We start from the raw sequence: 57355 nt of genomic DNA, 5'->3' as shown, positions 1-57355 counted from the left end.
GTCCCCAGTTGTTGATCGTCGGTTGCGTTGTCAGTCGCGTTCGCACTTTTTGGGACATAAAAATATGTGTGCTGGGTTTGATAGTTGAGGCCCGAACCGTCGAGCACCTGGTTGGGCTGACCGGAATTCGTGTATTGTTGTGTGGGAATGGCCCCAAGCTCGTCCTGAAAGTCCATTTGTTTCCCTGCCCGCGTCTTGCGTGTAATTATTGACTAAAAACAATTGTAAGTTGGATATTTTTGAAAAGAACCCTCATTTTTAAGGATGCGAAAGCGGGCCTGCCGGGATTTGTACTTGCCAATTTTCATAATAATTCACATACAAGCCATTGGTTCTGTTCGTGATTTTTTTGGCTGCACGGCGTCAAGCGTCACTTATGCCGGTCAAAACTGGACTCATCAGTTGGTCAAAACTGGCCTGATGTTTTTCCGGCGCCGAACAGGCGAATACGGGCAGAAAGCCTAAATTTTTCAGCCCGGAAGCAGATTTTGAAACATTTGGTCAAAAATGCACCGGCCGCGGGCGCTGCGGACGCACATGCGGGGGGGCGCAGTATTGAGCGGGCTTATGGGTCGGATTGACGCTGGTCGCGCATTATGCCGGCCCGCGAACCTTGACTGCCGCATGCGTAATGCCAAGTCTGCCTTTCCCAGGCGGGTCTTGCGTGTCTCGCCTTAACCGGCATGTCCTGCGGGCCGGTGAGCAGCAGGCCGGTTGGTATCGGGCTGGTTCGTACCGGGCATGGTGCCGCCGCGAACCGTTAGACTGATCCGGGCGGACGAACTGTCGTTTTTGACAGTCTGGACAAGACGGACAGTCGTGTTGGAATAGGGGCACCCATCTAAAAAGGACCACCCGGCGCAAAATGCCGGTAAACAACATGGCGAAACAACAATGCGTGCACGTTTTACACTAGCTCCGCTGTCGCGCCTGTGTGCTGCGGTCGGAATGATTTTTTGGATCGCGTCCGCTTCGGCCGAGCAAGTGCTCATCATGGGCATGGACGACTGGCCCCCGTTTCGCATGAGCACTGAAAATGGGTTTAGCGGGCTTGACCTGGACGTGATGGCGGAAGCTGCGCGGCGTCTGGACATTGAAATAGACACCCAGCGCTATCCCTGGGGGCGCAGCCTGAAGTCCATGGAAAACGGTTCGATCGACCTGATGAGCGGTCTTGCGTACCGCGAGGCCCGGGCCCGCTACATTCTATACACCGACACGCCCTACTATTCCTGTTCGACTGTGTTCTACACGTCAGCCGGAAAGGCCTCGAGCCTGACAGTCTATGAGGATCTGGCGCAAATGAGCGTCGGCTATGTCCTGCATTCGGCTTATTTCCCCCGGTTTGACCAGGATGAGGCGCTCAACAAGATTGGAATGGCGGAAGAAATCAGTCTGTTGGAGATGCTCAAGAACAAGCGCCTTGATGCGATCATCGGGACAGACTGCCAGATCGACTATCAGATCCGGTCCGAAGAGCTGGGCGGTGTGATTGAGAAGGCGGACTACCGGCCGGGCAACCAGGTTGACCTTTATTTCGGCATCTCGCGCAAGTCGGACTTCGCCGACAGGGTCGATGAGGTGAATGCGGTCATAGCCGAATTGGTCGAGAATGGTTTCGTCGCCGATGCGGCTGAAGCCTATTACGGATCAGACAATTAGGCGTCTTCGCACCGGAAGGTGCGGTCGCGCGGTACACGGTTCGGCAGTTGTGACCGGGTGTTATTGCCCGGTTGACCGGATCGCGCCGCCAGGCTGAGCGCCGATGCTTTGCGGCGCCGTCTGGCCGCCGATGCTGGCGCCGAGCAATGCAGCCGCACCTGCAAGGCCGGCACCGTCGCCACCAACCACGGTGTTGGGCACCAGCTTGCCGACAAGGCCGACGAGCTCCGGTTTGCGCTCCAGCGAGGTCAGCAGTTTTTCCAGCGCCTGAAGCAAGGCAACCCGGTCCTGGCCCAAAACGTCGACCTGGGCACGCTGTCCACGGGCGAGCTCTTCCAGATACTGACGCTCCGCCCGTCCAAGGGCAGCCCGCTCCTGTTCGCGCTGGTTGGCGACCTGAACGGCGATTTGCGCCTCGACCAAGCGCGGCTGTTCGTCGGCGGTCGAGCGGGCCTGTTCTGTTTCTATGCGTTTTTGCTGCGCATCGGTTTCGCGTTCATAAGCGGTCGACAGCTGATCGGCGAGCTGAACGCGCAGGCGCGAGACCAGAAGCTCCGGCGGGATGGCCGGTTCGCCGAGCCGGATCTCACGAATGTCGACCCCAGCCTTGTTGCCTTCCACCTTGATCTGCTGCTCGATGGTCTGCTCCAGGGCATCGCGGTTTTCGATCAGGTCCAGGACGCGGGTTGGGCGCACGGTGAAGCTGGCCGGTTCGACCAGCGTTCCGTCATCGGCCTTGTCCGGCACCCGGATCGACGCGCCGGCCACATTCCGGACGATAGACCGGATCGCCGGTGTCAGGATGCGGTTTTCGATCTCAACAAGACCGCCGACGGATCCGACCACGACAGGCGCATTTTCCGGATCGACCTGAACGAGGGCTCGCAATTCAAGCGGGATGTCCCAGCCCTCAACCTTGACGAACACCGCCCGGTCGGCGGCATCCTCCGGCACGGGTTCGTTCACAGAGCGCTCGTTCTGCTGAATATTGCCCTGCTGATCGACTGACAGATCGATGATCCGCTTGGTGTAGCCACCCTTGTACTCCCAGGTCTGCACGCGGGTGTCGACCAGGGTGACCTCATAGGCCTGCCGGTTCAGATAGTAGGCGCCGGGAAACAGCGGGTCTTTCCAGATGCCGACGCAGCCGCGCGGCACAAGCGGCACGGTCAGTGCTTCCCGCGAGACCTCGGAAGCGGAGACCTCCTCTTCGACGCAGCTGATGCCCGGCTGGGTGACATTGGACTTGACCACGCCAACATGACCGGCGGGAATCACGGTGGCGTTTGTCTGTTCATCGAGGCGCAGGTCGAACAGGTAGCGGTTCAAGCGGTATTGGCCGGGCTTGAGCACGGTTTCCTGCGGTCCGCGAATACCGCCATTGGTCAGAAACACTTCTGCCTTCAGCATGTCGCCGACCTCATCGTCGGGTATTGCTGGGGCCATGAACATGCCGGACGGCATCGCGTTGCCATCAAGGGTCGTCAACTGGCCGTAATAGCCCTCCGGAATGGTGACGACCTCGTATTCTTCGAAATCATAGAGGACGCGCACCAGCGGTATGAAATGAAATCCGGGACCGAGGATTTCCGCCTGCGGACCCTTTTCGCCGTCCATCGCGATGATGCGGCCGGGCGGCAGCTCCTTGAATGCGTAGATCCGTTTCAGATGGCCGACCCGGTCGGCATCAACGAACACGAAAGAGGTCGAGGCCAGCATGAACAGGCCGATGCCGACCAAAAGAATGCCGCCGCCGCGGCCGAACAGAAAGGCAAGTCTGCCCGAAGGCGGTGTCGAGGGGCCGGCCTTTTTAAGCATCAGGACGATGCCGGCGCCCAAGGCCAAAACTCCGATCAGCACGCCGAGCATCGCAGCTCCCCCCGAATCGTCTTCGAAAAACTGTCTTAAGGGTAGCCATAGAGCCAGAATTGGGAAACAGCTGCGTGACTGTTTTCACGAAATATCGGCCGGAGGGTAAAAAGGGGGGGTTACCAGCAGACGCGGGTGGTGCCGACAGTCACGTAGTCGCCGGTAAATTGATCCCACCTGCGGATCGGCCGGTCGTGGCACTCCGGTGTTTGTGTGCCGTCCTCAAAGACGGCAAGACGGGACTGATCCTTGGTGATGGGCGGTTCGGCGTTTTGCCCGGAGGTCTCGGCCCCGGAGGTCTCGGCCGTTGTGCCCGTCGCGGGGGTTTCGGCGGCCGAAGAGACTTCACTGCCTGCGAGCAGGACGGAGAGCGACAGCAACAGCGCACCGACAAACGCGGCCAGCATCAAGGCAAACGCGGTCTTGTGGTACATGGCTGGCCTCCCCTTTCCCTAACCGGCCACAATGCCGGTGTGATGAAACACTATCCGGGCCGGCAGCTTTGCGATGTGACTAGTGTCACGTTTTGCGCGAAGCCATGGACGCACCGGGCAGATCGGGCCCGGTATTAGCCGTCTGGCGTTGCGTCAAGCTGAAGAAAGTCCCGTGTTTTGTGCAGCATCACATCGTGAAACGGGTTCCAGCGCATGCGCAACATGTCGGCCGGGGGTACCTCGGACATGCCCCGTTCACCGCGCAGGGCAAGGTTGCCAAGCTGCAAACGGGAATGCTCGGGCGCGGGAACAACCCCGTATAGCGGATCCTCCCGGGCGAACGGCAGGGACACATGGGCAAGGGAATAGACCCCGCGCGGCCAGCTAACGCCAGTTGGAACACGATCAGCGGTGTTCGCTCCGGCAGGTGTCCTCTCCACAACGGTGTCCGGCACAGATGCGGTTTCGTTGGTCAGTAGATGCAGGGCATAGGTGCGGGTTTCGTCGCCAAGTGCGGCCTTGACGAACTCGGCGGACCCATCGGCCAGAATTGGCCGTTGGGTCATCAGCTGGTTGGTGCCGAACAAAAACAGTTCGGAACCGTTTTGCGGCAGCAAGCCATAGAGGTTGGTGATCATGTCCCGCGTGACAACCGTTGCATCGACCGTGGACGAGAATCCGAGAATCGGTGGCAGGCCGTCATGCGTGCCCGCGTCAAAATGGGCGCGCATGCGGTCGCGGATTTCCACGGTCAGCTTACGGGTCACATATCCGGCGTTGATGGCAAAGGATGTGTATTTGTATGGATCGTATTCCGGCCCGGTGGCGTTCCAGGCGAGATGCTGCACCCCCAGAATATGCCCCAGCCGGATCGCCAGGGGCGCATAGGCTGCAGCGGGTGTCACGCCGATGGCGGGCGACAGCATGACGATTTTGTCGGCACGTGGCAGGTCGGGAGTGTCCAGCTGGCGCAGTGCATACACAACTGCCAACGCCGCACCATTGGAGTAGCCAACGATGTAAAGCGGCTTGTCCGGCGCCCTGTTGTGGAGATCCCGCACAGCGAGCGCTGTTGCGGACACCATGTCCTCGGCGGTGACGTCCAGCAGACCCGCGGGTGCCGTGCCGTGTCCGGGAAGCCGCAATCCGGCAACGGTTGCGCCTGATTGATGAAGCTTTTCGCCCAGGGACCGAAGGCTATAGGGTCCATCCGACATGCCGTGCAGCAAGAGCACCGAGGCGGCTGGCGTGTCCTGCTCCAAGATGAACGTGCGGTTGTGGTTTTCAGGCCAGGTTTCCGGGTTGGAAATACTTCCGGGCTGGAACCGGTTGAGTTCGTCCGCGTCATCAAAGGTCAGTTGTGCCAGGACTTCCCGGTCGAGCTCTTCGAACAGTCTGTCCTCCAGTGCCTGATACTCTTTCAAGGTGGCTACATTGCTGTCTTGCCGGTACTCCTGTTGAAAATGCGCGGTGTGCCACAGTTCGAGATCCGGCTGGCTTTTCAGATAGATCACCAGGACGGCAACAATCGCGAATGTGCCGCCGAGCAAGGTGAAGCCCGCAAACTTTAGCATCTTGATTGTTGAACGTCGAAGCAGGCTGGACATGGCTGAACCGGACGGGTTGAACGTGAGCGACAGGCAACAGGCGTCTATCGCGGATGGGTCATGTGAGCGCTGCATGCAGCAGAAGTCAAACCGTGGTTGTTGGGGGGCGCTCAAACACCTCGACCAAGCCGTCATTTAGGATTAAACAGGCGCAAAATCAGTGAGGAGGTTCCATGAAGCCGACCAACCCCGTTTTCACCGGCATTGAGACCACGGTGTTTGAGACCATGTCGCGGCTGGCCATGGCGCATGATGCGGTGAATTTGGGGCAGGGGTTTCCCGATGTTGATGGCCCGCGCGACATCCTCGAAAAGGCTTCGGAAACCTTGCTGAGTGGCCCGAACCAGTATCCACCCATGCTTGGGCTTCCCGAATTGCGCCAGGCGGTGGCTGCAGCCAACAAGGCGTTTTATGGACTGGACGACGACTGGGCCTCTGAAGTGCTTGTGACCTCGGGAGCCACGGAGGCCCTTAATGATTGCCTGATGGCGCTGGTTGAGCCCGGGGACGAGGTTATTCTGATCGAGCCTCTCTACGATTGCTACCTGCCATTGGTGAAACGGGCTGGTGGGATTCCGGTTCGTGTTCGGGTCACGCCGCCTGCGTGGGATCTCAACGCGGATGCGCTGGCAGCGGCATTCAATGACAACACGAAGGCCATCCTGATCAACAATCCGATGAACCCGACCGCCAAGGTGTTCACCCAGGATGAATTGCAGCTGATTGCCGATCTGTGCAAGCAGCATGACGTCTATGCGATCTGCGACGAGGTTTATGAACACCTCGTCTTTGACGGCGCGGTACATCGGCCGCTGATGACTTTTGACGGCATGCGCGAGCGCTCTGTCCGCATTGGGTCGGCGGGAAAGACATTTTCGCTGACCGGCTGGAAGGTCGGCTATGTGACCGGCCCGGCTCACTTGATCGACCCGATCGCAAAGGCGCATCAGTTCGTCACCTTCACGACACCGCCGAACCTTCAAAAAGCCGTGGCCTACGGCCTGGGAAAGAACGCAGATTACTATGACGGCCTGGCCGGTGAGCTGGCAGGAAAACGCGACCGGATGGCCCGCGGGCTGGAGGCGCTTGGATTTGGTGTTTTGCCCTGCGCGGCCACCTATTTCCTGACCTGCGACATTTCCGGACTTGGACTTGGAACGAGTGATGTCGACGTATGCCGGAAGCTGGTGAGTGAAGCAGGTGTTGCGGCTGTGCCGGTTTCTGCCTTTTATGGCGCCGACGCACCCGGCGGCTTTATCCGGTTCTGTTTCTGCAAACGGGATGAGGTCATAGACGAGGCTTTGGCGCGCTTGGCGTCCTATCTGTCCACACCCCGGCAAAGCGCATCCGTTTAAACAACGGGCGGGCTGACATGCCCGAGCCTATGAACACTGCCTTTTCGCACACGACCGGTGAAATCCGCCGGTGCCCTTTTCTCCGGCCGGCGCGGCCCTCATACAAAGGAAACTCTCATGGACAATCCGGTCCTGGTGAATGTCACACGCGGTTCGCTGACCGAAAGCCGTCATCGCGGCAGCCTTGCCGTCGTCGACAGCGCCGGCAAGACGGTGTGTGCGCTGGGCGATGCCGATGCGAGGGTGTTTCCGCGCTCCGCCATCAAGGCTCTGCAGGCGCTGCCGCTGGTGGAATCGGGCGCCGCCGAAGCGCTGGATTATGATGATGCGGAACTTGCGCTGGCCTGTGCCTCGCACAATGGCGAGGCCATTCATGCCAATTCCGCGCGGGTCATGTTGATCAAGGCCGGGTTGTCGGAGGCGGATCTGGAATGCGGGCCGCAATGGCCGCAACGCATGGAAGATGCCGCAGAGCTTATCAAGGTTGATGAGGTGCCCTGTCAGCTTCACAACAACTGCTCCGGCAAACACGCCGCCTTTCTTGGACTTGCAAAGATCATGGGTGGCGCCACGAAAGGCTATGTCAATCCGGAGCATCCCGTTCAGCAGGAAATCAAGGCGGTTATGGAGCAACTGACCGGCGACACCCTAACCAGCGACATTTGCGGCACGGATGGATGCTCCATCCCGACCTATGCCAGCCCCTTGCGCAGCTTCGCCAAGGCCTTTGCCGTGTTCGGAACGGGCGACGGGCTTGAGCCCGGACGTGCGTCCGCAGCCGAGCGGCTTTATGAGGCCTGTGTCAACGAACCATACATGGTGGCTGGCGCGGGCCGCTTTTGCACCGAGGTCATGGAGGCCTTCAGGGGCCGGGTGTTCGTCAAGACCGGCGCGGAAGGCGTGTTCTGCGCCGCGATCCCCGAGCTGGGATATGGCGTGGCGCTGAAATGCGATGATGGCGGAACACGCGGCGCGGAAGTCATGATGGCGACGGTCCTTGAGCGCATGCTGGAGCTCAATGAAGATGAGGCAAAGGCTATCGACCGTCAGGTCAATCCTCCCGTAAAAACGCGGCGCGGCGCCATTGTTGGCGATATCCGGCCAACGGCTGATTTTCTAACGGCGCTCAAAACCGCACTCGGTTAGGCGCTCCTGACGCCCCCGAGTGGCTTGTGCATGCGGACCTTATTGCCGCTGCGCTCATACTCCAGCCAGCCGAGGTGCCGGTATAGCGCAACGTTGTCCGGCATTGCGGCATGGGTTGCCAGGCTTATGTCGGAATATCCGCGTTGCGCGGCCTGTGCGCAGCACGCCTCGATCAGACGCCGTCCGATGCCCTTTTCGCCATGGTCCGGATCCACAGCCACATTGAAAAGAACCGCGGTCTCGCCGTCCAGCACCAAAACAGCGCCGCCGGCAATGCGACCGCCGGTTTCCGCGACAAAGACGCTGTGTGCCTGGATGTCCTCTTCCAGCCCGGACGAGACCTCCGGCAGATCGGGCAAGGCTGCCTTAAAAGGTGCATAAGCCCGGTCTATGCACAACTTCAAAGCGTTTGTGTCTTGCGTCGTTGCCTGTCTCACGCTCACAGTCAAAGCCTATTACCTTTCAAAGAGTTCTACGTTATGCCCCATCACCCAGGTCTGTCTTACCGTTTCACCCACGCCATCACCCGCACACCTGCGGACAGTGTGGCGCATGGTTTGCGTGCCGTCGACCACGGGGACCCGAGCGGAGAGGCGTTTCGCGCAGAACATGCGGTTTATGTCAAGGCGCTTCAGGATGCGGGGGTGAAGGTCGAGACGCTTCCCAAGCTGGAGGCATTCCCGGACAGCTGTTTTGTTGAAGACCCTGCGTTCTGCTTGCCCGAAGGGGCAATCCTGCTGCGCCCCGGTACGGAAAGCAGAGCAGGAGAAGCCGCTGAAATCCGGCCGGCGCTCGAACGGGCCTTCAAGAAGGTTGTCGAATTGCCGGGCATCGGCGCGGTTGATGGCGGTGATGTTCTGATGCTCGACGATACGATCCTGATCGGTCTGTCCGCACGCACCGATCGGGAAGGCGCAACTGCTTTCAAAATGGTTTTGGAAGGCTGGGGCTATGCCGCCAAAATCGCCCAGACACCCGAAGGTGTGTTGCACTTCAAGACGGCCTGCGCAGCTCTCGGCGGGCGCAAGGTGCTGGCAACCCGGGCCATGATCGACAGCGGAATTTTTGAGGATCTGACAGTGCTGGAGGTTCCTGAGGATGAAGAATACGCCGCCAACGTCATTCGAGTAAATGACGTGGTGCTTGTGCCGGACGGCTATCCGAAAACCAAGGCAGTTTTGGATGCGGCAGGGTACAGCACTGTCGTCGTGCCAACGCACGAGGCCCGCAAGGTGGATGGCGGCCTGTCCTGCTTGTCGCTTCGGTTCAACCCGGCAAATTGAATGGTTGATGTGCCGTTCCAGCTGACTGGCGCGGCAACCGCAAGGGGCCTGCGCGCGTGGGCTGAGCCCGCGGAACGCTTCTGAAATCCGCGGCCGGCGGCTTTAAACAGTTAAATAAGCAATCTCCGTTATCATTCGCGCTGGGCTGCAGGACTATGTTGGTATTTGCGGCAAGACATGGCGCGATGAGAAGGAGAGACCATGACGTGCTTCAAGATCGCGGTTGCGTGCATGGCCTTTCTGGCTGTCCTGACCAGCGATATCCTTGCCAAAGATGTCCGTTATCCGGTTGAGCCTGGCCGGCGGGATGTGGAAGATAATTTCGCGTTTCAGGTGTTGAAGCTCGCTTTGGAAAGGTCGGGTGGTGATTGGAATCTCGTCCCCTCCGAAAAGGGTGCAATGAATGAAAACCGGGCGAAACTGTTGATCAGGCGCGGAGCCGGTGTTGATGTCGGCTGGTACGGTACCTACGCAGCGCTAGAAAAAGAGCTCATGCCGGTTCGAATTCCGATCGACGGTGGCTTGCTCGGCTGGCGACTGTTTTTGATCGATGGTGTCCGGCAGAGTGAGTTCGATAAGATTCAGACCCTCGACGACTTGAGACAACTCACCCTTGTGCAAGGCGATGGGTGGGGCGACATTGCCATTCTGGAGGCTGCCGGAATGAAGGTGGATACCGGGCCATACAGTGATCTGTTCACGCTTGTTGGGGCGGGGCGTGCGGACGCATTTCCACGTGGGGTGAACGAGGCTTTCGCGGAACATGAAAACCGTGTGGCCGAGGTGCCGAACCTCGCCATAGAGCAAGGGATCGTGGTCTACTACCGCTATCCAATGCTGTTTTTCGTTCGCAACGGCAATCAGGAACTGCATGACGCAATCTACGGCGGGCTTGAAAGGGCATATGCGGACGGCTCGTACCGGGAGCTTTTTGAACACCACCCTGACAATAAGGTGTCGCTCACAACCGCAAACCTGAACAACCGCCGCAAATTCGAGATCCCAAACCCGTATCTATCCCATGAGACCGCAAGCATTCCAGAGAAATACTGGTTTATGCCGAAAAACTGACCGGGTGCGGTCGTTTCCGCTAAAAAAACGCGCAAGGGGCCGAGCCGAGCCTATATCGAAAGGATATGGAAAGCTTGTTCCCCTAATACCGGGGAGGCTGGTCTGCCTTGGGAATATCGTATGGTTTCAGTCAGCATTTCATCTCCGCAGGGGCGCTGTTTTTGGTGGGGCGCTCTTTGCAGGGCACTTGTGTGCGCGGTGTTTGCCGTTTTCGGTATACTGTCCGCTTTCGCGCAAACTGCCACGGCACCTGTGGTCCGCTATCCCGTGGAAGCCGGACGTGATGTTGAAAACAATTTTTCATTCAAGGTTCTGAAGCTCGCTTTGGAGAAAACCGGGGGCGATTGGCAGTTGGTGCCAGCAGCGGCCCCTATGAACGAAAGCCGCTCGAAGCTCTTGTTGGAACAGGGTTGGCAGATTGATGTCGCCTGGTATGGCAGCTACGCCGAGCTTGAGGAGCGGCTTTTTCCAATCCGCATCCCGATCAATAAGGGGCTGCTAAGCTGGCGCCTTTTGTTGATTGATGGCCGGCAGCAGGACAAGTTCAGCGCAGTGAGGACGATCGAAGACCTGCGGCGCCTCACGCTGGTGCAAGGTGAAGGTTGGACCGATGTCGACATTCTTCGCGCAGCCGGTTTTTCAGTCCAGGAAACACCGTATGAGACCGCATTCAAGATGGTCGGGGCGGGGCGCGTCGACGGGTTTCCCCGTGGCGCCAGCGAAGCCTATTTCGAACAGGCGAACACTGTAGACCATGTGCCCAATCTTGCGGTCGAAAAGAGCCTTGTGATCCACTACCCGCTGGCGAAGCTGTTTTTCGTGCGCAAAGGCAACGCTGCGCTCCACGCCGCCATTCGTGAGGGGCTTGAAAAGGCGCACGCGGATGGCTCTTACGATGCCCTGTTTTTCAGTCATCCGCCAAACCGTCAGGCGCTGGAATTTGCGGGCTTCAAAAACCGCCGCAAGTTTTCCATCGAAAACCCGCTTCTGTCCGAGGAAACCGCCAGCATTCCGGACAAGTACTGGTACCGCCCCTGAAAAAAACCGGGGCGGGACAGCCATGAGGACCGTTTTCAGGCGGAGATTTGGTTTCCGCGTACGGTGAGGTGAGACCACGCGCCGCTGCCCTCCAGTTCATCGGTCGACTTGTCCAGCCAGCGGTAGCCGTAAATGGCGCCCAGCCGGCTCGCCTGGATGATGTTGTCGCTGATGATTGCCGACCCGGCACCTTTAACGACACTGACCGCGATGCCCGTCCCGCAGTCGCGCAAGACATTGCTGGAGGCAATCACATTGCGCAGGTAGGGCCCCCAGCCCAGGAGCAGGCCGAATTTCGGAGCGCCTTCGACAATATTGCCGGTGATCGTGGTGTCGGCTTCCGCAGCGATCCCGATGCCGAAACCGGCAACCTCAGGCGGGTAGGGGCCGTCTTCGACAATGTTCCGGATCAGATTGCCGGAACACACGGCAAGCCGCCCATCGTCGATGAAGTTGGCGATCGAGATACCGATCGTGCCGCCATCGACGATGTTGCTGGAGATCAGGGCTCCCTGAAAACCGAATTCCGAATAAATCGCGGTTTCACCCGACCGGGAGCAAGAATTTCCCGTGATTTGGACGTTAGAACCCGCATTTGCGCGGATCGCCGAAAATGCACAATCGGAGATCCGGTTGCCGGAGACAATGACGTTTCCGGCCCGGAATACATTGATGCCATTGCCAAATTGGCCGGTGCCGCCATTCTTGGCACCGATCCGCTCCACCCGGTTTCCCGTCACCAGGGTGCCATCTTCGCCCTCTGTCCAGCGGTAAATCCAGATGCCGCCATTTGCGCAATCGCTAATGATATTGCCCGAGATCCGGAGCCCGGTCGCCTCATTGGAGCGTATGGCCGCTTCGGCGGCGCCGGAAATCATGGAGTTTTCGATCCGTCCAGAGGACCGGTCGAGGATCACGCCATAGCGGCTGGACCCTGTCACGATGCAGTCGTCGATGCTCAGCCCCGACACATTGCCGAAATACAGCAGGCCTTCACGGTGGTCGCCGATCGACCGGTTGGCTCCATCAAACGTGACGCCGGTCAAGGTGATGTTGCGCACGTCCTCCGCGCTGGCCAGAACGCCGCCGCCGCCCTGATAGACGAGGCGCGTCCGGCCCGGTACGCCGACGATCATCGTGCCGGACGGCAGCCGCAGATTGGCAACAGGGTAATCCCCGGCCGGAAGAAACAAGGCCCGGCCACGCTCGATCGAACGGTTCAGCGCCCGCTGGAAAAGCTGGCTCTGGTCATCGGGCGCTCCGGGCAGCAGGCCGAGATCCGCCGCGTCGATCGAACCTCTCATTTCCGCAACCTGCACCAAGGCTCCAGCGCCCGTCCCGGAAAGGCACAAGGCTGTGCCGGTCAGAAACGCCCGGCGTGTGAGATGTGGCTGGAAAGGAGGCCGTTTCAGGGGCATGACGCAGATACTGTCCCAAACTGACGAAAAGAGGCTGTGCTTGAGAGAATCTGAGCAAGAGCCATGCCGGAGCGCATAGCTTGGCCCTTGGTATTCGATAGCCGGGTAACAAAATTGACGCTTATCAAAGCGGGTAATCCGCGTTTGTGATAACCTAACGTCATCAAGATCAGAGCTTGGGAGGACTGGTCATGATTGCCCTGGAAGACATTATTGGACTGAGCGGACTGACCGAGGACGAAATCCTGGCACTTGCCGAACACGAACACTTACCCGAGGTCGCTGCTGCCGCCATGGGGGCCTACCTGATGCACAGCCGCGACGGCCCGCAAAAGATCCGTGTGATGATCGAGGACGATATCCGCGCGGCTCTTGCAAGAGGCGACTGGAGTCACGCAAAAGAGCTGTTCATGGCTCTGCGGCACTTTTTGAAAGAGCACCGCGACGCACTTCAAGACGCCTAGCGGCCGGACCGTCCCGGCGTTTAAAACCGGTCGTGATTGCCGGCCTGCCGTGGCGATGCTATCCGGGGAGCTTTCATGTCTGTTTGTGAGAGTTTCCGTGTCAAAAGAATTGCTTACCGGGATCGAAGGGGTGTTTGTCCCGGTCTCCGACCCTGAAGTGTCCGCCCGTTGGTATCAGGAAACTTTAGGCTGCGAACTCCGTTCGATCGAGCCTGACGCAGCGGTTGTAAAACTCAGCTCAAAGGCCCCGACGGTTCTGTGTCTTGTGCGGACAACGCCCCCTCAAAAAATGGTCTTTCCGCAAAACGAATTCGGGGTCGGAAAATACATCAATTTCCTTGTTGAGGATTTTGATGCCGTTCGCCAGACGCTCAAACAGAAGAATGTATCGATGGGGTCTGTCGGCGGGGAAGGCTCCTTCGGGTTCTTCACCTTTTACGACCCGGATGGCAACCCGCTTGGCGTATGTCAGTCCCTATAATGGCCCGGTGAAGCAGACGTTTCGAAAGTCGATGCCTTCCCGCTGAAAAGCCATGCCTTGCCGGCAAAGCGCAGGAGCGCACCAGCTTCGGGCGTGTTTCACCCGATACACCGGGGGATTGAGGCCGCGCAGGCCGTAACCGGCGGAAACAGGTCTGATTTGCCCCGGTAAAACGCCCCGCCCAGGGGGTGTAGTCAGCAGCCGGACACAGGGCATGCGTGCGGAAAATCGATATCAAGCAAAGAACGAATTGATATTTGACCATACGTCAGTTTGTAATAGGATGTTGGGAACCTGTTGGTACAATATTTTTCATGATGGCGGTTGCTGAGCCCGGCTGCTTTCCGGTCTGACATAGGTTTTGAAAGGCGAAGCATGGCGCGTCCGCGAGAGTTTGATATCGACGAAGCGATCAACGGTGCGATGCGCCTGTTTTGGGATCAAGGCTACGAGGACGCCTCGCTGGCGGATCTCTTGGTCGCCATGAAGATCACCAAGGGATCGTTTTACAAGGCGTTCACTGACAAGAAATCGGTATATCTGGCGGCGCTCGATCTGTACTCCGAGACCGTCGTCCAGCCGGCGGTGGATGCTCTGAAGGATCCCGGAAACGGGACGGGCGATCTGCGTATTCTTGACCTGTTTGAAATGGTGGTGTCCGCCGCGGATGCGGACGGAGACCGCCAGGGGTGTTTCCTGTGCAACGCGGTTGTCGATCGCGCTGCCCATGATCCGGAAATCGAGCACAAACTTCAGGACATGATGCGCCGTTTGCGCTCGGGGTTCGTCATTGCCCTGTCGGACCCGTCCCTGGGCATGAGCGAAAAGCAAGTCCAGACGACAGCCAGCGGTGTCTTGGCCAGCTATCTCGGTCTGCGGGTCCTCGGGAAAGCGGGCATGTCGCAAGAGCTGGCCAATGATTGCGTAACGCAGGTGCAGAGGCTGTTGACCCCCCATTGATCCCGGTCAGCGCATGTCTGCAATGAACTGCTCTTCCGCGTTTTGCAGGGATGGCAGGTGATCTCGCAGTTTTTGCCATAAATCCCTGTTTGCCGCGTTTTTCGACAGCGTCAGATAGATATCGGAAACTCCGATCGGGTCTGGGAACTCCCGGACATCGGTGATGCCAAGATGGTTCGCTTTCCAGATCGCCACGAGATGCGGTGCCACAAACGCATCGAGGCGTTTGAGTGCCGTGCCGCGCAACAGTTCGGAAACCGTTTCACGGCCCTCGACCCGGGCCTTGCCGCTGTCCTCCAGCTTGCGGAAGTTCGGGTGCATCCGTCCCCTCGCGATTTTCCCGATCGTCAAACCGTGAAGCTGCTCCGGATTACCGGTAAAGGTGAAGGGGGCGTCTTTGTGCGCAAAGATCTTCATCTCAAAACGGGTGATTGGCGTACTCGGATAGTCGAGCCACGCCTCGCGCTCCCGCGTGTAGACGACGGGAAAAATAAGGTCTGCGCGCCCAACCTGGGTCTCCAATTGTGCGCGGGGCCAAACGGTGATGCGGAATTCGACGGGGACACCAGAGGCGGTGGACGCCGCGCTCACGACTTTGACAAGAAGACCCTGCGGCGTGTCCGCCTCATCCAGATAGATATAAGGCGGCGCTTCGAACGCGGTGATGATCAGACGGCGGTCCTCTGCTTTGGCGCAGCTCGTGAGGAGCAAAAGACACATCATGCAATGCGCTAGCACGCTGGCTTTTTGCATAATCGGTCCTTCGAGCTTTGAGTTCGGTAGCACACACTGCGCCAAACAGCGGGCGCCTTCAACCAAAAGAGGAACACTTATGTTTCAATTATCTTGAGCGATTTTTTCCGACCATGGGATTTGCGGGCATGCGATCGCCCGTTCTGGGCTGATCTGGTAGGCGATCAGGTTGCGGGGACACGGCTGGGCAGGAGGTCCAGCCGTCCGATCATGGGCAACTTGAGCGAAACATCCTTGATATCGAGCCCGTAAGTCAGGCCGAGCAGGTTCAGCTCGATCCCTTCTTCGACAGCCACCAGCACTCCGGCCAGGCCAGAAACAGAAAACTGATAGCCGGTTCCGCTTGGGGCCTTTGCCCACAGACCGGTCTGCAGATAGTCCTTGCCGATGGCGGTCGGGGGCAGGTCGAGCTTCAGTTCGGGAACAATCCGGCCCAGATGTGCAATGAACGTGTTGGAGTTCGGGCCGGGCCAAACCGTGTATTTGTTGTTGTACTGATACTCTTGAATGGCGTTCAAAAGCCGCGGGATTGCGGCGTGTGCGCTGTCACCGCGAAAATCGGCGAGCAATTGCGGATCGGATCCGAACCAGCGGCTGTCCGGTGCCCGGCGGGACGCGGAAACGGCATTTCCTCCGTAGCGTACCCGCCAGCCGGTCACCTCGTAAGTCGTGAAATGAGGCGCATCAGCCTCCTTGATCGAGATCCAGCTGTGAACGCCGAAATAGCCGCGCCAGCTGAAGGCGCGCGCCGCATAGACCTGGATGATCGCCTGTTTTTCGATGCTTGGATCGGGCGCGATGCCGACCGGGTCGCGGTTTGCGGTGCTCCAGTGGGCCGCAGAGGAGTGGCTGCCAAAAACGAATGCAGTTAGCCCGAGGCCGAGATTGAAAAGCAAAAAAACCGCAGAGATGATCACGATCCGGCGCATTGTCTGTCAGGACTCTCAGGATATGACGGTGCCAAACTATTATGGGGCGCCGCTCCCAAGGGAACCAGTAAGAGGGTTAGAGTCTTCGGGCTACCGAAATTTGCCGCTGACTGTGAACCGGTCTGAATCTCAGCTGGAAGGCTCCCGTGAAAACCCTGCCTCAATTGGTGGCGGACAAGTTTTTCCAGTGCGCGTCGGCCTTTGAGATGTTGCCCGGAATGTCTTTTTTCCAGCGGGTTTGAACGCTCCTCGAGTAGTTCAAATACAGCCGGTTGCCGACGATGTGCCATGCGTTTGGGTCGATCTCCGCCTTGTAGCCGCGGGACGCGCCGAAGGCGCAATAGCCGTCATATTTGGGCGCGTATTTGTCTGGGGAGCTGTTGAAGATCTCCAGATTGCGCGCATTTGCGAAATGATAGATGTTGCCGTCGTGCTGTGCTGTGAACTCTGGCGACCCGAGCTGGGGCGCCCCCGCGGTAAAGTAGGAACACTGGGTCATAGCCCTTGATAGCCGGATAGGGCTTGCCGGCCGCCAGCGCCAATAAGGTCATGGAGCTGAGCAGAAACACGGCCATTAGCCCAGTTTGCAACAACCATCTCATACCAACCTCCCGCATGTCTTGAGCGCAGATCCGCGACACCTATGAAATGGAACCGGTATCTGATCCGCTCAAACCACTTTCTGGTGAGTGGCTGTTGAAGACAATAGTGTAATTTTTATCAATGGAATAGGTCGGTCAGCGGAGGGTCTGGGCCGCCTCGCACACAACGGCCCTGGCCGCACGTTCAAGCAGCGGATAATCCGGCCGCCTGTCATACCGCCCCCGGTTCAGCCGCGGCACATGGACGAACACCGCGGGCAGCTCACGGCCGAGCGTGTCCCATAGGGTGGCGTTGCACAGATAGTCGCCGGCATCTGTCGAAAGGCTGACCGCAGCCCCGGTGCGTGCTGCCGCGTCCCGCAGCCGTTTCGGCGCCAGAGTGGCGCGCCGTGCGCGCTCAGCAGGCTGCGCCAGATAAGCCGTGCCGGGCAGCCGGCCCTCGGCGTCGCAGCGGACCTGGTTGGCCCTGTTGACCGCCAGTGTCTCAATGTTGATCCCGGAGCGTTTGCCATCGGCTCCGAAATGGATCACCGCGTCCGGACCGAGCCGGTCGATCAGCGGCTGGGTGACTGCCTGCCGCCCGCGCCAAGTGGCAGGCAGCACGGCATAGTGCAGGCGCACATTGCGGATGTTAAACCCGATGATGCGCGGAAACCGGCGTATAAACAAAGCAGTAGGGTTCACCGGCATCCCCGGAAACGGGGTAAAACCGGTGACAAGCAAGGTTTTCTGAGCGCTCATGCGCAGCTACACTCCCACAAGATCGGCCAGTTCTTCAACCGCGACGGAAACCGCGGTCCTGCCTGCGCGCACGTCGTGTTCCAGGTCTTTCAGGCGCCCGGCGGTTCTGGGGCCCTTTTTCAAAGCTTCCATCATGCGCTGTTGCAACAGGTCATACATCCAGGCGACCTGCTGTTCGGAGCGCCGGCTCTGCCATTCGCCACTGGCGCTCATGCGCTCCTTGTGCAGGCCGATCTGCTGCCACACGGTGTCCAGCCCTTCATTGGCCAGCCCGGAGATGGTGACTACCGGCGGCGTCCAGTTGGGCGATTTCGGAGCCAGAATGTGCAGCGCGGCGCGGTAGTCGGACGCGGCCGACTGCGCTCGCATGGCACCCTCACCATCGGCCTTGTTTACGGCGATCATGTCGGCGATCTCCAAAACGCCTTTTTTGATGCCCTGCAACTCGTCACCTGCTCCCGGCAGCATCAAGACGAGAAAGAAATCGACCATGTTGGCAACGGTGGTCTCGGACTGGCCAATGCCGACCGTTTCCACCAAAATCACATCGAAACCGGCCGCCTCGCATAACAGCATGGTCTCGCGTGTTTTTTCCGCCACGCCGCCAAGCGTTCCGGCAGATGGCGATGGGCGGATAAAAGCATTGCGGTCCACGGCAAGACGGGCCATGCGGGTCTTGTCGCCGAGGATCGAACCGCCGGTGCGTGTCGAGGACGGGTCGACCGCGAGCACCGCCACCTTGTGCCCCTCATCCGTAAGGTTGGAGCCGAATGTGTCGATGGTGGTCGACTTGCCGACGCCTGGAACGCCGGTGATGCCGATCCGCTGCGCGGTGCCTGTGAGAGGCAGAAGCTCCTGGATCAGGCGGCGTGCTTTGTCGCGGTGCTCCGCCTTTCGGCTTTCCACCAGCGTGATCGCTCGCGCAAGAGCGGCCCGGTTGCCGGCGCGAATGCCTTCGGCAAGGTCTGCGGGATCGTCTTTGCGCGGTAAGGTAGCAGTGGTCATGGTTCTAGGCATACAGAAGGAATCGGCGCGCGTCACGCGGGCAAGGCTAGGTAAATGGTTGGCCTTGAGGCGTGTCAGGACTAGACTGCGCCCGTTTCGCTCAAACACGAGCAAAAAAGACAGGCGAGCCGTTTCGAACCATGAATTTTACATCGATTTTGAAATCGCCCTTGTGGGTGCTGGGTGTGGCAGGCACGGACAAGTCGCCGCGCAAGAACCCGATCCTGGGCAATGAATGGCTGAACAAAAACGGACTGCACCGTCAGCGCGTGTCGCTGGCGGCCGGCATGGCGGCTTGGCGGCGGAAACGCCTTGGCAGCCGCATCAGCGACGAGGCACAGGCCCATTTCGATGAGAATGGCTACTTTCTGACCGAGAATTTTCTATCCGATGCCGAGTTCGAGGCCCTGAAACGCGAAGTCTACGGCAAGCCGTTTCAGGCGCGCGAAATGCGCCAGGGCCAGACGGTCACGCGCATGACGCCGCTGCCGCCGACCGTCCTTCAAGACAATCCCGCGCTTGCGGCCTGCTTCCGCAACAAGGACGTGATGGCGCAAATCCGCTACGCCTCTTCGCGCGGAGGCCAGCCGCTCGGGTTTTTGCAAACCGTTATTGCCGAGCCCTCTATCGACGCAAAAGACCCGCAGACCGACCTTCATGCCGACACGTTCCATGCAACTTCGAAAGCCTGGCTGTTTCTGCATGACGTGGGCGAGGAGGATGGCCCGTTCTGCTATGTGCCCGGCTCGCACAAGCTGACAAGCGAACGGCTGGAGTGGGAGTACCAATGCTCGCTTACCGCCAGCAAGGATCCGCGTTCGCACCATGCCAGCGGTTCATTCCGGATCCGCCAGAATGAGCTGGAGGCGCTTGGTCTGCCGCCGGCCAAACGCATGGCGGTCAAGGCGAATACGCTTGTTGTTGCCGATACATTCGGGTTTCACGGACGAACCCCGTCCGACAAACCGACGACCCGCGTGGAAATGCATTGGCACATGCGCCGGAATCCGTTCCTGCCGTGGAATGGATTGGACGTAAAATCCCTGCCGCTGATCAAGGAGCGGGAGCTGGCATTTTTCATGACAGTTTCGGACGCCATGGAAAAACATCTCCGACAGCGGCATATCTGGCGCGATGTCGGCGCAGTGCCGGTGGATGGCCCGGCCAATATCTGATCACCCGGTGAGACGCCTTGCGCGCGGCGAAAACCGCCTGCGGTACTCGGAGGGTGTCAGCCCAACCAGCTCCAAAAACACCTTCCGGAAGGCATTGATGTCTGAATAGCCCAGATCCCAGCCGATCTGGGACACGGTGTCAGTCGTGCTTTCCAGCCGCTCCCGTGCCCGGGTGATCCGCAAAAGCTGGAGATAGCGGATCGGGTTCTCGCCTGTGGCGGCCTTGAAACGGCGCAAGAACGTGCGCTCGCCAAGCTTGGCGATGGTTGCCATGGCAGCCACCTTCCACTTGTGCTGTGGCGCGGCATGCAGCGCATGTTGAACAGACAGGATGGGTGCATCCCCATGACCGAGATTGGCGTGAAACGTGGCGTAAAAGCGCTGTTCGCGTCCACCTGGGTCTGCCAGCAGAAGGCGGGCGGTGTTCAGCATCACCGCAGGCCCCAAAAACCGCTCAACAAGATGAAGGCCGAGGTCGGTCCAGGCCATCATGCCGCCAGCGGTAACGATATCACCGTCATCCACCAGCATTTGGCTGCAATCCAGCTTCACCCTTGGAAACTGTGACTTGAAGCTTTGTTCCGCCGTCCAGTGCGTTGTGGCGCGCCGCCCGTCCAACAGCCCGGTAGACGCAAGATCGAAAGCCCCCATGCAAATCGACCCGGTAATTGCTCCTTTGCCATGTGCCCCTGTGACCGCCTCGCCAAGGGCACCCGGGCTTATCCGCTCTGGCGAGCCCGGCTCCGGCGGCAGAACCAGCAATGCGGCCGGGACTTGCGCGCTGCCCATGCTGACAGTCTGCACACCGGGCAAAGCGAGCAGGGCCGCCTGTTCGCTGGCTGTATGAAACAGGTCCGTCAATCCGTAGTGGACGGACCGGCGCGGGTCGCCCCGCGAAATCAGCTTGATCGTCAACATTGTCTGCATTTGTCGGAATATGCATGATTAATGTCAATTCCGCCACCGGGCAAATCCGTTTCGGCTTGTTACGTCTTGGCCATCGAAAACAAACACCTTGAACCACGGAGAGACCCGATGACCGACATGGAAACCGTTTTGGCTGCAGCGCGCACATCAAGTTCGAATTGGAAAGCCGCCTTCAATCGCGGCGATGCCGCCGGATGTGCGAAGGCGTACGCGGTTGACGCGACAATGACCGCGGAACCGTTCGGCACTTTTTTCGGGCGGGAGGCCATTGAAGGCTTCTGGCAGCAGATAATCGATCAGGGCTACAGCGATGTTGAGTATATCGACCCTGAAATGACCGTGTTGGACGACCGCACCGTCCTTCTGAAGTCCGGCTGGCGCATGAACAAGGCGCATGGTGTCATCACCAAGGAACTATGGGTGCTGCAGCCGGATGGGACAGCGCTTTTGACCGAAGACGCCTTTGAGGTCCAGGGCTAGGCGGTTGAAATGTCAGAGGCGCCGGAAACCCGGCGTCTCGTCGAAACGTCAGGCTTCTGGCGTCCACAAGATGCGCTGGATCATTGCGCCGCGCAGTTCCTCGTTCGGTGGCAGTTGGTCGAATGGCCCGTCATACTGCGGTATCGCATAGACGAGTTCGACATTGCGCGCGCCCTTTGCCTTGCAGATCGCCATGCCGCGCCACAGATTGCGTCCGACACGGCAGTCGCCGCGCCGCGTGCCGACTTCGGAAAACGTCATGCCGATCCGCTCGCCGTTCGGACCTTGCAAATGGTGGGTCACACCATGGACTGTTCGGACCTTGCCGTCCTTGCCCTTGAACACCTGAAGCACCTGAAAGCCATCCGAGTTAAAGGCCGCGATCGCCCACTCGGTCGTGTCTTCCACGGCTGTCTGAATCCCGTCGGCGGTAAAGCCGGGCAGGGCGGCTTCCACGGAACTATTCGAATAGCTCATGTCTTTTGTGATCCCGCCAACGCTGTCTTCCGTGATTTGCACCAGTGTCACATCCGAGGTGCGGGCAAAGCCGAGCGGTTCCTGATCATCGAAGGTGGGAGAGCAGGCCGCGGCAAAAAAAGAAACGGCACACAGGATCGGAACCAGCAGCGGACGCATTCAGGGAAAAACTCCGAAACACAGGGGGGCAATGGATTTTGATCGGTTGATCAAATCAGCGTTGGCGGGACATACCACCCGGACAGGGCGAATGCAAAGTCGGGCTGGAGGGCGGGTCTGTTTCCCACCGAATGCGGTCAGGGGGCTCAGCCCGAGCTCCTGCATGGAAATAAATTGGCATGGGAGAAGGCAAGTCCCCATCAAGAAGGCTGCGCAAAGCGGGCCCTTTGCTCCGGCAACCGCTAGCGGCAAGCGCGCTAACGGCAAGGGAGGCATTTCCCTTACATTCACTATGGGGATGCGGCCGAAACGCCTCAACCCATTTTATCTTCATTTCTCGATTGGGAGGTCACGGGCACAGCATTGGTTTGTTGTGTTCTTGCTGCCATCGAGGCTGTTTGTGGCAGGGCCGCGCCATGAGTACCGTCCCGGACGGCGTGCAATGCCGAGTGATGCACTCTGTCCGTCTCCTGGTGCGCGCCTGCGTCATCGTCCGGTTGCGGCCGGATACGGATTTCCAAACCAGAGGAGTTTCAGTTGCCGTTGGGGCAAACTCAGTCGAACATCCCCAGCCTCAGCGGGTGGAGCCCACTGAGAGCTTTCGGGACCATGCTGTGCGCACAGGTTGGCTATCCGTGCACGCGGACAAACAAATTGCTGTTCACGCAGACCAGGTTCGCGGCGAGGCTACAAGATCGTACAGGTCAGCGAAGTCCGCTGGGCTATCACCGCATTGGCAAGGGTCTGGATGTTTTGATTGGGGTGGCGTCTTGCAGTCTCAAGCGTTGACATTTCGGTATGCGGGTTCTCAATGATTGACTCGATAACGCAGTCAGGGACGCCGTTAATCGGATCAAATGAGCGCCGAACAAGATGGTCCTGCGCCGCGGGCGGGATATGGGCGTCCTTGAGAGAATTTTTAAGGGAACCCTCGAAGCGAGTTATCTGATTGTGAGAGAGTGCGTTGTTGAGATAGTAATCGGTGTTTAAGCGGGCGACCGCATTGTTAATGTCCAGGTTGGTTGATGTTCCGTTGCATATTGTGCTCAGGAACAGTTTTTCATTTCGAAGCAGACTGTTGGTCGCGTTGAAACCTGTCTTGAAAGATTTACATGTACCTTTTGCTTTACTTTGGTTGAGAGAGTTCATGAATGTGGAAATATGACCGGAAACATTGCTGGGAAGGTCCAGGTTATTGTCTCTTTTTCTAATTACCTCTGCTCTTGCGCGATTATTACGCGATTTATCGTAGTTTAGACCGCCGGATCCGCAAAAGTTTGTTGTAAATCGGGTATTGCTCAACGTTTTAACCCTTATTTTAGTGTGTAAATATAAAATACAACTATTTGTAGTTTTTAATATTAAATTTATGTAATGACCTTATAATGTGGATGTATAATGCTCAAAATTGTTTGAAATAGAGGTAATTTGAAGAAGCAATTGGAAAATAAAAATCAGAAAAATATCTGTATGACCGGATAGGTTGCGCGCTTTTGGTGGTCCTGCTGCGCTGTTTTCCAGGAACCATCTGCACGCAAGGCTGGGTGTTAACAGCTGATTCCCATGAATTTGCGAAAGTGATCGCCAATGGAAGGGGGGCTGCGGCAGGGGCAGCCATGGCAAACGGTGGCATTGGTTTCGGATAGCGCGTCAATGCGCTTCTGAACAGTACCCGGACGGAAGAGACGTCAGCGCCGGGAGCGGATGCGGGCACGATCGAGGAGTTCTTGGGGACTTATGCCGGCAGCAGGCTGACCGGGGCGGCAGCTGATGACGTCCGTGACGACGTGGCCCAGGCCGAGGACGATTTCTTGGACGTCTTTACGGATATCTACGGCCAAGAGCTGAGCAATGTACAAGGGCGTCGTCTTTGATGCATCGATGATGCACTTGACAGGATGTTCGAGAAGCTTGGGGCCGGGCTCGGCGGCCGTGATCTGACAGAGGGTGAAGACGCGGTCATCTCCACAGCCGATCGCTCTTGCTTCGATGGTCTTGACGGTGTTTTCACAAAGCAAGGCGATCTGGCGGCCGCCGAAGCACGGCGCATTGATGACACACTTGCCGGCCTGTCGGATGCCATTGATACGGTTCTTGCCTGATCGTGTTCCGGCGTGGAGCCCGTGCGCAATCTGGCCCAGACCTCAGGTCTGGTCAGGCTTGATCCATTTCGGCGTTGAGGGGGGCTGGTAGCTGCGGAATTTTTCCAAGAGCCCGTCTGGCGTATCGGCCACCTGCATCATGTTGCGCATGACCTGCTTCATGAAGCCCTCGCGGGTCTGATGATCCAGAAAACCGATCAGCCCGTCATAAAAATTCAACGCGTTCAACAGCCCGCACGGTTTTTTGTGCAGGCCGAGCTGGCCCCAGGTCCAGATCTCGAACACTTCCTCAAGGGTGCCAACGCCGCCCGGGAGGGCGATGAACGCGTCAGAAAGCTGTTCCATCATCGCCTTGCGCTCATGCATCGAGCCGACAATGTGCAGCTCGCTAAGGCTTTCGTGCGCGATTTCCTTTTCCTGGAGGTGCCGGGGCAGAACGCCGACCACAGTGCCGCCATGCTGGAGCGCACCATCGGCCACAGCGCCCATCAGGCCGACCCGTGCACCGCCATAGACCAGGGTGATGCCGGCTTTTGCAATGGCCTGACCTGTTGCAACGGCCAAGTCGCGATACTCGGGAACAGCACCCAGGCTGGACCCGCAAAAAACGCATACGGATTTCATAAAGTCCTCGTTTGCTCAACAATGAATGGCGGCCCGGTAAGAGGCCGGTTTTACCCGGCCCCTTTAACGGCTCAACCTTGCGCGAGCTCGTCCAGCACACGCGCCCAGGAGCGGATGCCTTTGTGGAAGCTTTTCAGGTTGTATTTCTCGTTGGGCGAATGAATGCTGTCGTCTTCAAGGCCGAACCCGATCAGCATCGTGTCCATGTTCAAGCTGCGCTTGAAGTCGCCAACCACCGGAATGGATCCGCCCATACCGATGAGTGCCGCTTCCGTGCCCCATTCATCCTGGAGCGCCTTCTTGCCCTTGGCGAGCGAGGGCATGTTGAAATCCAGTCGCAGCGCCGGGCTGGCGCCGTGCGAGGTGAATTCCACCGAGCAGTCCTCGGGAATCCGGGCCCTGACATGCGCGCGGAAAGCCTCGACGATTTTTTCCGGGTCCTGATCACCAACAAGCCGGAAGGTGAATTTGGCATGGGCCTCCGCCGGGATGACGGTTTTTGACCCGGCACCAAGATAGCCGCCCCACATGCCGTTGACCTCGGCGGTCGGACGGGTCCAGATGTGCTCCAAAGGCGTGCGGTCCTGTTCGCCGCATGGCACGGACAGGCCGATGTCACCCAGGAAGACATCGGTGGAAAAGCCGAGCGTGTCCCACATCTTCATGACATCTTCCGGCACGTCGATCACGCCGTCGTAAAAGCCGTCCAGTGTGATCTTGCCCGTGTCATCGCGCATGTCGGCGATGATCTTTGCGATGATGTGGTTCGGGTTCGTGGCCGAGCCGCCATAGTGTCCGGAATGCAGATCGCGGTTTGCCGCCTTGATGGTGATTTCCTCGCCAACCAGGCCGCGCAGCATCACGGAAATCGCCGGTGTGTTTTCGTCCCACATGCCGGTGTCGCAGACGAGCGCCAGATCGCAGCTCAACTCGTTCTTGTTGGCTTCCAGGAACGGTTCGAGGGACGGTGAGCCGGATTCTTCTTCGCCTTCGAAAAAGACGGTGACATCCAGCGGAAGGTCTCCCTGAACAGCCATGTATGCGCGTGCTGCCTCGACAAAGGTCATCAGCTGGCCCTTGTCGTCGGCAGAGCCGCGGGCGACGATGATCTTGGAACCGTCCTCGCGGGTCACAATCCTGGGCTCGAACGGGTCGGTGTCCCAAAGATCCAGGGGATCGACCGGCTGGACGTCATAATGGCCATAAAACAGCACATGCGGCCCCGGCTTGCCGGTCTTGCGATGGCCGACGACCATGGGCTGTCCGGTGGTGTCGCGCACACTGGACTCAATACCGATTTCACTAAGTTCCCTGGCCAGCCAATTGGCAGCGTTGCGGCAGTCGTCAATATAGGCCGGATCTGCGGAAATGCTCTTGATCTTCAAAAAGTCGAACAGGCGGTTGAGACTGTTGTCGAGATCGGAATCGATCTGAGCGAGAACCTGGTCGATGGTGCTCATGGGGTATCCTTGAAAACTGACTAGATTGAACGCGGGGGTCCCGCCTTTTCGAATGCCCCTAAAAGGCCACAACCGCGCGCCGACCGCAAACCGATTTTGGACAAATTCCGCGTTACTCGCGCGGATCGGGTGGAAGCGGGCCGGTTTTTGCCGTCATCACCACCTCCACGCGGGTCGGGCCGATCAGGTCTTCCAGCCGGGCGGCAAGAGTCTCTTGAAAGGTATCGATCTCACGGGCTTCGACCGGGCGCTGCGGGTCGATATACACCCCGGCAAAATGCATCCGGCCGGCCTGCAACACGGCGGCGCGATGAAATTTGAAACCCTTTTCGCGGGCAAGTGCGCGGGAGGCACGGGCAACCGCCGATACAGTCTTGCTGGGCGCGCTGACACCAGCAAGGTCGGCGAGCGTTGTCCGGAACGAGCCGAGCGGCTGCCAGATGATCAGCAGCACCAGAACGATCACGAGCACCGCATCGCCGATCGGCACATAAGGCGCGAGCGGGGTCTGTTGGAGATAGGGCAGCGACAACAAGACGGCGCCCGACCCGAGACTGAGTGCGCCGTCAATCATCGCCGCCCGCGATTCCGTTTTCAGGATCGCGCTGCGTTTGCCGCTGCGCCGGTAGGCAATCTGGTAATTGATCGCCAGGGCCACGCAAATCACCACTATGACCACGGCATATACCGCGATCGGTCCGAACACGAGCTCGGGAACGGTGCCACCGGTAAAGAACGTGAAAATCTTGATGCCGGACAGGATCAGCGCAAACACCAGAACGCCTATCAGGATCAGGCTGCGGAAGGTGACGTAGAGCGCCTCGTCGAAGTCATGACCCCAGGGCCGCGAGCGCGTTGCCGGGGCACCAACCCGCGCACCGATCCGGGTGGCGGCAATGGCGGACAGGAAATTGACCAGCGAATACAGCCCGTCGACCAGCATGGCATCGGAGCGTGACAACAGCGCAGCCGTCACTCCGGCAAAGGCCATGAACAGGTTTGACCACTTGCCGATTAACAGTGCGCGACGCTCGGTCCGTTGAAGCTCATTCGGTCTGGTGGTCACTTTATCGCCGTCCTAAAAGCCGCGCTTGAGAGAGCCGAGCAATCCGCGCACAAGAGCCCGGCCAAGAGACGTGCCCACACTGCGGGCGGCGGATTTCAGGCCGGCTTCCAAAGCGGTGTCCCGATTCCGCCGGCGGGTGGCCTTTCGCTTCACGCTTTCCTGCCGGGGCCGGTCGTCACGGCCGAAATCGGGCAACTGGAACCCAGAGCGCGTGCGCCGCGGTTCGCCGTGTTTTTCGGCCGCCTGCCATTCCTTGTCCCGCCGCTTGTCCTCCTGGCGCAGAGCGTCTGACGCCCGTTGCTGCAGCATTTCATAGGCCGAAATCCGGTCCTTGGAGCGTTCGTAGAGGCCAAAGCAGGGACCGGACTGGATCAGGGTTCGCCGTTCCGCCTTGGTAATCGGGCCAAGGCGCGAGGAGGGCGGGCGGATCAAGGTGCGCTGGACGATCGACGGAATGCCCTTGCCTTCAAGGGTTGAGACGAGCGCTTCTCCAACACCAAGTTCGGTAATCACCTGTTCGGTATCCAGATCCGGGTTCGGTCGGAAGGTTTCTGCGGCGGCGCGCACAGCCTTTTGATCGCGTGGTGTGAAAGCGCGCAAGGCGTGCTGTACGCGGTTGCCAAGTTGGGCAAGAACGGTTTCGGGCACGTCGAGCGGGTTTTGGGTGACGAAATAGACACCAACGCCCTTGGAGCGGATCAGCCGAACCACCTGTTCCACCTTATCGATGAGGGCCTTCGGGGCGTCATTGAACAGAAGGTGCGCCTCGTCGAAAAAGAACACGAGCTTCGGCTTGTCCGGATCTCCGACTTCCGGAAGCTCCTCAAACAGCTCAGACAGCATCCAGAGCAGGAACACGGCGTAAAGCTTTGGAGAGGTCATCAGCTTGTCTGCGGCGAGAATGTTGATCACACCGCGGCCGGTCGGGCTCACGCGTAGGAAATCACGCAGATCCAGTGCCGGTTCTCCGAAAAAGTGCTCACCGCCCTGACGCTCCAGCACAAGCAAGCGCCGCTGGATCGCGCCTACGGACGCTTTGGACACATTGCCATAAAGCTTTGACAGCTCGCTTGCCCGGTCCGCCACATGGGCCAGGATCGCGCGCAGGTCTTTCAGATCCAGCAGCAGCAGGCCCTCATCATCGGCAAGTTCAAAGGCGACATTGAGCACGCCTTCCTGTGTGTCGTTGAGTTCCAGAAGCTGGCTGAGCAGCAAAGGGCCGATTTCCGAAATCGTCGTGCGCACGGGATGGCCTTGTTCGCCGAAAACGTCCCAGAATGCCGCTGGAAACGCCTCATAGGTGTAGCGGTCGGAAAATCCGATGTCCTGCGCACGTTTTTCAAGAAAATCCTTGGACGTCCCGGCCATGCTAAGGCCAGACAGGTCTCCTTTGATGTCCGCGCAGAACACCGGCACTCCGGCTTGCGAGAAGCCTTCGGCGAGGATTTGCAGGGATACGGTTTTCCCGGTTCCGGTGGCGCCCGTGATCAGGCCGTGCCGGTTGGCAAGTTTCAGTGTCAGATATTCCTTACGAACGCTGCCGCCGATAAAAATTCCAGTCTCTTTCGTCACCTTGCCCCCGATCCATTTCCGTTTTGAACACCCGTCCCATGAAAAATCTATCTGCTGCAATCCTTCCCGTCGACGTCCTGCCGTCATCCCGTGTATAGCCTGTCGGGAATTTTGGGCCCAAGCGACTTTTGGCCTATCCGGATATGGAGAATGGAATGGACGAGCTCATCAGCCGTGTCGCCACTGCCGCGGGTATTGACGCGGACAAGGCGCGCGAAGCGATTGCTATCATTTTGAAGTTTTTGAACTCTGCGGGCGATGAACAGCATATGCAGCAGATTTTCGACGCTTTGCCCGGTTCCAGCGAGCTGGTTGCGGCAAAAGAGGCGGAAGGCAAGAGTGGCGGTTTGCTGGGCGGTCTCGCCGGCATGATGGGCGGCAGCATGGGTAACGGCATGGGCGCGATGGCCGCTCTGAACGAGCTGACCTCTGCCGGTCTTGACATGAACGAGGTCCAAACCGTTGCCAAAGAGCTTGTTGCTGCCGCCAAAGAAAAAGCTGGGGATGAAACTGTCGATGCCGTTGTGGGTAAAATACCGGGCTTGAGTCAGATCCTTTAACTGCCGCAAATGGAATAGGTCGTGACCCAACGGGAGTTTATCGGGGAATGTCTTATTCAATTATCGAAATTGAGGGAATTGGGCCAGCTTACGCTGAGAAGCTTCAGGCTGCGGGTATCAAGACAACGGAAGCTTATCTTGAACGCGCCAAAGACCCGGCCGGCCGCAAGGCTCTGGCGAGCGAGACCGGTATTGATGCCAGCCGTATCCTCAAATGGGCGAACATGTCCGATCTGATGCGCATCAGCGGCGTTGGCGAAGAGTATTCCGAACTCCTGGAGGCGGCCGGGGTGGACACCGTGAAGGAATTGCGCAACCGCAATGCAGTCAACCTTGCGGCAAAAATGGCCGAGATAAACGCGGACAAAAAGCTGGTTCGCCAGGTGCCGGGCGAAGCCCAGGTGGTCAAGTGGGTCGAGCAGGCCAAGGAACTGCCGCCGATGATGACCTATTGAGTCGGCCACGGAGGGCCGGAACGCAGCCCGCCAAAGCACCATGGAACACGGAAACGCCGGCACATGAGCCGGCGTTTCTTATTCTATTTGGTCGTATGGGGCGTGCTGTTAGACTGAGATCTGTCCGTAACGCAGGGCTTCCACCACCGTATGGGTTTTGTTGGAAGCGTTGAGCTTGACGCTTGCGTTTTGCAGATGCGCATGGACGGTCCGCTGCGAAATGTCGAGAAGGTCTGCGATTTCGCCGGCGGTCTTGCCGAATGCGGTCAGTTCCAAGACTTTGCGTTCGCGGGTCGACAGGGCGCCCGGGCGCTGACCAGAGACAACGCCGAGATCGCGCAGGCGTGAAAATGCGGCTGCTGCGAGAACTTCAAGTCCTGCCAGCTCCCACTTTGAGGCTTGCAAAGACGGGCCGCTGGCAAACACGAACGCTTGAAATGGATGCAGTTCTGTCACCGGCACGATGACCACCTTGGTGCCTTCGCCTGCTGCGGCCATCAGGTCGGAATGCTCCATATCGCCGGCGCTGATTGTCCAAACCGTCGCACGGTTGGAGGCAAGACCGAGCATGAGAGCGCTGTCATTCGCGGAAAGAGATGTGCTCTCTATTCCGTCATTGCGCTGGTCAGGCCAGCGAAAACGGTGAACGAGGCTGTCGATCGGGCGGTTCGGCATTGGCAGGCCGGTCACCAGAATGTGGGTCGCCCCCATGCGCCGCAAATTCGACTCCAGAATGTCGAGCACATGGTGCGCAGCATTTGCCTCGGAGATTGCTCTGAGTTTGTTTTTGAGTTCAGACTGATCAAGCATTGTGCACATCCATTTTTGTTACAATCATCGATTGTTTCGTCCGCCGCGACTTCGCTATCTTGCGAGTTCTTCGCGCCGCATCGCTGATGGGATTTTGTTATTTGACTGCTTTTTCGTCCCCCCGTTAGACCAAGCAAGAGCTTTGTCCTCTGCGATGTAAGGGTGTTAAATTTCCCAAACGGCAGTTTGCATAAGTTACAATATAAATGACGACTATACCAATAGGGAAATTAGCGTGGCTTGACATATTACGCCATAAACTTTGCTATTTAACCCCTGCTCATTGTTGTGATGTCTTCACTGAGGGTTTGTAGAGATTTTGTGAAGGCGGAAGATATGAATACAACTTGTATTAAGTGACGTCCTGCAAGTTATCGCCATGTAAAAGCGATCAGCCGTCAGGATTGGGAGAGACCAGGCGTAGCGGCCTTAATCCTTCGGCTGAGTTGCCAGACCTTGGCCGGGCGGACTAGAACTTGCGCGGGAGATTGTCATGACACACGCACTTGGTTTTTCGATTCCATCCGAGTTCTTGAGCGCAGACGAAGCGGCCTGGTGGCAGGCGGTCGATCAGGCGCTCAAAGGGGCGGGCCGCGAACGGCTGACCTCACACACCGAGGACGGCACGGTGGTCGAGCCGCTTTACCAGCGCCGCGAAACGGCTGTTGCCCGCGCCGGACGCACGGCCGGCACTCCCTGGGATATTATTCAGCGCATCGATCTGCCCGATCCGGCGGCCGCAAACCGGCAAATACTGGAGGATCTTCAAGGCGGGGCAAGCGGATTGGAGCTCGTCTCCTCCGGTTCGGCCATGGCGCACGGGTTCGGCATCCGGCTCGAAACGCTGGGCTCCATGGAAACCCTGCTCGACGGTGTCATGACCGATTTGATCCGGCTGCGGTTTTCCGCCGGGCACGAGAGCATCGCGATGCTGGCGCTTTTGATGACCTACCTGAACAAGAAGGGGGCGGATCTGTCGTCAATCGATTTGTCGGCCGGGTTTGACCACTATGGCTGGCTGGCCATGCGCGGACGGTTCCGCATTCCGCTGGAGATTGTCGACGCGCGCATCAACGACACGCTGGCCGCGCTTGACGAAATGGGTTGTCCGGCGCGGCTGGTCGAGGCCGATGGGCGGATTTGGCACGACGGCGGCGCGTCCGCTGGCCAGGAGCTTGCCTGTGCCATGGCCAGCGCGCTGGCCTACATGCGGACCTTTGAAGCCAGCGGCACAGCGCCGGACAGCTGGCCCTCGCGCATTTCATTCACGCTGGTGGCTGATGCCGACCAAATCGGCACCATCGCCAAGGCGCGCGCAGCCCGCCGGCTATGGGCTGCCGTGCTGGACGGCTGCGACATGCCGCTAGCGCCGATGCGGCTGCACATGCAGACATCGGTACGCATGCAGAGCCGGCGCGACCCTTGGGTGAACCTGTTGCGCAACGCGGTTGCCACATTTGCCGCCGGTGTTGGCGGAGCCGACACTGTGACCGTGCTGCCGCACACCAAGGCGCTTGGCTTGCCGGACAGCTTCGCCCGCCGCCTTGCGCGCAACACGCAGGCCATCCTTCTGGAGGAAAGCAATTTGTACCGGGTTGCCGACCCGTCTGCGGGCTCCGGCGCGATCGAGGCCCGCACCGAGGCCTATTGCGGGGCCGCATGGGCCCTGCTGCAGCGGATCGAACAGGCGGGCGGGTTTTCCAAGGCGATCCAGCAAGGACTGATCCAGACCGAAATCACCAACACCGCTGCCAGCCGCAGACAGGACATTGCCAGGCGCAAACGGCCCGTGACCGGCGTCAGCGAGTTTCCGGACCTGAATGAAAAGCCGGTGTCCACGCTGGACGGCGCGGTGGAGGACGTCGCCGTCATCGGCAACCCGCAGGACATGCCGACACCGGGCCGCGGCGAGCGCTTCAAGGCCATGTGCGCGGCGTTGTCCGAAGGTGTGGCCGCGGCCGACGTTGTCGATGTGCCCTCGCCGGGGACCGTGGCGCTGACGGTGCCGCAACTTGATTTGCACCGCGACGCAGAAGGCTTTGAGGTGTTGCGCGATGCGGCCGATGCCACCGCCTTGTCCTCCGGCCACCGTCCGGCCGTGTTCCTGGCCTGTTTGGGCCGCCTGGCGGAATTCACAGCCCGCGCCACCTGGACCGCGAACGTGTTTGCAGCCGGAGGGCTGGAGGCCAAGGGCGGCGAGGCGCTGGACGCGCTGGAACAGGTCGTTCAGGCGTTCAAGGCTTCAGGCACTCAGATCGCCTGTCTTGTCTCTTCCGACACCGTATATGACGAACAAGGCGCGGACGCTGCCCGGGCGCTGAAGGCAGCCGGGGCCGCAACGCTTTATCTTGCCGGGCGGCCCGGCGCGCTGGAGGACAGTTTGCGGCAGGCAGGCGTCGATGAATTCGTGTATGCTGGCGCCGATATTCTCGACATGCTGCAGCGGGCGCATGCGCATTTGGGACTGACCGGCCCGGATGACCTGATCGCCCGCAGCGCAGATGCGGAGGTGACCCAATGAGCCGGATTCCCGATTTTTCGACCATTGCGTTCAAGGATGTGCTGGGCCGCGCCGAAGCGCCCGCGGCAGAGCCGTGGCTCACGCCGGAAGACATTCCGGTCGCCGCGGTCGCAACCAATGCCGACCTTGCCAATCTCACGCATCTCGACACCTACCCCGGCCTTGCCCCGTTCCTGCGCGGGCCCTATCCGACCATGTATGTCCAGCAGCCCTGGACCGTGCGCCAATATGCGGGCTTTTCGACCGCCGAAGCCTCCAACGCGTTTTACCGGCGCAACCTGGCTGCGGGACAAAAGGGCCTGTCGGTCGCTTTCGATCTGGCCACCCACCGGGGCTATGACAGCGACCACCCGCGCGTTGCCGGCGATGTCGGCATGGCCGGTGTCGCGATCGATTCAATCTATGACATGCGCACGCTGTTTTCCGGCATCCCGCTCGACAAGATGAGCGTGTCGATGACCATGAACGGCGCCGTGCTGCCCGTGCTGGCGCTGTATATCGTCGCCGCGGAAGAGCAGGGCGTGGCGCACAAGGACCTGTCTGGCACCATTCAGAACGACATCTTGAAGGAGTTCATGGTCCGCAACACCTACATCTATCCGCCCAAACACTCGATGCGGATCATCTCGGACATCTTCAGCTTCACCTCCGAGAACATGCCGCGCTTCAATTCGATCTCGATTTCCGGCTATCACATGCAGGAGGCGGGCGCGACGGCGGATCTGGAGCTGGCCTACACCATCGCCGACGGCATCGAATATGCCCGCGCCGGCGTTGCCGCCGGGATGGATATCGACCGCTTCGCCCCGCGCTTGTCCTTCTTCTGGGCCATCGGCATGAACTTCTTCATGGAGGTTGCCAAACTGCGCGCCGCGCGGCTGATCTGGGCGACCCTGATGAAGGAGAATTTCGAGCCCAAGAACCCCAAGTCCCTGTCGCTCAGAACCCATTCGCAGACCTCGGGCTGGTCGCTGACGGCGCAGGACGTCTTCAACAACGTCATTCGCACCTGCGTGGAGGCGATGGCCGCAACCCAAGGCCACACCCAGTCGCTGCACACCAATGCGCTGGACGAGGCGCTGGCCCTGCCGACGGATTTCTCCGCCCGCATCGCCCGCAACACCCAGCTGTTCCTGCAGCAGGAAAGCGGCACCACCAAGGTGATCGACCCGTGGGGCGGCTCGTTCTATGTCGAAAAGCTGACAGCGGATCTTGCCGCCAAGGCCATGGCCCACATCCGTGAGGTCGAGGAGCTGGGCGGCATGGCCAAGGCAATCGAAAAGGGCATCCCCAAGCTCAGGATCGAGGAAGCGGCCGCCAAGACCCAGGCCCGCATCGATTCCGGCCGCCAGACCGTTGTCGGCGTCAACAAGTTCAAGCCCGACCGGGAAGAGCCGATCGACGTTTTGAAGGTCGACAACGCAGAAGTGCGCGCCGCCCAGATCGCCAAGCTGGAGCGCCTGCGCGCCGAGCGCAACGAGGCGGAGACCCAGGCCGCGCTTGAGGCGCTGACCGCCTGTGCCAAGAGCGGCGAGGGCAACCTTCTGGACCTGTCGGTCAAGGCGGCGCGGGCGATGGCCACCGTCGGCGAGATCTCCATGGCGATGGAGAAGGTGTTCGACCGGCACAAAGCCGAAATCAAGTCGATTTCCGGCGTCTACAAGCGGGAGGCGGGCGCCATGTCCGGCACCATGGAAAAGGTTCAAGGCCTCGTGGAAGCCTTCGAGGACAATGACGGACGGCGGCCGCGTATTCTGGTCGCCAAGATGGGCCAGGACGGGCACGACCGCGGCCAGAAGGTGATCGCCTCGGCCTTTGCGGATCTCGGCTTTGACGTCGATATCGGCCCTCTGTTCCAGACCCCGGACGAGGCCGCCCGCCAGGCGGTTGAAAACGATGTCCATGTGGTCGGCGTCTCGTCACTCGCCGCCGGGCATTTGACGCTGGTGCCTGCCTTGAAAAAGGCGCTGGCGGACGAGGGCCGCGAAGACATCATGATCGTCGTCGGCGGCGTTGTCCCGCCGCAGGATTATGACGAGCTGCTCGCCGCCGGCGCCGCCGCCATCTTTCCCCCCGGCACGGTCATCGCGGAAGCGGCCATCGACCTCATCGCCAAGCTCAACACCCAGCTGGGCTACGGCCCCGCACAAGCTGCGGAGTAGGGTCATCTGGGCGTAAATACCGCATGGCTCTTGAAGCTTACCGGGGCATGCGTGTCCCCAAGCCGCCGGGAACAGTTGAAGCCCGCCACCTCCTCCGGGCGTCATCCCCGGCTCGACCGGGGATCCATCCCGCGATTGTGCCCCAAGCGCGGGCGTGCTGTGTGGCAGCGGAACGGAATGGATCCCATGGTCAGGCCATGGGATGACGGAGCGGAGGGCGAAGTCTTGCCAAAACGGGACCGGCCGACCGGGTTGACCCGCGTCTATCCAGCGCCTGTCTCCTCCCGTAGTCATCTCCCCCGCAAGGCAGAGCGGATCACAGGGCAGGGGCTGGCCCGGTCTTAAGACCCGGCCGCCAGGATTTTCGGCACCTTGTTGGGGCGCAGGCGGTGGGCGTCGGGCATGCCGGAGCCCAGAAGCGGGCGCAAGTACATCCGGAAGGCGTCGGTGACATCATTGCCGGAGGCGGAGATGAACGCATCGGGCATGGTGCGGGTTTTTCCGGCCACGGCTTCCAGCGGCACCAGCTCATAGTCAACCGAATAGTGCCCGGTGCGCTTGATCGTCACCGAGCCGTCGCGGTCGCCGAACATGCCGTATTGCACCGCCTTCTCGCCGACTTCGCGGGCTTCATGCTGGTCGACATCGGAGACACAGCCGACAAAACTGCGCTGGATATAGCCGAGCGTGTCGCCCCGGACCCGCGTCACATTCAGCGCGTCCTTGACCTTCTGCGTCAAAAGATCGGCGAGTGCGCCGCTGCCCGACAGTTGCACATTGCCGTGCGCGTCCCGTTCGACCTCTTGGGACAGCTTGGAGATGATCGGCTCGCCGGACGCATCATGAATGCCCTCGCTGACCGCAACGACGCAGCGGCCAAGGCGGTTGTAAACCTCGCGCACGTCCTGAATGAACTGATCGATGTCGAAGGTGCGCTCGGGCATATAGATGAGATGCGGCCCGTCGTCGGAGAACTTCTTGCCCAAGGCGGAAGCGGCGGTGAGAAAGCCCGCATGGCGGCCCATAACCACCCCGATATAGATGCCCGGCAGGGCGGCATTGTCGAGATTGATGCCCATGAACGCCTGGGAGACATAGCGCGCAGCAGACGGAAAGCCCGGCGTGTGGTCGTTCTCAACCAGGTCATTGTCGATGGTTTTCGGGATGTGGATGCAGCGCAGATCATAACCGGCCTTGCGGGCCTCATCGTTGACGATGCGCACGGTGTCGGAGGAATCGTTGCCGCCGGTATAAAAGAAATAGCCGATCTCATGGGCGCGCAGGACCTTGAAGATCTCCTGGCAGTATTTCAGGTCGGGCTTGTCGCGGGTCGAGCCGAGCGCGGAGGACGGGGTGTTGGCGACCATCTCCAGATTGTGGGTGGTCTCCTGGGTGAGGTCGTAAAAATCCTCGTCCAGGATGCCGCGCACGCCGTGGACCGCGCCATAAATCAGCTCCACGCTGCGGAACTTGCGGCTTTCCAGCACCGCCCCGACCATGGATTGATTGATCACCGCGGTCGGCCCGCCCCCCTGCGCAACCAGCACCTTGCCGTGAAACATCGAGATGTCCTTTTAGTTTTTCAGGGCCTTAATTGGCATTTTTGGTGGGGGCCGGACAAGGGATTTGTTGGGGAGGGAGGAGACGGACGGATTCGCGACTCTTAATCGAAGGTACGAAGCTTTGGATCCAATTGCGCGAAGCCGTCAGTCTTTGCAGTTACACGAAAAACAGATAAGTGCGGGGAGCGGGCTTTCGCTGCGACGTACCATTGTCAGGCTGACATTCGTGAAGCTGACATTAAGGTTGCGCAGCAGGTACCAGATATGGAGTGGATTGAGATTTTTTGGGCGCCCTGTGAACCCCGCCTTTTCTGGCGCTCATATTTTGTACTTCAGAACAACATTTTCAACCAAGTCTTCAACAAAATCAATGACCTTCGTGCGGTTGACTTTTACGCCGGACGGATGTGCGCAAGAGTTTCTAGTATCGAGTTTCTGATCCAGAATTTTGCGCACATCGTTCGAAATAATTTTGCCGCCCCGGCAGAACTCAATGAACTTTCCTTCTGGGATGTCGCTAAAATCATCGCGCTGCGTGATGGCACTAACTTTCACCCGCTTGTCGGTGTTCTTGGCAAGAGCGGTATTGAATTCGGCTAATTTGTGTTTGAGGATGAAATCAAACAGATGGTTCACGGCCAATATCCAGGCCATGATAATGGTCGCTCGGTTCGCCCCGACTTCAAAACAATCCAGCGTTTCTGCTAAGAACTGCTTTGCGCCCCCTGCAGGCATTCTATGCTCCAGCGAACGCAGAGTGGCACTGGTCTGAGAGGTTGTCGTTTCAGCGCCGAGTTTCTTGGACAGCGCTTCGCGCATATGGCGCTGCAGTTTGTAGCCATCACCTGTTTTCACATACTTCTGCGGCTTGGTTTTTAGGCCTTCAGATAACCGTGAAGCTGTGGCTCTCGGAGGTGTCAAATCACAATCGGTGAAGCACTGATCAACCTCTCTTGCGGTCGCTACGTTCCGATCTAGTTCAACGGTCAGGAAGTAGACAAACATCTCAATAAGCGATGCTTGCGATTGGACATTTGCACTCTTAATCGAGTTGTAAAACCGATTGACCGCATCCGTCATTCAACGTTTTTCCGCTTGAGGTCGAATTCGAAGTGGTTGTTGCCTTTTGTTGTTATCGTTATGTCTTCCGATGATTTGAAATCGATGAAGCCCTTCTTGCTGGAAGTGTCCCGGAAAGCCTGCGCAAAAGCTTGTGGCGGCTTTTCTCGAACATCAAGAAAACACGTATAGACCTGATCGGTATTGGGCTTTGCGATGCCCAACTTATCGATCAAGAACTTCAGGAAGATCAGAATTTTCTCCGGTGCGCTGCCAGGGGCGTACTGGTCATAGAACGGTTGAATCTTGGGTGTGTCCAGATTCTTATCCCTCGTGGGTGAATCCGCGCTTATACTCAACGTCTTGGTTTCAGTCGCAGTACGCGAAGTCATACGGCGCTTGCGCTTTGGTGGTGTCTCACCGCCAGCGCCTGCGGAAAGTGCCGCGGAATTTTCCGGCGGCGAAGAAGCAACCGGACTTTGTGCTGCAATATGGTCCTTGAAATCCTTATAAACAGCTTTGACGAAGTCGACATCGCCTTCGACGTCAATAATGCCTTGCGTCAGATTTATATGCAGTTTGGTTTGCATGGTTATGCATCCAGATAGTGAATCGGAAACAGTTTATCACAACATATGGTAGTGCTTGCTTGCAAGCGTCGCACATGAAAAACAACAAGCTTTCAAGCAAGTCGACGTCGACTAGCCTAACGCATGGCCAACTGGCTGCAAAAACTGCCGAATTACAGCACTAAAGACTGGTACTGTTACAATCGGGATTTGTGATAAATGTCCGCTGAGGGCCGAAACCTGCAGTTCCCCTCACGGACCTTCCGCCGTACAGATCGATCTGAAATTAAGCGGCGTTGTGCCGGTTTTGTCTTCCGCCACGCGATCAAAAAAAGAAGGCGCAATCAACCCTCCGACTGCCCACCACACGCTCCGCAGTCATCCCGCACTTGATGCGGGATCCATGCCGTGAGTGGTCCATTCGATCAGCCCTGCGTGGGGCGAGGAAACGGACTGGATCCTCGGGTCAAGCCCGAGGATGACGGAGCGCGGGGAGAGGTCGAAGGATTTGTTTCAGGCTCAGGGCGGAGCAAATCAAAACTGAAGGCCCGCCACACGCTCCGCTGTCATCCCGCACTTGATGCGGGATCCATGCCGTGAGCGGTCCATTCAATCAGCCCTGCGTGGGGCGAAGAAACGGAATGGATCCCCGCACAAGGCGGGGATGACGGCTGGAGGGAAGCTTTCGCCTTTCCCCAATCAACATTCCTCGCGCCGGATATGGTCGGTTGTCCTCTCGTTCCCGGAACGGCCAGGAGAGGCATCGTCCCCCACACCCTCAGGCGTCATCCCGCACTTGATGCGGGATCCATGCCGTGAGCGGTCCATTCGATCAGCCCTGCGTGGGGCGAAGAAACGGAATGGATCCCCGCACAAGGCGGGGATGACGGCTGGAGGGAAGCTTTCGCCTTTCCCCAATCAACATTCCTCGCGCCGGATATGGTCGGTTGTCCTCTCGTTCCCGGAACGGCCAGGAGAGGCATCGTCCCCCACACCCTCAGGCGTCATCCCGCACTTGATGCGGGATCCATGCCGTGAGCGATCCATTCGATCAGTCTTGCGTGGGGCGATGAAACGGAATGGATCCTCGGGCCAAGCCCGAGGATGACGGCTGAAGGGAAGCTATAGCCTTTCCCCAATCAACATTCTTGGCGCCGGATATGGTCGGTTGTCCTCTCGTTCCCGGAGCGGCCGGGAGAGGCATCGTCCCCCCACACCCTCGGATGTCATCCCGCACGTGATGCGGGATCCATGCCGTGAGTGGTCCATTCGATCAGCCCTGCGTGGGGCGAGGAAACGGACTGGATCCTCGGGTCAAGCCCGAGGATGACGGAGCGCGGGGAGAAGCCGTGCCAAACCATCACAATTTGTCATCCCGGACGCAACGGAGGCGGAAATCCGGGATTGGGGAGACCAGGCTTGTGCGTTGGTCGTTTCTTGAGCGGGAGATACTTTTGGCTCTCAGGTCCCGGCTCACGCTGCGCTTGGCCGGGATGACTGTGGTGAGGCCAAGGGTTTGTTACACGCTCATGGGCGGAACAAAGCAAAAGTGGGCTCTCGCTTCTCCGACTGCCCGCCACACGCTCCGCTGTCATCCCGCACTTGATCCGGGATCCATACCGTGCGCGGTCCATTCGATCAGCCCTGCGTGGGGCGAGGAAACGGACTGGATCCTCGGGTCAAGCCCGAGGATGACGGCCCTCACCGATACACAGCAGATCGCAAACAATCCCGGCCTTGAGCTGGGATCCACCCCGCACTGTCGCCCTAAGCGCGGCCATGCTGTTTGGCGCCGGACTGGAGTGGACCCCCGCACAAGGCGGGGGTGACGCTCTTGGTGGGGTGAGAGGTGGGCCGGGAACAGCCGCCTTGCACATGAAGCGTCGCCCGGACTGCGCCTGGACCCTCCGGGAAGGGGCATGGCCCACAGGTATTGCAGATCGCCGGAGCTGTTTGGGGAAGCGGACCCGCCTAAAGCCCGATCCCGTATTGTGCCAGGATCCGGCCATGCGTGCCGTCGGAGACCATGTCATCAAAGGCCGATTGCAGCTGGCTGACGATGGCGTCGGGGGTTTCGTGATGCAGCGCCAGATAAAGGTGCCCGCGGTCCAGCTCAAAAATTGTCTCGTAATCTTCGACCGGAACCCCGGAGTCCTCAAGTCCCCAGCGCGTCACCGTCGTCTCATAGGAGATCGCGTCCACCCGGCCTGAAATCAGTTTTCGGAAGTTCTGATCGTTCGACAGGACCGCCTCGATGCGCTCCTCCGGGACGCCGCGCGCGCGCAACAGCAGTTGCCCGACATCGTCCTTGACGACCCCGATCCGCAGGGGGTGCAGGTCCTGCACCGTCTTGATGTTAAGCTCCCGGCTTTTCTTTGCCGTCAGGCCGACCACCGTTGGCACGAACGGCCCGACCCATTTGAACAGGGTTTCCCGGTCTGCGGTGCGGGTGGTTGAAAACAGCGCATGGCCGGGCCGTTGCAGGGTGAGATTGTAACCGCGTGCCCAGGGCAGCACCGCGATATCGGCCCGGGTGTGGCCGGTGCCGGCACGCGCGAACATCTCCTCCACAATGTCGACGCTGACGCCCTTCAGCTCGCCCGCCTGGGTGAAGTTGAACGGCGGGTATTCCTCAGTCATCACGTTCAGGCCGGCGGGATCCGCATCTGCGCGGGACGACAGGACAAGCGGCATGGAGGACAGGGCGGCCATGCCCGCGAGCAAAGATCGTCGTGTCACTGGTCGCATTGGTTTTCCCGTCGTGACAATGAGTTCAAGACTGCTGCACCTTCGGCTCCGGCAACGCGGGGAAGGAAATCACCGCCGACCTGTCTTCCTGTGATCCGCGAAGGTAATGGTCGAGCGGTTTCGGCTTCCCGAACAGATAGCCCTGACCGTAAGTCACATCCCGGTCGATCAGGCACTGAAGTTGATCCTCTGTCTCGATGCCCTCTGCAATCACAGTGAGAGCAAGTTTTTGTGAAAGACCCACGATGGCCTCGATAAAGGGGGCCGTCTTGTTGGACGGAGCGCCAAGGGACGTGGTCCCAAGGCCCCGGGTGAACGACTGATCGATCTTAACAACATCGACATCAAAGCGGTTCATGTAGCTGAGCGACGAAAAGCCGGTGCCGAAATCGTCAAGCGCGAGGGCGCAGCCCAGGCCCTTGATCCGCGCAATCAGTTTGTCGAGATCCAGGTTGCTCTGCATCAACGTGGTTTCGGTGATCTCAAGCACCAGACGTTTGCCGGAAACGGAGTAGGCCGACAGGTTGCTGGCCAGGATGTCCGGAAGCTCCGGCAGAAACTGGGCGGCGGACAGGTTGAGCGCAACGTAGCTGTCGCGCCAATCGGGGTCGGCTTCCAGTTTTTGCAGGGCCTGCATGCCGAGCTCCAGCACCTTGTCGCCGATCTCCAGAATGCTGCCGGTCTGTTCGGCCACCTGAATGTATTCCAGCGGCGGCAAAACACCCTGCTCGGGATGGATCAGGCGCAGCAGGCCTTCAAAACCCACGGTCGACCGGCTTTTCAGATTGACGATCGGCTGGAAATACAATTCGAACCAGTCGTGCTCGAGGGCCTCGGAAATCGTTTCCCGGATTTCAAGCTGCCGCGCGGCTTCCTGGCCGAATTGCACGTCGAAAACGCAGTGTCCGTTCCGGCCACTGCTTTTTTGCCGGTACATGGCGACATCCGATGTCTTGAGCAGATCCTCCGCAGATGCGGCGTTTTCCGGGTAATAGGAGATCCCGATGCTTGCGGAGATTTGCACTTGCCGGCCGATGATATTGATCGGCTGCCGGAGCGCCTGGTTGATCTCGATCGCCAGCTCAACGGCGCGTGTTTTGGCGTGCTCTCCGGTGAGCATGATGGCGAATTCGTCGCCGCCGAACCGTCCGAAGCAGTCGCTCGGCTGCAAAAGCTCAGAGACTTTTTGTGTCACCAGAAGCAGCACCTGGTCGCCCGCGAAGTGACCAAGGTTGTCGTTGACCCATTTGAACTTGTCCAGGTCAAAGAAAAGGACGGCGACATCATGTGTTCCGGCAGAGGCGTAGATGGCCTCGTTCAGCCGGTGGGTAAACCCTTGCCTGTTGAGCAGGCCGGTCAGGAAATCGGTCCGCGCCTGATGGAGAATTTTTGCCTCGGCCGCTTTCAAATTGCAGATGTCCGTCATAACGGACAGCGATTGACGCCCGGTCGAGCTCTTGTCGAAATCCCTGATTTCGGTGATCAGAACATCAAGACGTGTTCCGTCCGACTTCAAAAACACGGAGGTAAATTCGAGAGTTTCATGTTGTCCCGTCACCAGAAGCCTGCGGTTGGCGAGATAGTCCTCAACGCAATCCTGGCAGATAAAATCAGAAAACTTGCGGCCTAAAACGGTGTCCCGTTGATATCCAGTGGCATCGAGCCAGTAGTCCGACACATTCACGATCCGGTCTTCGATGTCGATGGAGTAAAGCATGACCGGGGTGTTGTGATACAAAAACGCCAGACGCTTGTTTGCTTTCCTAAGCTTCTCTTCATCCTTGTCCAGGCTGTCCTGCATTTCATTAAACGCATCGCTGACGCGGCCGAGTTCATCGGAAGACGACCATTCGACCTTTTTCCGGCTCCCGGACCGGTGGGTCGTCTCAATCGCGTCATTCAAGCGGTTTAGCGGCCGGGTGATCATGAACCGGTTTGCCAGAAGCGCGGCGACCAGCACAGAAAAGGTCGACACCACAAACAAAATGACCGGGTAGGCAACCTGTTCGACCGCCGCACTGCGGATGCGGTCGGAGATAAACCGGATGTTGATTGCACCGACACTGTAGGTGGTGTCGTCTACCTGGTGGATGATTTCCTTCGACAGCAGCGTTTCTTCGGTTTCGGTTCCGCGAGGGCGGCCCTCATCATTGGAGGCGAAGGCAACGCGCTTGCCCTTGTCGTCAAACACTTCAACACTGAAGACGTCACGTTCGGTGGCGAGCGCTGTGGTCCATTTTTCCAGGTTTTCGTAGTCGTAATCCCATAGGAGTTTGCTGAAGGCTTTTGCGTTGGCGTTGAGAACGATTTCCTTCTTCGCGATCATCTCGCGTTGCATGGTGTTTTTCGTAACCACGAAAAACGTCAGCAGCAGCGGTCCGTTCACGGCTATCAACGTTGCGAACATTAATACGAGAAACTTCCGCTGCGTTGACCTCCGGATGTACTCCAGCATAGAGCAAATATATCCTTGTTCAGAACTTGGAAGTGACCGCGCTCTCCCAAAGAATAAACCACTTTCCGTACAGATTTTGAACAACCAATTAATTTTTTGGTTATAAAGGCCGTCCATTCGTCATGTTTGGCAGGATCCGTACAGGTTGCAAAGCCATAAAAGTCGCTTTGCCGCAAGGCGGGGCGTAGCCGCTTTTTTATCCGTTGGCCGAGCCCGATGACCGCCGGTCCTCAGCCGCGCCCTCGCACCCAGGCATCCGCTGCTGCTGCCCGGGTTCCGCCGCCATGTGTCCGGTCTTCGAAGTCAACAAACGGCGGCCCGCGCTTCCAATGCGCTCCTGTCAGGCCACTTTCAGGAAATGCGCGGTTTTTTCGACCGATGCGGTGTCGAGCGGGAGCTGGATGGACACCTTGTCGCCGGTGATATCGGCAACGCGGCCACGCACGGCGCCAAGCCCCGGAATGTCGCAGGTGACCCGCGCGCCGGCGGCCGGCAGCTTTGCGCCCGTCGCCAGAACCGCAGCCGGGGTCATTTCGCTGATGGTCACGGAATATTGCGTGACGTTGTCTGCAATAACTGCCTGAAGGTTGACCTTGTGCCGCTCGATGCTTTCGCGCACTTCCGAACGGCCGAGGCCGTCGAGAAAATTCATCACTTCGTCGGAAAACAGCCCGGTTTCCTCCGACAACAAGCTTGCGGCCCCGCCGACCTCTTCCGACAGGCTCCTGGTGTTTGAACCGGACACGCGCACGCCATCGACCTCGCGCATGATGCCGTCATTCTCCTGGCTGACGGTTTGCACGGCTCGGGCAATCTCGCCGGTTGCCGCCTGCTGCTCGACCGTGGCCGAGGCAACCGATTGGGCCACGCTGTCAAGGGCATCAATGGCGGTCTTGATCCGCTGGCTGGCCTCGATCGCTTCGTCCGAGGACGCCCGTACCGCGGTGACCGCCGTGCTGACTTCCTCGGTGGCCAGCGTGGTCTGGTTGGCCAGTTGTTTGACTTCCGAGGCGACGACTGCGAACCCCTTGCCCGCTTCGCCGGCGCGGGCAGCTTCGATCGTGGCATTCAGTGCCAATAGGTTGGTTTGTTCGGAAATGGCCCGGATGCTGTCGACCACCTGCGATATCTGGTCGGCCGAAACGCTGAGCTGCTCGATCTTGCTTTGAACGTCCTCGGCGACATCCGCCACTTCCGATGACATGGTGCTGGCCCGCGAGATCTGAGAGCCGATTTCCTCAATCGACGATGACATTTCTTCAGCTGCGGCTGCAGCACCCCGGCTGCTTTCCGCTGTCCGATTGACGCTGTCCGACACGTTTTCGGCCTGTTGCACGTTGTTCTTGGCAGCTTCCAGCATGCTTTTGGAGGCCGTCCCCATTCCTTCGGAGGCCTGGCGCATGTTTTTCAGCACGTGGGTGACCGACTTGCCGAACATGGCGACCATCTGGTCCATCTCATCCTGCCGCCGGCGCGCCTGTGCCCGGCTTTCCAGCTGGGCTTCCTCCAGGGCCCGGCGCTCGCGGCCGGTCTTGTCGAAGTCGGCCAGCGCCCGTGCGATATCGCCGATTTCATCTTTACGCGTCAGATCAGGGATCGTCACATCAGGGTCCTCGCGCGCAACCCTTCCCATCAGGAAAACCATGTTTCTCAGGGGCTTTGCGACCTTGAAATCAAGCAGGACGATCGTTGCAACCGCAAACACCACCGCCAGGACAAACACGATCGAAGCCGTGAAAATGGCGCTGGTCTTTTCGCTCAACAGCGCGGCTGACTGCTGTTCCTCGATGTCGTGGGCGATGTCGGTCATGGTTTGCGCGCTGTCCAAAAGCGCGCGCACCTGGACATCGATCAAGGAGGCAACGGCGCCGCGCTCCTGGGCCACAATTTCAGCAACCTCATCCAGCATAGCGGACGCGGTGCCAATCCCGGCGCGCGGATCCTCTGCGCGTGTGCCGGGCAGGGCATCGCTGGCCGCAGTGAGGAAAGTGCGTGCACGCTCCAGCTCGTCTTCGTTAAACCGGAACATGTAGCGATTCATGTGGTCCTTGGCCCGCAGTGTGTCCACAAGGCTGGTGCGCAAGGCCGCGCGGTCGTCCTCATTGGCAGCGGAGGCGATGGCTGCTTCGAGCGCGCTCGTGACCCGGTCAGTCAACGCAGGCAATTCGGTTTCGACCACATCATTGCGGCGTTGCCGGAAAACCGAAAAATCTTTGAATTCGCTCAGAACCGGGGCAAGTTTCGATTGTGCGGCCCGTGCCGCCTCGGCGAACCGGCCGTCGCCCTCTTCGGCGGCTTTGCCGACGGCGTCTGACAACAGGTCGAATTCCTGCAGTGCCTTTTCGTAGCGGGCTTCGGTGTTGCGGGCGACATATTCCTTTGCCAGACCCACAAAGGTCTGGATTTCCGCTTTCACCGCGACAGCATTCTCCGCCTCGTGCGCGGCCATTTGATAGGCCGAAAAGGCCTGGGTAATCCGGTCGAGGGAATAAAGCATCTTGCCGCCAAGCACCAAAACGGCCGCAAAAACGGCCAGCATGCCCAGGGTGATCTTCCACCGGATTTTCATGTCGTCGAAGCTCATGTGGCCCCCTTTTCAAGCAGGGACTGCACGGCATCGCACAGTTCCACGGTATCGAACGGTTTTTCGAGCACCGCATCGGCATTTTGACGGGCAACGGTCAGGGCGTCCTGGCTGGTGACAAATGTGCCGCCGCCGGACATGGCAAGGATACGGGGCGTCTTGCCCGGTGCCTCGTTCAGCAGGTCGATCAGGTCGACGCCGTCCATCTCAGGCATCAGCATGTCGGTGATCACAAGGTCCGTGGCCCGCCCGGTGGCCAGGTCCAGGGCCTCGCGCCCGTTTCCAGCCTCCAGCACCTCATGCCCAAGGCGCTTCAATCCCGCCGCAATCGATTTTCGAACGCCCGGAATATCGTCAACAACCAGAATGCAGGCCATGGTCACTCTTTCATGCTGTGTAAAATTGCGGGGACGGGGCGGCCGTGTCCGGTTCCGCCAGAGGCAGGTTTATGGTGAAGCAGGCGCCATTAGCGGCATGGTTCTTTAAAGAAATGGTCCCGCCCATTGATGTGATATGAGATTGCGCCAGCGCGAGGCCGAGGCCGGTTCCCAGTCCGATGGGTTTGCTCGTGAAAAACGGTTCGAAAATCCGGTGCCGGTATCGCGTGTCGACCCCCGGGCCGGTGTCCTGCACCGACAGGGAAACCGTGCCGTCAGTAAGATGTGCGGCAAGGGTCAATGTGCCGCCTTGGGGCATGGCATCGATCGCATTTTCTCCAAGGGCAATAATGCTTTGCACCAGAGATTGAAGGTCGCCGTAGACTGTTTTTCCGGTTGCAAGGGTCTGATTCCGAACAAGGTTTATCAGATCACCGCAGGCAGGTCTGAGATGAACGGCTGCCGCATCCAGCGCCTTGCATGGGTCAAAAAGGGCTGCTTCGGCTGCAGGGTTGCGCCGTCCATACTGCAGTAATTTCCGCAAAAGGGCGCGCGCCGTCTTGCCGTGTTCCTCAATCAGATCGAGCCACTCGCGTTCTTCCGCCTTGTCTTCCGGCAGCGCGGTTTTGACCAGACTGGGGAGAGAGACGATCGGCTGCAGCATGCTGTTGACCTCATGGGCGATGCCACTGGAAAACCGGCCGAGGGCTTCCATCTTCGCGCTGTGAAGCCGGTCTTCATCCAGCCGTCTGCGTTCGGTGACATCCACCTGGAACCCGACAATTGCCGTCACACGTCCGGTTTCGTCCCGGATCGGCGACAGGGAAAGCGCATTCCAGAACTCCGAGCCGTCGCGCCTGTAATTCAGGATCTCGACGTCGATCGCCTGGTCTTCATTCAGGGATTGCCGTATCTGGGCAATGGTTTCGGCACAGGTGCCCGGGCCCTGAAGAAACCTGCAGCTGCGGCCGATGACGTCTTCAGCCGCATAGCCGGTGGTTTCGCAGAAGCTGCGATTGACATAGGTGAGCGGGCGCTCGGGATGGGCCGCATCCGCGATTGTGATGTTGACCTGCGCCGCATCAAGCGCCTGCATCCATATATGCGCTGCTGACCTGAACATACGTGATTTCCCGGGCGAACTACTCAAGATTGCGCTTGGTCGGGTAAACCACCGGTTAAGAAAAGACCGGATCAATACCAAGTATTTATGGTGCTGCATCGAAAAATTGGAATTAAAGTATTTATTGTTATTGATAATATTGGGGCATTGCAGAATTTACAGGGTTATAAGTGCTTTTTTACACCAGTTTTCATTTTAATGGTGTTTCGGAATGAAGATCTGTGTTCCTGCTACGAGGCCGTGTGCCAGTCTGCGCGGACGCAGCGAATCGCGGTGATCTGTTGTCTGGCCTCAGAGCCGGGCATAAGGCATACGGGCATCTGCGGTCGGCGGCACTCAGAACCGTCCTTGCGTTTCAATCAGCCGGCCTTGAGGTCTTGTGCGGACAGCGGAATGCCAAAAATAGACCCCTTGCAGACAGTTGTCGGCCAAATTTCTTGCCAGGAAGGCGTGTTCTTCTGTTTCAACGCCCTCGGCAACAACGCTCATCCCCAAGCCCGTGCCAATATCAACGACGGATGAGGCCAGCATGCGGAACGTTTCGTTTATGGCGAGGGGGAGGACAAACTCCCGGTCGATTTTCAAACGGTAGCTGGAAGACACAGGGCTGTGTTGTCCTGTGAAGGGTTTGCCCCATCTACCACTGGGCCATCTTTGGCGCCGCGCAATTTGCGGCTGGGAGAAAACCAAACCGGGGGATAGTCATGAAACCGACCCGCTGTTTAACATCGACAGCGTCTGCCATGGCGTTTGCCGCGATGGTCACATCTGTTCCGGCTCTGGCCGAGGACGTTGCCTATGAGGTGGCCGGAGAGGCCTTTACCGGCTATTACGCACAAGCGCCGGACCCGAAAGGCCTCGTGCTGATTGTTCACGACTGGGACGGCATGACCGACTACGAGCGCAAGCGCGCGGACATGCTGGCCGAGATGGGATACAGCGCTTTCGCCCTAGACATGTTCGGCGATGAAACGCCAACCGAGACGGTCGATCACCGGCGCGCGGCAACCGGCGCGCTTTATCAGGACCGCGAACGCATGCGCACTCTTATTCAGGCCGGGATCGAGCAGGCAAAGCAGCGCGCAGGCGATGCGCAGATGGTGGTGATGGGCTATTGCTTCGGCGGCGCTGTGTCGCTGGAGATGGCGCGCAGCGACATGGCGGACATGGCCACCGGCTATGCCAGCTTCCATGGCGGACTGTCGACACCGGACGGTCAGTCCTGGACCGGGGACGAGCCGCCGGTTCTCGTGCTGCATGGCGGCGCGGACACGTCCATCACTCTGGATGACGTGGCAACACTGGCCAAGGAGCTGGAAGCTGCCGGCACGACCTATTCCATCGAGGTGTATTCCGGAGCGCCGCATGCTTTTACCGTATTCGGATCCGACCGCTATCAGGAGCGGGCCGACATGGCGAGCTGGGATGCCTTTTCCTCCTTCTTGGACGAACAGCTGTAGGAAACCCGAATCTGCGCGCGCGGAGGAGCCCGCCGCGCGCATCCTGCAGGTCGATTGACGCAAAATAGGAAATCTGTGGCTCATGCAGTGTTTCGCGCGCATGCTCTCAGGAGCATTTTGTCTGGGCTTGGTGAGCCCGGCAGTCATGGCACAGGACATGGTTGCGGTCGGCGGATTTGAGATCGACCGGACAGAAGTCACCATCGGTGCCTTTCGAGAGTTTATCGAGGCGACCGGTGCCGTCACCGCGGCCGAAAAGGCGGGCGGCGGCGAAGTCTACGCGGCCGGTTGGGTGCAACAGCCCGGCTGGACCTGGCGCACACCTTTCGGCCGCCCGGCAACAGATCAAGAGCCCACGGTCCACGTCACGTTTGACGAGGCACAGGCTTATTGCGCGTGGCGCGGCAAACGTCTGCCGACAGATGCCGAATGGATGGAGGCGGCCTACACGGAACGGCGGACCAGCCCGCCGGCGCCTTTCGAGACCGGGCAAACCTATCCCTACCCAACGGGGAAGACGCCGGAAGGCGCGAACTGTCTGCAGGACTGCGGTGCCACGCCAGCCCTTGATCACAGCGCGGTTTTGCGGCGGGGTGTTGGGCATGCGCCAGCGGGGACCACCCGGGCCGGGGTCAACGGCCTTTATGACATGGGCGCCAATGCCTGGGAGTGGACCGACAACGGTCCGGGCCGCCAGAAAACCACCCGTGGAGGCTCCTGGTGGTACGGCGCCCAGCAGATGCACCGCGATCACTCTGCCACCAAACCGGCGGACACTGCCGTCGTTTACATTGGCTTCCGCTGTGCCAAAGACAGCTAGCTGTGCACTCCCACAACTGACTTTCTGAATGTTTTACAATTACATCTAAAAGTAGAGATAATACTTTAAAAAACAGAACCTAATACTATTTGTAAACCAAAATATTCATCAAAATTGCCAAAATTAGATGGAGATTTATGTATCTCTTCACAGTTCATAAATCTGATGTACTTAAAATGAGCGCAACTCAATCAGGGAATCAGAATGATTTTTAACCTCTCCAGCGCCAGAGCCTTGTTGAACGCCCTGGATAGATCCCAGGCGGTCATAGAATTCAAGCCGGATGGTACAATCATTCGCGCAAACAATAACTTCCTGGCGCTGATGGGTTACGAGCTCAGCGAGATCAAGGGCAAGCATCACAGCATTTTTGCAGAGCCAGGCTTTGCCCAGACCGGCGAATACAAGAAATTCTGGCACGATCTGGCGGAAGGCAAACATCAGGTCGCCCAGTACAAGAGAATTGGCAAAGGCGGTAAGGAAGTCTGGATCGAGGCGTCTTATAACCCGCTCATCGGAATTTTCGGCAAGCCCTACAAGATCGTGAAATACGCGACCGATGTGACCGAGCGCACGTTGAAGAACGCCCAATACGAGGGCCAGATCAAGGCAATCGGAAAGTCGCAGGCGGTCATACACTTCGACATGAACGGCAATATTCTGATGGCGAACCAGAACTTTCTGGATGCCATGGGATACACGCTCGCGGAAATCCAGGGCCGGCATCACAGTATTTTTGTCGAAAAGGGGCACGAGGAAAGCCCTGAATACCGCGCGTTCTGGGACAAGCTGAAGCGCGGCGAATTCGATGCCGGGCAGTACAAGCGCATCGGCAAGAACGGCAAGGAAGTCTGGATTGAGGCGACCTACAATCCGATTTTCGACGATAGCGGCAAGCCCTTCATGATCGTCAAATACGCCACAGACATCACTAATCGGAAGCTGAAGGACGCTGAGCGCGATGGCCAGATCGAGGCGATCAGCAAGTCCCAGGCTGTCATTCATTTCGATATGGACGGCAAGATCCTGACTGCCAATCGGAATTTTCTCGATGTGATGGGCTATGAACTTGCCGAGATCGAGGGCCAGCATCACAGAATATTCGTGAAACCCGGGGACGCAAATGCGCCCGATTACAAGGCGTTCTGGCAAAATCTGCGCAACGGCAAGTTCCAGACCGGAGAGTTTGAGCGCCTGTCAAAGACCGGGGATTCCGTCTGGATCCAGGCGAGCTACAACCCGATCCTCGACCCGGACGGAAAGCCGTACAAGGTTGTTAAATACGCCTCGGACATCACAAAAGAGGTCCGCCAGCGGCAAAAATTCAATATCCTGTCGCTGGTCGCCGACGGGACGGACAACTCCGTCATTATCACCGACGCGGACGGGCATATCGAATACACAAACCCCGGATTTACGAAGCTCAGCGGATATACCGCTGACGAGGTTGTCGGCCGCAAACCGGGACATTTCCTGCAAGGGCCGGAAACTTCACAAGAAACGGTTTCGCGCATCCGTGATTACCTGCGGCGCGAGGAGCCGTTCTACGAAGAGATCCTGAACTATGCCAAGAACGGCACGCCCTACTGGATCAGCTTGTCGATCAATCCGATCCGCAACCGCTCGGGAGAAGTCGAACGCTACGTGTCCGTTCAGGCAAACGTCACAAACACCAAGCAGAAGTCATTGGCCTTCGACATGAAGCTCAACGCAATTGGGCAGGCGAATGCGATTGCCGAGTGGGATCTGAACGGGCGCTTCCTGGACGCAAACACGCTGCTGAAAGACCTTTCCAAGGGCGCGTTTGATCAAGGTCTCACCGTGGTGCTTGGTAAAGAGGACCGCCAGGGCCTGAAATCCGGTCAACCCCTAAGGCGCGAAATTGAATGGAAGACGGACACGGGCAGTTTGTGGTTTGACGCAGTGTTCTCGGTGTTGAACGACTATGAAGGCCACCCGGAACGGATCATGATGTGCGGCGTGAATGTCTCGGACCGCCGGACAGCGGTCGAAGAGAGCTCCAGCGCTTTGACTGAGGTGGTTGAGACCGGAAACCAGATTACAGCCATCGGCGAGACCATCGATCAAATCGCCAATCAGACCAATCTGCTGGCCTTGAACGCCACAATTGAAGCAGCCCGCGCGGGCGCGGCAGGAGCAGGCTTTTCCGTTGTTGCAAATGAGGTCAAGTCCCTGGCGAGCCAAACGTCGGAAGCAGCGGGTGACATTGGCGGGCTCGTTGCCGAAAACAACCGGAAGCTTGACCTTCTGACGAGTTATCTGACCAAACTGAACCGAAAAGAAGAGGCGGCCTGACCTGCGGGGCGCCGACGCCTGTCATGGTCCCCAAGCTTTCTGGATCGCGGGCGGGCTGTTCTGCGGTTGCCCCCGCAATTTGCCAAGACCTCACGCTGCCGCGGAGAGTTTCGGGCGCAGGGCGTCGATATCGACTTCGTCGATTTGCTCGGGTTTCATGAAGCGCTCGGCGTAGTCGCGCCACACACCTGATGTCAGGAACAGGTCGTAAAGGTCGGCATCGATGTGTCCGTCCTTGACCATGAAGCCCATGATCTTGAGCGCTTCGGACAGCGTCTTTCCCTTTTTGTAAGGCCGGTCAGCTGCGGTCAGCGCCTCGAAAATGTCAGCAATGGCCATCATGCGGGCAACCGGGGTCATCTCCGCACCCGTCAGGCGTTTTGGATGGCCGGATCCATCTATTTTTTCGTGATGCCCGCCGGCCAGTTCCGGGACCTGGCGCAGGTGATGCGGGAAGGGCAGGCGCGACAGCATGATGATCGTCTGCACAATATGATCGTTGATCTTGTAGCGCTCTTCTGGTGTCAGCGTGCCGCGCGCGACCGACAGGTTGTAGAGTTCACCCCGGTTATAAAGGTGTTCCGGCTGGTCCAGCCTAAAGCCCCAGGGATTGTCGGGCGCAAACAGATCTTCCGGGCGGCGTTTCAGGATATGCTCGCGCCTGTCGGCCAGTAACGGTTCGTCGACCGGCAGGTCCGGCTCCGGTGCTGCCGCCTTGCGGGTCGCTTCCTCGTGGCTGATGCCGACCCGGTCGGACAAGGTTCGGGACCAGGTTTTGGCGGCGATGTCCTGCAGCCGTTCGATCCGCTCGTCAGACATGAATTCGCCGCCCTCGTTGCATTCGGCGACGAAGGCGAAATCCGCGTCGAGCGTTTCCAGTTCCAGATCGCGCTTTTTCGCGAGCGCCTCGCCGTCGCCGCCATCGGCCACGCCTTTCCAATAGGCGATCCAGGCGTCCCGCTTCAACACCTCGAACCGCATCCGGATTTCATGAATACGGTCGTAAAGGGTCTCCAGCTTGGTCGCCTTGTCGACGACATATTCCGGCGTTGTGACCTTGCCGCAATCATGCAGCCATGCGGCAATGTGGATAGCCTCGCGGTCGTCTTCGGTCAGCTTGAGGTCGGCAAACGGGCCGGTATCGGTATCATGCGCGGCTTCCGCGAGCATCTTGGTAAGCTCGGGAACGCGGGCACAGTGGCCGCCGGTATAAGGGCTTTTGGCGTCGATGGCGTCGGCGATCATGCGGATGAAGGCCTGGAACAGGGCCTTTTGCGAGGCAATCAGCTGGCGCGTTTCCAAAGCGATAGCGGCCGAACGCGACAGGGCGTCCACAAACCGGGTGAGGGAGGGGTTGCCTTTTTCCTCGCTCACGAGGGTCATAATCCCGATCATCGCGTCGTTGCGGTTGAACAGGGGGACGACAACGGCATGGCGCTCGGGATTGTCGGCATCCTCCGGATCACCGCCACAGACCGCCAGCGCCTCACCGGTGACGCGGGGCGTGCACACATCCTCGCGGGCGACAGCCTCGTGCAGGACATTTGGAAGGCCGTCCAGCGGCTGCCGCGCGAGTGTTTCGAACGGAACACCCATGGCGGCTGCCGGTTCAAGGGCGGTCTCGTCCGCGCTCATCAGGTAGACGGCGCCCTGGCTGGAGCCGACAATATCTCCCATACTGTTCAGCAGGGTTTGCAGCAGGCGGGCAAAGTCCGTTTCGTCCGATATGGCCCGATTGATGGCCAGGAACTGGCGTATGGTCGACTTCATGTCGTTCATCGAACGGGACAGGTCATCGATTTCTATCACCGCGCTCTCAACCTCGACCGGGTCGGAGAAATCGAACGCCTTGATTTTTTCCGCCTCCCGCGACAGGGCCCGGACCGGTTTGGAAATCAGCCGGGCCGCCAGCATGGTGATCGGGACCGCGACAATCAATATGAGGCCGATTGCAAGGGCGCCTTGCTGTAGGAGCTGGCGGGCCTGGGCAAGAAGCTCTGCTTCGGGAACGGCAATGGCGAGGTAGTAAGGGTCTGATCCGCGGATCTCCAGCGGAGACACCTGAATCCGCCAGGTCGCGCCGTCGAAGGTGAGCCGGTCGGTGAGGGTCTGGCCGTTGCCGCTGGTCACGCCGGCCGCGATTGCAGCCTTGGCGACATCGGGCAACACTGTGCCGACAAGCTGATTTGCGGACAGGCGGCCAAGCGCCGGGGCTCCGCCGGTGGCCGAGGGCGGCAGCATTTCAACCACCATGGTTTCGTCCGGATGGGCGATCATTCCAAGGTCGGAACCGAACAATGCGAGTTCGGTATGGTCGGTCACGCGTTCCCTGCGCAAAGAGGCGGCAAGTGTTTCGAGCATGATGTCGGCGGCGACAGTCGCCCCGGTTCCCGGAACGTTCAATGCGATCGTCTGGCCAAGTTTGCGGCTGGTGAAGAAGATATACGGATCGGTCTTGGTCTGCCCCACGGCGGCTTGCGCGCTTTTGTACCAGGGCCGTTTTCTCGGATCGTATTCCGCAAAACTTGGCCGGGTGTCTTGTCCAATAACTGTCATCGCCTCATCGACAAAGATAAACCGGCCGACCGCTTCCATACCGGGCTCCCGTTCGACGGACTGAATGACATAGGCCGAATTGCCGGGAGCACCAAAAATACGTCTGGCCGTCTCACTGGAGGTCTTGTTCAGCATGACGAAATCACCGTCGTCATACCCGACATACAGCGAGGACAGGCTGGGGGCCTGATCGAGGAAGCCGGCGAGAACCGGCAGGTGGACAAGCCGTTCGTCAAGGGTCCGTGCATGGGTGATGCCCTGCCGGGCGATGACTTCGACCGCAAGCTCGGCTGGGGCATACAGCCGTTCCAGCCCGGCCACCGCCTCGGTGCTCGTCAGGTCGAATAGATTGTGCGAGGCCTCGGTGATGACAGTGTTCATCCGGGAATAGGCCAGCCAGCCGATCGCCGAACCGACCGACAGGACAAGAACAAGGAACACAACGCTCAGATGAAACTGAAGTGTGTGGCGGCCGGTCTTCGAATTCTTCATGGCATGGGGATCCGGATCTGAACACTGCGAATATCTTCCGCAACGTCATTTGACGGTATGGAATGTGTATGCCGGGTTAAAACAAGTTCTGATCGGAGGCATTTTGCTCTCTGCGCGGCATGGCACGGCGTCGGGGCAGATCAAGCCTCCAGGGATCAATGACTTAGGATGTCCCGGGCGTGTTCGCGCACTTCACGAGACAAGTGCCCGCTCATGAAAAGCAGCGTGTTTTTGCATCACCGGAAGCCGAGGTGTTGTTTGTTGATCGTAGACAGCTGATGTCAACTAGAGTTGACAGTAATTGGGTCTCAGAAATGAGATTTCCGATGTGGGTAGACTGTAAAGAATTATTTTACATTCAATTGACAAGTATAATTGACATCAAAGCGAAGTATTGCGTTGTTTTGTCGCAAAATCTACAGCGTTTTGTCTTGCGTAATGTCTCTCGAAGTACAACGGGTAATGCTTTTACCAACCAGTGTTGGCGCTTTGAGCAAAGCGTGCATGGGCCTGAGGTGGAAAGGAGAGATGATGACTGCGAGTTACAGCTACGATGCAGCGGAAAAGGGGTTTTTGAGCCACTTGGCGACGCGGCTCCGGCAGGCGCGTTTGCGCGGGCGCGTACCGGGTTTTGATTGGTCAAACCGGTTTGCCCATTGGGCGTTGCGCATACCTCTGGGCGGTTTGCTGTTGTATTACGGCCTTCAAAAGGTGCCGGATGCATTCGTTGCTCCGGGCAGCTACGGGGTGCCAGCGGTGCTATTTGTTTTGGCGGCTCTAGCTGAGTTGCTTGGTCCGGTGGCATTGTTCATTGGCGGCGTGATCGAAACTTGGCGGCCGAAGAATGGCATGGTTCGGCTTGCGGGCGATATTTTGACGCGTGGTGGCGCCTTTGCCGGAGTTGCGGCGGTTGCGGGCGTTATCCTGTTCTTCTATTGGGGGACCCTGACAATCGCCGATCTGCAGGTCATGGCGTTGGGATTGTCACTGTTCCTGCTGTTGCGCGGTAACTTTTATGGTCGCGCTGCCAAGTCTACGGCCTGAATGCCACCCGACTGCACGCATGAAAAAGCCGCGCAGCCGTTCGGGCGCGCGGCTTCAAGTCGATGGGGCCTTGCACAAAAAGGCACAATATGACTGCCGGTTCAGATGATCCGGACTGTTCTGTTCCAGGGGTGATCTGAAACTGTCAGTCTTCTTCCGGATCAACGGCATAGTATTTATGTTGCAGGGCCTGCAGGCGCGGCGCGTTGAACTGGGAAACGGCGATCGGCGGTTCCAGGAAGGCGACCCCCACCTGTTTGCCATTGCGCCAACGCACATTGGCGATGGCGATGGTCTTGTCCAGATCGTCGTAGATCAGAACGTCTTTCGGCAGGTCTGCGGTTTCGGGAACAAGAAGCCCGACCCCGCCTTCGGACACGTCAAACAGGGTGCATTCGGTCAGGAACTTGTCCGACAGATCCGTGATCTTTCCGCCTCGCAGGCGCGCACGCCGCCGTGGTGTGAGGCGTTGTTCCTTGAACGCCGGATTAACTGCCATTTCCCGTACCCGTTTAAACATGCGCCACGACCTACCGTTACCGTCTGAGGAAACCAAGGGGGTGAAAGACGCATGCCCACCCCCATCAACCCATAGTCCAGAGAGCTTGCCTGAGGCTTGCAGGTTGAGTTTGTCGGCTAACAGTCCGTTGCACAACCCCTGATTGTCAGGGGGTGCAATGCAATATCTTCAGAAGCGGGAACGGCGGCAAGGAAAAAGCGCTGGTTACTCAGGCGGGTCGGGCTGGTAAATGAGAATGTCGCCCGGCTGGCAGTCCAGTGCCTCGCAAATCCGCTCCAGTGTCTCGAAGCGCACGCCCTTGA

Annotated in this window: 52 protein-coding genes (2 of these 52 only partly in view); 21 read left to right on the top strand and 31 right to left on the bottom strand. The window is 58.9% G+C overall.

What is annotated here, in order from left to right:
* Positions 1-176: the 5' end (the start) of a hypothetical protein gene (locus JM93_RS04545; RefSeq protein WP_145340835.1), read on the bottom strand. Its footprint begins 955 nt before the window's first position; 176 of the gene's 1131 nt are visible here — the first part of the coding sequence; the start codon lies at positions 174-176; the stop codon falls past the left edge of the window.
* A 718-nt stretch (positions 177-894) separates the two neighbouring features.
* On the opposite strand from JM93_RS04545, the gene JM93_RS04540 reads away from it, so the two are divergent.
* Positions 895-1662 carry a substrate-binding periplasmic protein gene (locus JM93_RS04540; protein WP_208994927.1) on the top strand — a complete coding sequence of 256 codons (768 nt, stop codon included), beginning with the start codon at positions 895-897 and terminating at the stop codon, positions 1660-1662.
* Between the two features lie 60 nt (positions 1663-1722).
* Here the strand turns inward: JM93_RS04540 and JM93_RS04535 are convergent, their stop codons facing one another.
* The 3 genes from JM93_RS04535 to JM93_RS04525 form a co-directional block, all read right to left on the bottom strand.
* Positions 1723-3531 carry an SPFH domain-containing protein gene (locus JM93_RS04535; protein ID WP_145340834.1) on the bottom strand — a complete coding sequence of 603 codons (1809 nt, stop codon included), beginning with the start codon at positions 3529-3531 and terminating at the stop codon, positions 1723-1725.
* 119 nt (positions 3532-3650) lie between these two features.
* Positions 3651-3965 (bottom strand): hypothetical protein, encoded by a 315-nt coding sequence (locus tag JM93_RS04530; RefSeq protein WP_145340833.1) that lies wholly within the window; start codon positions 3963-3965, stop codon positions 3651-3653.
* A gap of 134 nt (positions 3966-4099) precedes the next feature.
* Positions 4100-5647 (bottom strand): alpha/beta hydrolase, encoded by a 1548-nt coding sequence (locus JM93_RS04525; RefSeq protein ID WP_170230516.1) that lies wholly within the window; start codon positions 5645-5647, stop codon positions 4100-4102.
* A gap of 98 nt (positions 5648-5745) precedes the next feature.
* On the opposite strand from JM93_RS04525, the gene JM93_RS04520 reads away from it, so the two are divergent.
* Both JM93_RS04520 and JM93_RS04515 read left to right on the top strand, forming a co-directional pair.
* The gene (locus JM93_RS04520) at positions 5746-6927 is read left to right on the top strand and encodes an aminotransferase (RefSeq protein ID WP_145340831.1); all 1182 of its coding nucleotides are present in this window, start codon (positions 5746-5748) and stop codon (positions 6925-6927) included.
* 117 nt (positions 6928-7044) lie between these two features.
* Positions 7045-8073 (top strand): asparaginase, encoded by a 1029-nt coding sequence (locus JM93_RS04515; RefSeq protein ID WP_145340830.1) that lies wholly within the window; start codon positions 7045-7047, stop codon positions 8071-8073.
* Here the strand turns inward: JM93_RS04515 and JM93_RS04510 are convergent.
* Positions 8070-8516, bottom strand: coding sequence for a GNAT family N-acetyltransferase (locus JM93_RS04510; protein WP_208994926.1), 447 nt, complete (start codon positions 8514-8516; stop codon positions 8070-8072). The two genes, JM93_RS04515 and JM93_RS04510, sit on opposite strands and share 4 nt — an antisense overlap.
* Before the next feature lie 36 nt (positions 8517-8552).
* Here JM93_RS04510 and JM93_RS04505 point away from each other — a divergent pair, with 36 nt between their 5' ends.
* The 3 genes from JM93_RS04505 (at position 8553) to JM93_RS04495 (ending at position 11465) form a co-directional block, all read left to right on the top strand.
* Positions 8553-9356 (top strand): dimethylarginine dimethylaminohydrolase family protein, encoded by an 804-nt coding sequence (locus tag JM93_RS04505; RefSeq protein ID WP_145340828.1) that lies wholly within the window; start codon positions 8553-8555, stop codon positions 9354-9356.
* 201 nt (positions 9357-9557) lie between these two features.
* Positions 9558-10427: a type 2 periplasmic-binding domain-containing protein gene (locus JM93_RS04500; RefSeq protein WP_145340827.1), complete on the top strand. Its 870-nt coding sequence runs from the start codon at positions 9558-9560 to the stop codon at positions 10425-10427.
* Positions 10428-10547: 120 nt separating this feature from the next.
* A complete protein-coding gene (locus JM93_RS04495; protein WP_145340826.1) occupies positions 10548-11465 on the top strand; it encodes a substrate-binding periplasmic protein in 918 nt (305 codons plus the stop codon).
* 35 nt (positions 11466-11500) lie between these two features.
* On the opposite strand, the gene JM93_RS04490 is transcribed toward JM93_RS04495, so the two are convergent.
* Positions 11501-12883, bottom strand: coding sequence for a TIGR03808 family TAT-translocated repetitive protein (locus JM93_RS04490; RefSeq protein ID WP_145340825.1), 1383 nt, complete (start codon positions 12881-12883; stop codon positions 11501-11503).
* A 191-nt stretch (positions 12884-13074) separates the two neighbouring features.
* Here JM93_RS04490 and JM93_RS04485 point away from each other — a divergent pair, with 191 nt between their 5' ends.
* The 3 genes from JM93_RS04485 (at position 13075) to JM93_RS04475 (ending at position 14788) form a co-directional block, all read left to right on the top strand.
* Positions 13075-13347, top strand: coding sequence for a hypothetical protein (locus JM93_RS04485; protein WP_145340824.1), 273 nt, complete (start codon positions 13075-13077; stop codon positions 13345-13347).
* A 97-nt stretch (positions 13348-13444) separates the two neighbouring features.
* Positions 13445-13828: a VOC family protein gene (locus tag JM93_RS04480; protein ID WP_208994925.1), complete on the top strand. Its 384-nt coding sequence runs from the start codon at positions 13445-13447 to the stop codon at positions 13826-13828.
* 375 nt (positions 13829-14203) lie between these two features.
* Positions 14204-14788: a TetR/AcrR family transcriptional regulator gene (locus JM93_RS04475; RefSeq protein WP_145340823.1), complete on the top strand. Its 585-nt coding sequence runs from the start codon at positions 14204-14206 to the stop codon at positions 14786-14788.
* Positions 14789-14794: 6 nt separating this feature from the next.
* On the opposite strand, the gene JM93_RS04470 is transcribed toward JM93_RS04475, so the two are convergent.
* The 5 genes from JM93_RS04470 to meaB form a co-directional block, all read right to left on the bottom strand.
* Entirely contained in the window at positions 14795-15541 is a 747-nt protein-coding gene (locus JM93_RS04470; RefSeq protein WP_145340822.1) for a substrate-binding periplasmic protein, read from the bottom strand.
* 164 nt (positions 15542-15705) lie between these two features.
* On the bottom strand, positions 15706-16470 hold the full coding sequence (locus tag JM93_RS04465; protein ID WP_145340821.1) for a DUF3750 domain-containing protein: 765 nt from the start codon (positions 16468-16470) through the stop codon (positions 15706-15708).
* Positions 16471-16630: 160 nt separating this feature from the next.
* Positions 16631-16969 carry a YHS domain-containing (seleno)protein gene (locus JM93_RS04460; protein WP_145340820.1) on the bottom strand — a complete coding sequence of 113 codons (339 nt, stop codon included), beginning with the start codon at positions 16967-16969 and terminating at the stop codon, positions 16631-16633.
* Between the two features lie 238 nt (positions 16970-17207).
* Positions 17208-17813, bottom strand: a complete 606-nt coding sequence (locus tag JM93_RS04455; RefSeq protein ID WP_208994924.1) for a pyroglutamyl-peptidase I — start codon at positions 17811-17813, stop codon at positions 17208-17210.
* Between the two features lie 6 nt (positions 17814-17819).
* Positions 17820-18818 (bottom strand): methylmalonyl Co-A mutase-associated GTPase MeaB, encoded by a 999-nt coding sequence (gene meaB / locus JM93_RS04450; RefSeq protein ID WP_145340818.1) that lies wholly within the window; start codon positions 18816-18818, stop codon positions 17820-17822.
* A gap of 140 nt (positions 18819-18958) precedes the next feature.
* On the opposite strand from meaB, the gene JM93_RS04445 reads away from it, so the two are divergent.
* Positions 18959-19993, top strand: a complete 1035-nt coding sequence (locus JM93_RS04445) for a phytanoyl-CoA dioxygenase family protein (protein WP_145340817.1) — start codon at positions 18959-18961, stop codon at positions 19991-19993.
* Here the strand turns inward: JM93_RS04445 and JM93_RS04440 are convergent, their stop codons facing one another.
* Entirely contained in the window at positions 19994-20920 is a 927-nt protein-coding gene (locus JM93_RS04440; RefSeq protein ID WP_145340816.1) for a GlxA family transcriptional regulator, read from the bottom strand.
* A 108-nt stretch (positions 20921-21028) separates the two neighbouring features.
* On the opposite strand from JM93_RS04440, the gene JM93_RS04435 reads away from it, so the two are divergent.
* Positions 21029-21400: a YybH family protein gene (locus tag JM93_RS04435; protein WP_196220706.1), complete on the top strand. Its 372-nt coding sequence runs from the start codon at positions 21029-21031 to the stop codon at positions 21398-21400.
* 48 nt (positions 21401-21448) lie between these two features.
* On the opposite strand, the gene JM93_RS04430 is transcribed toward JM93_RS04435, so the two are convergent.
* Together JM93_RS04430 and JM93_RS04425 are read right to left on the bottom strand one after the other, a co-directional pair.
* A complete protein-coding gene (locus JM93_RS04430; protein ID WP_145340815.1) occupies positions 21449-22036 on the bottom strand; it encodes a DUF1131 family protein in 588 nt (195 codons plus the stop codon).
* A 687-nt stretch (positions 22037-22723) separates the two neighbouring features.
* Positions 22724-23338 (bottom strand): hypothetical protein, encoded by a 615-nt coding sequence (locus JM93_RS04425; protein ID WP_145340814.1) that lies wholly within the window; start codon positions 23336-23338, stop codon positions 22724-22726.
* Between the two features lie 425 nt (positions 23339-23763).
* Between JM93_RS04425 and JM93_RS21665 the strand changes: the two genes are divergently transcribed.
* Together JM93_RS21665 and JM93_RS04420 are read left to right on the top strand one after the other, a co-directional pair.
* Positions 23764-23910, top strand: coding sequence for a hypothetical protein (locus JM93_RS21665; RefSeq protein WP_155197437.1), 147 nt, complete (start codon positions 23764-23766; stop codon positions 23908-23910).
* Positions 23911-23934: 24 nt separating this feature from the next.
* Entirely contained in the window at positions 23935-24138 is a 204-nt protein-coding gene (locus JM93_RS04420) for a hypothetical protein (RefSeq protein ID WP_145340813.1), read from the top strand.
* 42 nt (positions 24139-24180) lie between these two features.
* Here the strand turns inward: JM93_RS04420 and JM93_RS04415 are convergent, their stop codons facing one another.
* The 4 genes from JM93_RS04415 to JM93_RS04400 all read right to left on the bottom strand — a co-directional run bounded on the left by JM93_RS04415 (position 24181) and on the right by JM93_RS04400 (position 28860).
* Positions 24181-24762: an LOG family protein gene (locus tag JM93_RS04415; RefSeq protein ID WP_145340812.1), complete on the bottom strand. Its 582-nt coding sequence runs from the start codon at positions 24760-24762 to the stop codon at positions 24181-24183.
* A gap of 71 nt (positions 24763-24833) precedes the next feature.
* The gene (locus JM93_RS04410; protein WP_145340811.1) at positions 24834-26222 is read right to left on the bottom strand and encodes a dipeptidase; all 1389 of its coding nucleotides are present in this window, start codon (positions 26220-26222) and stop codon (positions 24834-24836) included.
* Between the two features lie 112 nt (positions 26223-26334).
* The gene (locus JM93_RS04405) at positions 26335-27288 is read right to left on the bottom strand and encodes a cation efflux transmembrane domain-containing protein (protein WP_208994922.1); all 954 of its coding nucleotides are present in this window, start codon (positions 27286-27288) and stop codon (positions 26335-26337) included.
* A gap of 12 nt (positions 27289-27300) precedes the next feature.
* Positions 27301-28860 (bottom strand): helicase HerA-like domain-containing protein, encoded by a 1560-nt coding sequence (locus tag JM93_RS04400; RefSeq protein ID WP_244300749.1) that lies wholly within the window; start codon positions 28858-28860, stop codon positions 27301-27303.
* A gap of 155 nt (positions 28861-29015) precedes the next feature.
* Between JM93_RS04400 and JM93_RS04395 the strand changes: the two genes are divergently transcribed.
* Positions 29016-29420, top strand: coding sequence for a DUF2267 domain-containing protein (locus tag JM93_RS04395; RefSeq protein ID WP_145340809.1), 405 nt, complete (start codon positions 29016-29018; stop codon positions 29418-29420).
* A gap of 47 nt (positions 29421-29467) precedes the next feature.
* Positions 29468-29875 carry a DUF4332 domain-containing protein gene (locus JM93_RS04390; RefSeq protein WP_145340808.1) on the top strand — a complete coding sequence of 136 codons (408 nt, stop codon included), beginning with the start codon at positions 29468-29470 and terminating at the stop codon, positions 29873-29875.
* Positions 29876-29983: 108 nt separating this feature from the next.
* On the opposite strand, the gene JM93_RS22080 is transcribed toward JM93_RS04390, so the two are convergent.
* On the bottom strand, positions 29984-30685 hold the full coding sequence (locus tag JM93_RS22080; protein WP_145340807.1) for a helix-turn-helix transcriptional regulator: 702 nt from the start codon (positions 30683-30685) through the stop codon (positions 29984-29986).
* A 493-nt stretch (positions 30686-31178) separates the two neighbouring features.
* Between JM93_RS22080 and JM93_RS04380 the strand changes: the two genes are divergently transcribed.
* Both JM93_RS04380 and scpA read left to right on the top strand, forming a co-directional pair.
* Complete coding sequence (locus JM93_RS04380; RefSeq protein WP_145340806.1) at positions 31179-33206, top strand: methylmalonyl-CoA mutase family protein; 2028 nt, start codon at positions 31179-31181, stop codon at positions 33204-33206.
* Positions 33203-35368 (top strand): methylmalonyl-CoA mutase, encoded by a 2166-nt coding sequence (scpA, locus tag JM93_RS04375; protein WP_145340805.1) that lies wholly within the window; start codon positions 33203-33205, stop codon positions 35366-35368. The genes JM93_RS04380 and scpA overlap by 4 nt, the downstream gene beginning before the upstream one ends.
* A 341-nt stretch (positions 35369-35709) precedes the next feature.
* Here scpA and JM93_RS04370 read toward each other — a convergent pair whose 3' ends face one another.
* From JM93_RS04370 to JM93_RS04330, 9 genes are all read right to left on the bottom strand, one after another.
* Positions 35710-36930, bottom strand: coding sequence for a 6-phosphofructokinase (locus tag JM93_RS04370; protein ID WP_145340804.1), 1221 nt, complete (start codon positions 36928-36930; stop codon positions 35710-35712).
* Between the two features lie 318 nt (positions 36931-37248).
* Positions 37249-38010, bottom strand: coding sequence for a hypothetical protein (locus JM93_RS21925; RefSeq protein WP_208994920.1), 762 nt, complete (start codon positions 38008-38010; stop codon positions 37249-37251).
* Complete coding sequence (locus JM93_RS04360; protein ID WP_145340803.1) at positions 38007-38579, bottom strand: hypothetical protein; 573 nt, start codon at positions 38577-38579, stop codon at positions 38007-38009. Before JM93_RS04360 ends, JM93_RS21925 begins: the two co-directional genes overlap by 4 nt.
* A 1950-nt stretch (positions 38580-40529) precedes the next feature.
* On the bottom strand, positions 40530-41306 hold the full coding sequence (locus JM93_RS04355; protein WP_145340802.1) for a substrate-binding periplasmic protein: 777 nt from the start codon (positions 41304-41306) through the stop codon (positions 40530-40532).
* Between the two features lie 25 nt (positions 41307-41331).
* On the bottom strand, positions 41332-43713 hold the full coding sequence (locus tag JM93_RS04350; protein ID WP_170230515.1) for an EAL domain-containing protein: 2382 nt from the start codon (positions 43711-43713) through the stop codon (positions 41332-41334).
* Positions 43714-44101: 388 nt separating this feature from the next.
* The gene (locus JM93_RS04345; RefSeq protein WP_145340800.1) at positions 44102-46345 is read right to left on the bottom strand and encodes a methyl-accepting chemotaxis protein; all 2244 of its coding nucleotides are present in this window, start codon (positions 46343-46345) and stop codon (positions 44102-44104) included.
* Entirely contained in the window at positions 46342-46722 is a 381-nt protein-coding gene (locus JM93_RS04340) for a response regulator (protein WP_145340799.1), read from the bottom strand. Before JM93_RS04340 ends, JM93_RS04345 begins: the two co-directional genes overlap by 4 nt.
* A 10-nt stretch (positions 46723-46732) precedes the next feature.
* Positions 46733-47845 (bottom strand): PAS domain-containing protein, encoded by a 1113-nt coding sequence (locus tag JM93_RS04335; protein WP_155197312.1) that lies wholly within the window; start codon positions 47843-47845, stop codon positions 46733-46735.
* Positions 47846-48181: 336 nt separating this feature from the next.
* Positions 48182-48448, bottom strand: a complete 267-nt coding sequence (locus JM93_RS04330) for an EAL domain-containing protein (protein WP_170230513.1) — start codon at positions 48446-48448, stop codon at positions 48182-48184.
* 101 nt (positions 48449-48549) lie between these two features.
* Here JM93_RS04330 and JM93_RS04325 point away from each other — a divergent pair, with 101 nt between their 5' ends.
* The 3 genes from JM93_RS04325 to JM93_RS22075 all read left to right on the top strand — a co-directional run bounded on the left by JM93_RS04325 (position 48550) and on the right by JM93_RS22075 (position 52441).
* Positions 48550-49305 carry a dienelactone hydrolase family protein gene (locus tag JM93_RS04325; protein ID WP_145340796.1) on the top strand — a complete coding sequence of 252 codons (756 nt, stop codon included), beginning with the start codon at positions 48550-48552 and terminating at the stop codon, positions 49303-49305.
* An 82-nt stretch (positions 49306-49387) separates the two neighbouring features.
* Positions 49388-50125: a formylglycine-generating enzyme family protein gene (locus JM93_RS04320; RefSeq protein WP_170230511.1), complete on the top strand. Its 738-nt coding sequence runs from the start codon at positions 49388-49390 to the stop codon at positions 50123-50125.
* A 204-nt stretch (positions 50126-50329) separates the two neighbouring features.
* Positions 50330-52441 carry a PAS domain S-box protein gene (locus JM93_RS22075; RefSeq protein WP_145340795.1) on the top strand — a complete coding sequence of 704 codons (2112 nt, stop codon included), beginning with the start codon at positions 50330-50332 and terminating at the stop codon, positions 52439-52441.
* A gap of 90 nt (positions 52442-52531) precedes the next feature.
* Here JM93_RS22075 and JM93_RS04310 read toward each other — a convergent pair whose 3' ends face one another.
* Entirely contained in the window at positions 52532-55489 is a 2958-nt protein-coding gene (locus JM93_RS04310; RefSeq protein WP_145340794.1) for an HD domain-containing phosphohydrolase, read from the bottom strand.
* Positions 55490-56017: 528 nt separating this feature from the next.
* Here JM93_RS04310 and JM93_RS04305 point away from each other — a divergent pair.
* The gene (locus tag JM93_RS04305; RefSeq protein WP_170230510.1) at positions 56018-56533 is read left to right on the top strand and encodes a DoxX family membrane protein; all 516 of its coding nucleotides are present in this window, start codon (positions 56018-56020) and stop codon (positions 56531-56533) included.
* Between the two features lie 145 nt (positions 56534-56678).
* Here JM93_RS04305 and JM93_RS04300 read toward each other — a convergent pair whose 3' ends face one another.
* Together JM93_RS04300 and JM93_RS04295 are read right to left on the bottom strand one after the other, a co-directional pair.
* Positions 56679-57032, bottom strand: a complete 354-nt coding sequence (locus JM93_RS04300) for a PilZ domain-containing protein (RefSeq protein ID WP_145340792.1) — start codon at positions 57030-57032, stop codon at positions 56679-56681.
* A gap of 225 nt (positions 57033-57257) precedes the next feature.
* Positions 57258-57355: the 3' portion of a helix-turn-helix domain-containing protein gene (locus JM93_RS04295; RefSeq protein WP_145340791.1), read on the bottom strand. 118 nt of this gene lie beyond the right edge of the window; only the last 98 of its 216 coding nucleotides appear in the window; the start codon falls outside the window, past its right edge — the gene reads right to left on this strand; the stop codon is at positions 57258-57260.

Source organism: Roseibium hamelinense, assembly GCF_007830545.1.
In the GTDB taxonomy this organism is placed as follows: domain Bacteria; phylum Pseudomonadota; class Alphaproteobacteria; order Rhizobiales; family Stappiaceae; genus Roseibium; species Roseibium hamelinense.
The sequence above is the reverse complement of the archived record's forward strand: the minus strand, read 5'-3'. Positions and strand labels throughout refer to the sequence as shown.

Excerpts from the sequence above, each read along its gene's own strand:
- scpA (WP_145340805.1), top strand. The coding sequence starts at position 33,203 with ATGAGCCGGATTCCCGATTTTTCGACCATTGCGTTCAAGGATGTGCTG.
- JM93_RS04540 (WP_208994927.1), top strand. The coding sequence starts at position 895 with ATGCGTGCACGTTTTACACTAGCTCCGCTGTCGCGCCTGTGTGCTGCG.
- JM93_RS04525 (WP_170230516.1), bottom strand. The coding sequence starts at position 5,647 with ATGCAGCGCTCACATGACCCATCCGCGATAGACGCCTGTTGCCTGTCG.
- JM93_RS04355 (WP_145340802.1), bottom strand. The coding sequence starts at position 41,306 with ATGCGACCAGTGACACGACGATCTTTGCTCGCGGGCATGGCCGCCCTG.
- JM93_RS04325 (WP_145340796.1), top strand. The coding sequence starts at position 48,550 with ATGAAACCGACCCGCTGTTTAACATCGACAGCGTCTGCCATGGCGTTT.
- JM93_RS04520 (WP_145340831.1), top strand. The coding sequence starts at position 5,746 with ATGAAGCCGACCAACCCCGTTTTCACCGGCATTGAGACCACGGTGTTT.
- meaB (WP_145340818.1), bottom strand. The coding sequence starts at position 18,818 with ATGACCACTGCTACCTTACCGCGCAAAGACGATCCCGCAGACCTTGCC.
- JM93_RS04515 (WP_145340830.1), top strand. The coding sequence starts at position 7,045 with ATGGACAATCCGGTCCTGGTGAATGTCACACGCGGTTCGCTGACCGAA.
- JM93_RS04380 (WP_145340806.1), top strand. The coding sequence starts at position 31,179 with ATGACACACGCACTTGGTTTTTCGATTCCATCCGAGTTCTTGAGCGCA.
- JM93_RS04495 (WP_145340826.1), top strand. The coding sequence starts at position 10,548 with ATGGTTTCAGTCAGCATTTCATCTCCGCAGGGGCGCTGTTTTTGGTGG.
- JM93_RS04465 (WP_145340821.1), bottom strand. The coding sequence starts at position 16,470 with ATGCGCCGGATCGTGATCATCTCTGCGGTTTTTTTGCTTTTCAATCTC.
- JM93_RS04445 (WP_145340817.1), top strand. The coding sequence starts at position 18,959 with ATGAATTTTACATCGATTTTGAAATCGCCCTTGTGGGTGCTGGGTGTG.
- JM93_RS04345 (WP_145340800.1), bottom strand. The coding sequence starts at position 46,345 with ATGAGCTTCGACGACATGAAAATCCGGTGGAAGATCACCCTGGGCATG.
- JM93_RS04350 (WP_170230515.1), bottom strand. The coding sequence starts at position 43,713 with ATGTTCGCAACGTTGATAGCCGTGAACGGACCGCTGCTGCTGACGTTT.
- JM93_RS04310 (WP_145340794.1), bottom strand. The coding sequence starts at position 55,489 with ATGAAGAATTCGAAGACCGGCCGCCACACACTTCAGTTTCATCTGAGC.
- JM93_RS04420 (WP_145340813.1), top strand. The coding sequence starts at position 23,935 with ATGTTCGAGAAGCTTGGGGCCGGGCTCGGCGGCCGTGATCTGACAGAG.
- JM93_RS04370 (WP_145340804.1), bottom strand. The coding sequence starts at position 36,930 with ATGTTTCACGGCAAGGTGCTGGTTGCGCAGGGGGGCGGGCCGACCGCG.
- JM93_RS04435 (WP_196220706.1), top strand. The coding sequence starts at position 21,029 with ATGACCGACATGGAAACCGTTTTGGCTGCAGCGCGCACATCAAGTTCG.
- JM93_RS04455 (WP_208994924.1), bottom strand. The coding sequence starts at position 17,813 with ATGAGCGCTCAGAAAACCTTGCTTGTCACCGGTTTTACCCCGTTTCCG.
- JM93_RS04360 (WP_145340803.1), bottom strand. The coding sequence starts at position 38,579 with ATGCAAACCAAACTGCATATAAATCTGACGCAAGGCATTATTGACGTC.
- JM93_RS04300 (WP_145340792.1), bottom strand. The coding sequence starts at position 57,032 with ATGGCAGTTAATCCGGCGTTCAAGGAACAACGCCTCACACCACGGCGG.
- JM93_RS04415 (WP_145340812.1), bottom strand. The coding sequence starts at position 24,762 with ATGAAATCCGTATGCGTTTTTTGCGGGTCCAGCCTGGGTGCTGTTCCC.
- JM93_RS04490 (WP_145340825.1), bottom strand. The coding sequence starts at position 12,883 with ATGCCCCTGAAACGGCCTCCTTTCCAGCCACATCTCACACGCCGGGCG.
- JM93_RS04390 (WP_145340808.1), top strand. The coding sequence starts at position 29,468 with ATGTCTTATTCAATTATCGAAATTGAGGGAATTGGGCCAGCTTACGCT.
- JM93_RS04470 (WP_145340822.1), bottom strand. The coding sequence starts at position 15,541 with ATGCAAAAAGCCAGCGTGCTAGCGCATTGCATGATGTGTCTTTTGCTC.
- JM93_RS04475 (WP_145340823.1), top strand. The coding sequence starts at position 14,204 with ATGGCGCGTCCGCGAGAGTTTGATATCGACGAAGCGATCAACGGTGCG.
- JM93_RS04335 (WP_155197312.1), bottom strand. The coding sequence starts at position 47,845 with ATGTTCAGGTCAGCAGCGCATATATGGATGCAGGCGCTTGATGCGGCG.
- JM93_RS22080 (WP_145340807.1), bottom strand. The coding sequence starts at position 30,685 with ATGCTTGATCAGTCTGAACTCAAAAACAAACTCAGAGCAATCTCCGAG.
- JM93_RS04530 (WP_145340833.1), bottom strand. The coding sequence starts at position 3,965 with ATGTACCACAAGACCGCGTTTGCCTTGATGCTGGCCGCGTTTGTCGGT.
- JM93_RS04410 (WP_145340811.1), bottom strand. The coding sequence starts at position 26,222 with ATGAGCACCATCGACCAGGTTCTCGCTCAGATCGATTCCGATCTCGAC.
- JM93_RS04430 (WP_145340815.1), bottom strand. The coding sequence starts at position 22,036 with ATGCGTCCGCTGCTGGTTCCGATCCTGTGTGCCGTTTCTTTTTTTGCC.
- JM93_RS04485 (WP_145340824.1), top strand. The coding sequence starts at position 13,075 with ATGATTGCCCTGGAAGACATTATTGGACTGAGCGGACTGACCGAGGAC.
- JM93_RS04505 (WP_145340828.1), top strand. The coding sequence starts at position 8,553 with ATGCCCCATCACCCAGGTCTGTCTTACCGTTTCACCCACGCCATCACC.
- JM93_RS04305 (WP_170230510.1), top strand. The coding sequence starts at position 56,018 with ATGATGACTGCGAGTTACAGCTACGATGCAGCGGAAAAGGGGTTTTTG.
- JM93_RS04535 (WP_145340834.1), bottom strand. The coding sequence starts at position 3,531 with ATGCTCGGCGTGCTGATCGGAGTTTTGGCCTTGGGCGCCGGCATCGTC.
- JM93_RS22075 (WP_145340795.1), top strand. The coding sequence starts at position 50,330 with ATGATTTTTAACCTCTCCAGCGCCAGAGCCTTGTTGAACGCCCTGGAT.
- JM93_RS04340 (WP_145340799.1), bottom strand. The coding sequence starts at position 46,722 with ATGGCCTGCATTCTGGTTGTTGACGATATTCCGGGCGTTCGAAAATCG.
- JM93_RS04460 (WP_145340820.1), bottom strand. The coding sequence starts at position 16,969 with ATGACCCAGTGTTCCTACTTTACCGCGGGGGCGCCCCAGCTCGGGTCG.
- JM93_RS04320 (WP_170230511.1), top strand. The coding sequence starts at position 49,388 with ATGCAGTGTTTCGCGCGCATGCTCTCAGGAGCATTTTGTCTGGGCTTG.
- JM93_RS04440 (WP_145340816.1), bottom strand. The coding sequence starts at position 20,920 with ATGCAGACAATGTTGACGATCAAGCTGATTTCGCGGGGCGACCCGCGC.
- JM93_RS04500 (WP_145340827.1), top strand. The coding sequence starts at position 9,558 with ATGACGTGCTTCAAGATCGCGGTTGCGTGCATGGCCTTTCTGGCTGTC.
- JM93_RS04395 (WP_145340809.1), top strand. The coding sequence starts at position 29,016 with ATGGACGAGCTCATCAGCCGTGTCGCCACTGCCGCGGGTATTGACGCG.
- JM93_RS21925 (WP_208994920.1), bottom strand. The coding sequence starts at position 38,010 with ATGACGGATGCGGTCAATCGGTTTTACAACTCGATTAAGAGTGCAAAT.